Annotated in this window: 50 protein-coding genes (1 of these 50 only partly in view); 37 read left to right on the top strand and 13 right to left on the bottom strand. The window is 75.2% G+C overall.

What is annotated here, in order from left to right; translation table 11 throughout:
• The 10 genes from BXA05_RS11000 to BXA05_RS10955 form a co-directional block, all read left to right on the top strand.
• Positions 1 to 158: the final stretch of a TlyA family RNA methyltransferase gene (locus BXA05_RS11000; RefSeq protein WP_076404979.1), read on the top strand. The gene continues 922 nt to the left of window position 1, outside the view; only the last 158 of its 1,080 coding nucleotides appear in the window; the start codon falls outside the window, past its left edge; it ends in the stop codon at positions 156 to 158.
• Positions 155 to 1,156, top strand: a complete 1,002-nt coding sequence (locus BXA05_RS10995; protein WP_076404978.1) for an NAD kinase — start codon at positions 155 to 157, stop codon at positions 1,154 to 1,156. The genes BXA05_RS11000 and BXA05_RS10995 overlap by 4 nt, the downstream gene beginning before the upstream one ends.
• A gap of 2 nt (positions 1,157 to 1,158) precedes the next feature.
• A complete protein-coding gene (recN, locus tag BXA05_RS10990) occupies positions 1,159 to 2,889 on the top strand; it encodes a DNA repair protein RecN (protein ID WP_076405056.1) in 1,731 nt (576 codons plus the stop codon).
• 6 nt (positions 2,890 to 2,895) lie between these two features.
• Positions 2,896 to 4,083, top strand: a complete 1,188-nt coding sequence (gene steA / locus BXA05_RS10985; RefSeq protein WP_021482582.1) for a putative cytokinetic ring protein SteA — start codon at positions 2,896 to 2,898, stop codon at positions 4,081 to 4,083.
• A 124-nt stretch (positions 4,084 to 4,207) separates the two neighbouring features.
• Positions 4,208 to 5,302, top strand: a complete 1,095-nt coding sequence (locus BXA05_RS10980) for a copper transporter (RefSeq protein ID WP_076404977.1) — start codon at positions 4,208 to 4,210, stop codon at positions 5,300 to 5,302.
• Between the two features lies 1 nt (position 5,303).
• Entirely contained in the window at positions 5,304 to 6,143 is an 840-nt protein-coding gene (locus BXA05_RS10975) for a hypothetical protein (protein ID WP_076404976.1), read from the top strand.
• On the top strand, positions 6,140 to 7,882 hold the full coding sequence (gene murJ / locus BXA05_RS10970) for a murein biosynthesis integral membrane protein MurJ (protein WP_244550438.1): 1,743 nt from the start codon (positions 6,140 to 6,142) through the stop codon (positions 7,880 to 7,882). The genes BXA05_RS10975 and murJ overlap by 4 nt, the downstream gene beginning before the upstream one ends.
• Positions 7,883 to 8,007: 125 nt before the next feature.
• Entirely contained in the window at positions 8,008 to 9,693 is a 1,686-nt protein-coding gene (locus tag BXA05_RS10965) for a CTP synthase (RefSeq protein WP_076404975.1), read from the top strand.
• On the top strand, positions 9,694 to 10,329 hold the full coding sequence (locus BXA05_RS10960; RefSeq protein ID WP_061268231.1) for an NUDIX domain-containing protein: 636 nt from the start codon (positions 9,694 to 9,696) through the stop codon (positions 10,327 to 10,329). It begins immediately after the preceding gene.
• Between the two features lie 52 nt (positions 10,330 to 10,381).
• A complete protein-coding gene (locus tag BXA05_RS10955) occupies positions 10,382 to 13,864 on the top strand; it encodes an AfsR/SARP family transcriptional regulator (protein ID WP_143311123.1) in 3,483 nt (1,160 codons plus the stop codon).
• A gap of 21 nt (positions 13,865 to 13,885) precedes the next feature.
• On the opposite strand, the gene BXA05_RS10950 is transcribed toward BXA05_RS10955, so the two are convergent.
• Positions 13,886 to 14,740 (bottom strand): ABC transporter permease, encoded by an 855-nt coding sequence (locus BXA05_RS10950; RefSeq protein ID WP_076404973.1) that lies wholly within the window; start codon positions 14,738 to 14,740, stop codon positions 13,886 to 13,888.
• Positions 14,737 to 15,789, bottom strand: coding sequence for an efflux ABC transporter ATPase subunit, DrrA-related (locus BXA05_RS10945; protein WP_076404972.1), 1,053 nt, complete (start codon positions 15,787 to 15,789; stop codon positions 14,737 to 14,739). The genes BXA05_RS10950 and BXA05_RS10945 overlap by 4 nt, the downstream gene beginning before the upstream one ends.
• 279 nt (positions 15,790 to 16,068) lie before the next feature.
• On the opposite strand from BXA05_RS10945, the gene BXA05_RS10940 reads away from it, so the two are divergent.
• On the top strand, positions 16,069 to 17,076 hold the full coding sequence (locus BXA05_RS10940) for a patatin-like phospholipase family protein (protein ID WP_211435851.1): 1,008 nt from the start codon (positions 16,069 to 16,071) through the stop codon (positions 17,074 to 17,076).
• A gap of 49 nt (positions 17,077 to 17,125) precedes the next feature.
• Here the strand turns inward: BXA05_RS10940 and BXA05_RS10935 are convergent, their stop codons facing one another.
• The 3 genes from BXA05_RS10935 to BXA05_RS10925 form a co-directional block, all read right to left on the bottom strand.
• Positions 17,126 to 18,079 (bottom strand): COX15/CtaA family protein, encoded by a 954-nt coding sequence (locus tag BXA05_RS10935; RefSeq protein ID WP_083711798.1) that lies wholly within the window; start codon positions 18,077 to 18,079, stop codon positions 17,126 to 17,128.
• A gap of 68 nt (positions 18,080 to 18,147) precedes the next feature.
• Complete coding sequence (locus BXA05_RS10930) at positions 18,148 to 18,951, bottom strand: ABC transporter permease (RefSeq protein ID WP_034656080.1); 804 nt, start codon at positions 18,949 to 18,951, stop codon at positions 18,148 to 18,150.
• Positions 18,948 to 19,904 carry an ABC transporter ATP-binding protein gene (locus BXA05_RS10925; protein ID WP_076404970.1) on the bottom strand — a complete coding sequence of 319 codons (957 nt, stop codon included), beginning with the start codon at positions 19,902 to 19,904 and terminating at the stop codon, positions 18,948 to 18,950. Before BXA05_RS10925 ends, BXA05_RS10930 begins: the two co-directional genes overlap by 4 nt.
• 203 nt (positions 19,905 to 20,107) lie before the next feature.
• On the opposite strand from BXA05_RS10925, the gene BXA05_RS10920 reads away from it, so the two are divergent.
• The 10 genes from BXA05_RS10920 (at position 20,108) to BXA05_RS10875 (ending at position 29,685) form a co-directional block, all read left to right on the top strand.
• Positions 20,108 to 20,896 (top strand): helix-turn-helix transcriptional regulator, encoded by a 789-nt coding sequence (locus BXA05_RS10920; protein ID WP_076404969.1) that lies wholly within the window; start codon positions 20,108 to 20,110, stop codon positions 20,894 to 20,896.
• Between the two features lie 94 nt (positions 20,897 to 20,990).
• Positions 20,991 to 22,451 (top strand): Fe-S cluster assembly protein SufB, encoded by a 1,461-nt coding sequence (sufB, locus tag BXA05_RS10915; protein ID WP_021480877.1) that lies wholly within the window; start codon positions 20,991 to 20,993, stop codon positions 22,449 to 22,451.
• A gap of 1 nt (position 22,452) precedes the next feature.
• Complete coding sequence (sufD, locus tag BXA05_RS10910) at positions 22,453 to 23,709, top strand: Fe-S cluster assembly protein SufD (protein ID WP_076404968.1); 1,257 nt, start codon at positions 22,453 to 22,455, stop codon at positions 23,707 to 23,709.
• Positions 23,706 to 24,050 (top strand): non-heme iron oxygenase ferredoxin subunit, encoded by a 345-nt coding sequence (locus BXA05_RS10905; protein WP_021480875.1) that lies wholly within the window; start codon positions 23,706 to 23,708, stop codon positions 24,048 to 24,050. Before sufD ends, BXA05_RS10905 begins: the two co-directional genes overlap by 4 nt.
• Positions 24,051 to 24,117: 67 nt before the next feature.
• Entirely contained in the window at positions 24,118 to 24,900 is a 783-nt protein-coding gene (sufC, locus tag BXA05_RS10900) for a Fe-S cluster assembly ATPase SufC (RefSeq protein WP_021480874.1), read from the top strand.
• A gap of 27 nt (positions 24,901 to 24,927) precedes the next feature.
• Positions 24,928 to 26,244: a cysteine desulfurase gene (locus BXA05_RS10895; RefSeq protein ID WP_076404967.1), complete on the top strand. Its 1,317-nt coding sequence runs from the start codon at positions 24,928 to 24,930 to the stop codon at positions 26,242 to 26,244.
• 11 nt (positions 26,245 to 26,255) lie between these two features.
• A complete protein-coding gene (sufU, locus tag BXA05_RS10890; RefSeq protein WP_076404966.1) occupies positions 26,256 to 26,792 on the top strand; it encodes a Fe-S cluster assembly sulfur transfer protein SufU in 537 nt (178 codons plus the stop codon).
• The gene (locus tag BXA05_RS10885) at positions 26,789 to 27,142 is read left to right on the top strand and encodes a metal-sulfur cluster assembly factor (RefSeq protein WP_021480871.1); all 354 of its coding nucleotides are present in this window, start codon (positions 26,789 to 26,791) and stop codon (positions 27,140 to 27,142) included. The genes sufU and BXA05_RS10885 overlap by 4 nt, the downstream gene beginning before the upstream one ends.
• Before the next feature lie 174 nt (positions 27,143 to 27,316).
• Entirely contained in the window at positions 27,317 to 28,825 is a 1,509-nt protein-coding gene (locus tag BXA05_RS10880) for a helix-turn-helix domain-containing protein (RefSeq protein WP_076404965.1), read from the top strand.
• Positions 28,826 to 28,977: 152 nt separating this feature from the next.
• Entirely contained in the window at positions 28,978 to 29,685 is a 708-nt protein-coding gene (locus BXA05_RS10875; RefSeq protein WP_076404964.1) for a lysoplasmalogenase, read from the top strand.
• A 31-nt stretch (positions 29,686 to 29,716) separates the two neighbouring features.
• Here BXA05_RS10875 and BXA05_RS10870 read toward each other — a convergent pair whose 3' ends face one another.
• Both BXA05_RS10870 and BXA05_RS10865 read right to left on the bottom strand, forming a co-directional pair.
• Positions 29,717 to 31,030, bottom strand: coding sequence for a PP2C family protein-serine/threonine phosphatase (locus BXA05_RS10870; protein WP_076404963.1), 1,314 nt, complete (start codon positions 31,028 to 31,030; stop codon positions 29,717 to 29,719).
• A gap of 97 nt (positions 31,031 to 31,127) precedes the next feature.
• Positions 31,128 to 33,578, bottom strand: coding sequence for a DNA gyrase/topoisomerase IV subunit A (locus BXA05_RS10865; protein ID WP_076404962.1), 2,451 nt, complete (start codon positions 33,576 to 33,578; stop codon positions 31,128 to 31,130).
• Positions 33,579 to 33,824: 246 nt separating this feature from the next.
• Here BXA05_RS10865 and BXA05_RS10860 point away from each other — a divergent pair, with 246 nt between their 5' ends.
• The 4 genes from BXA05_RS10860 (at position 33,825) to BXA05_RS10845 (ending at position 39,157) form a co-directional block, all read left to right on the top strand.
• A complete protein-coding gene (locus tag BXA05_RS10860; protein WP_076404961.1) occupies positions 33,825 to 36,578 on the top strand; it encodes a bifunctional acetate--CoA ligase family protein/GNAT family N-acetyltransferase in 2,754 nt (917 codons plus the stop codon).
• 74 nt (positions 36,579 to 36,652) lie between these two features.
• Positions 36,653 to 37,246: a DUF5998 family protein gene (locus BXA05_RS10855; RefSeq protein ID WP_043652060.1), complete on the top strand. Its 594-nt coding sequence runs from the start codon at positions 36,653 to 36,655 to the stop codon at positions 37,244 to 37,246.
• A complete protein-coding gene (locus BXA05_RS10850; RefSeq protein WP_076404960.1) occupies positions 37,243 to 38,445 on the top strand; it encodes an alkaline phosphatase family protein in 1,203 nt (400 codons plus the stop codon). The genes BXA05_RS10855 and BXA05_RS10850 overlap by 4 nt, the downstream gene beginning before the upstream one ends.
• 70 nt (positions 38,446 to 38,515) lie before the next feature.
• Positions 38,516 to 39,157 (top strand): thymidine kinase, encoded by a 642-nt coding sequence (locus BXA05_RS10845; protein WP_061268210.1) that lies wholly within the window; start codon positions 38,516 to 38,518, stop codon positions 39,155 to 39,157.
• 13 nt (positions 39,158 to 39,170) lie between these two features.
• Here BXA05_RS10845 and sepH read toward each other — a convergent pair whose 3' ends face one another.
• Positions 39,171 to 40,283, bottom strand: coding sequence for a septation protein SepH (gene sepH, locus BXA05_RS10840; protein ID WP_076404959.1), 1,113 nt, complete (start codon positions 40,281 to 40,283; stop codon positions 39,171 to 39,173).
• A 249-nt stretch (positions 40,284 to 40,532) separates the two neighbouring features.
• On the opposite strand from sepH, the gene BXA05_RS10835 reads away from it, so the two are divergent.
• The 3 genes from BXA05_RS10835 (at position 40,533) to BXA05_RS10825 (ending at position 42,618) form a co-directional block, all read left to right on the top strand.
• Entirely contained in the window at positions 40,533 to 41,186 is a 654-nt protein-coding gene (locus BXA05_RS10835; RefSeq protein ID WP_061268208.1) for a trimeric intracellular cation channel family protein, read from the top strand.
• Between the two features lie 3 nt (positions 41,187 to 41,189).
• Entirely contained in the window at positions 41,190 to 42,041 is an 852-nt protein-coding gene (locus tag BXA05_RS10830; RefSeq protein ID WP_241005784.1) for an inositol monophosphatase family protein, read from the top strand.
• A 277-nt stretch (positions 42,042 to 42,318) separates the two neighbouring features.
• Positions 42,319 to 42,618 (top strand): DUF4193 domain-containing protein, encoded by a 300-nt coding sequence (locus tag BXA05_RS10825; protein ID WP_021483601.1) that lies wholly within the window; start codon positions 42,319 to 42,321, stop codon positions 42,616 to 42,618.
• A gap of 141 nt (positions 42,619 to 42,759) precedes the next feature.
• On the opposite strand, the gene BXA05_RS10820 is transcribed toward BXA05_RS10825, so the two are convergent.
• Positions 42,760 to 43,275, bottom strand: a complete 516-nt coding sequence (locus tag BXA05_RS10820) for a DUF3093 domain-containing protein (protein ID WP_076404958.1) — start codon at positions 43,273 to 43,275, stop codon at positions 42,760 to 42,762.
• A gap of 72 nt (positions 43,276 to 43,347) precedes the next feature.
• Between BXA05_RS10820 and dut the strand changes: the two genes are divergently transcribed.
• The 4 genes from dut (at position 43,348) to BXA05_RS10800 (ending at position 46,070) form a co-directional block, all read left to right on the top strand.
• Positions 43,348 to 43,824, top strand: a complete 477-nt coding sequence (gene dut / locus BXA05_RS10815; RefSeq protein WP_034652386.1) for a dUTP diphosphatase — start codon at positions 43,348 to 43,350, stop codon at positions 43,822 to 43,824.
• 106 nt (positions 43,825 to 43,930) lie between these two features.
• Positions 43,931 to 44,674, top strand: a complete 744-nt coding sequence (locus BXA05_RS10810; protein ID WP_076404957.1) for a DUF3710 domain-containing protein — start codon at positions 43,931 to 43,933, stop codon at positions 44,672 to 44,674.
• Position 44,675: 1 nt separating this feature from the next.
• Positions 44,676 to 45,050, top strand: coding sequence for an OB-fold nucleic acid binding domain-containing protein (locus BXA05_RS10805; RefSeq protein ID WP_034652381.1), 375 nt, complete (start codon positions 44,676 to 44,678; stop codon positions 45,048 to 45,050).
• A gap of 108 nt (positions 45,051 to 45,158) precedes the next feature.
• Positions 45,159 to 46,070 (top strand): DUF3159 domain-containing protein, encoded by a 912-nt coding sequence (locus BXA05_RS10800; protein ID WP_083711796.1) that lies wholly within the window; start codon positions 45,159 to 45,161, stop codon positions 46,068 to 46,070.
• 40 nt (positions 46,071 to 46,110) lie between these two features.
• Here BXA05_RS10800 and BXA05_RS10795 read toward each other — a convergent pair whose 3' ends face one another.
• Together BXA05_RS10795 and BXA05_RS10790 are read right to left on the bottom strand one after the other, a co-directional pair.
• Entirely contained in the window at positions 46,111 to 46,839 is a 729-nt protein-coding gene (locus tag BXA05_RS10795; protein ID WP_051028145.1) for a potassium channel family protein, read from the bottom strand.
• The gene (locus BXA05_RS10790; protein ID WP_031316042.1) at positions 46,839 to 47,492 is read right to left on the bottom strand and encodes a potassium channel family protein; all 654 of its coding nucleotides are present in this window, start codon (positions 47,490 to 47,492) and stop codon (positions 46,839 to 46,841) included. Before BXA05_RS10790 ends, BXA05_RS10795 begins: the two co-directional genes overlap by 1 nt.
• Before the next feature lie 94 nt (positions 47,493 to 47,586).
• On the opposite strand from BXA05_RS10790, the gene BXA05_RS10785 reads away from it, so the two are divergent.
• From BXA05_RS10785 to BXA05_RS10765, 5 genes are all read left to right on the top strand, one after another.
• The gene (locus tag BXA05_RS10785) at positions 47,587 to 49,590 is read left to right on the top strand and encodes an APC family permease (protein WP_034652378.1); all 2,004 of its coding nucleotides are present in this window, start codon (positions 47,587 to 47,589) and stop codon (positions 49,588 to 49,590) included.
• Between the two features lie 266 nt (positions 49,591 to 49,856).
• The gene (locus BXA05_RS10780; protein WP_076405051.1) at positions 49,857 to 51,110 is read left to right on the top strand and encodes a class I SAM-dependent RNA methyltransferase; all 1,254 of its coding nucleotides are present in this window, start codon (positions 49,857 to 49,859) and stop codon (positions 51,108 to 51,110) included.
• A 78-nt stretch (positions 51,111 to 51,188) separates the two neighbouring features.
• Positions 51,189 to 51,422 carry a hypothetical protein gene (locus tag BXA05_RS10775; protein WP_076404956.1) on the top strand — a complete coding sequence of 78 codons (234 nt, stop codon included), beginning with the start codon at positions 51,189 to 51,191 and terminating at the stop codon, positions 51,420 to 51,422.
• A 210-nt stretch (positions 51,423 to 51,632) separates the two neighbouring features.
• On the top strand, positions 51,633 to 54,452 hold the full coding sequence (locus BXA05_RS10770; protein WP_076404955.1) for an aconitate hydratase: 2,820 nt from the start codon (positions 51,633 to 51,635) through the stop codon (positions 54,450 to 54,452).
• Between the two features lie 110 nt (positions 54,453 to 54,562).
• Positions 54,563 to 55,447 (top strand): arginase family protein, encoded by an 885-nt coding sequence (locus BXA05_RS10765; RefSeq protein WP_076404954.1) that lies wholly within the window; start codon positions 54,563 to 54,565, stop codon positions 55,445 to 55,447.
• 34 nt (positions 55,448 to 55,481) lie between these two features.
• Here BXA05_RS10765 and BXA05_RS10760 read toward each other — a convergent pair whose 3' ends face one another.
• Positions 55,482 to 56,189, bottom strand: a complete 708-nt coding sequence (locus tag BXA05_RS10760) for an NUDIX hydrolase (protein WP_076404953.1) — start codon at positions 56,187 to 56,189, stop codon at positions 55,482 to 55,484.
• The gene (locus tag BXA05_RS10755) at positions 56,186 to 57,637 is read right to left on the bottom strand and encodes a GuaB1 family IMP dehydrogenase-related protein (protein ID WP_043654636.1); all 1,452 of its coding nucleotides are present in this window, start codon (positions 57,635 to 57,637) and stop codon (positions 56,186 to 56,188) included. The genes BXA05_RS10760 and BXA05_RS10755 overlap by 4 nt, the downstream gene beginning before the upstream one ends.
• Positions 57,638 to 57,671: the final 34 nt, after the last annotated feature.

Raw genomic sequence — 57,671 nt, 5'->3', positions numbered from 1 at the left:
CGGCTGCGTCCGCCGAGCTGTCCGTCGAATCGCCCGCCGAACCGCCCGCCGAGACGTCCGCCCGACCTTCCGCCGGGGCCGTCCCGCCATCGGCACCGCACGCCGCACCGGGTGCGACCGAGACCACCGACCGACCCCTGACCGGAGGAGCAGCGTGACGCGACGCGTCCTGATCGTCACCCACGGCGGCCGCCCCGAGGCGGTCGTCGCGCTGCACGAGGCGGTGAGCGAGCTCGAGCGCGCCGGGTTCGAGGTGACGCTGCACGACGACGACCTCGCGGAGTCGTTCGGCGACCACATGGCGCGCACGCGGGCGCGCGAGGGCGTCGCGGAGTCCGAGGTCGTCATCGTGCTCGGCGGCGACGGCACGATCTTGCGGGCCGCGGAGCTCACCCACGGCACGGGCGTGCCGCTGCTGGGCGTGAACCTGGGCCACGTCGGGTTCCTCGCGGAGAGCGAGCGCGAGGACCTGCGCGCCGCGGTGGGCCGCCTCGCGGCGTTCGACTACACGGTCGAGGAGCGCACGATCGTCGAGGTCCGTGCCTACCTGCCGGGAGAGCCGGAGCCGCTCGTCGGCTGGGCCCTCAACGAGGCGACGGTGGAGAAGGCGCAGCGCGAGCGCATGATCGAGGTCGTGCTCGGCGTCGACGGCCGCCCGCTCTCGTCGTTCGGGTGCGACGGCGTCATCACGGCGACCGCGACGGGGTCGACGGCGCACGCGTTCTCGGCCGGCGGGCCCGTGATGTGGCCCGAGGTCGACGCGGTGCTCGTCGTGCCGCTCGCGGCGCACGCGCTGTTCGCGCGCCCGCTCGTCGTCGGTCCCCGCTCGACGATCACGGTCGACGTCCTGCCCGACTCGGCGTCGTCGGGCGTCCTCACGTGCGACGGCCGCCGCCGCATCGACCTGCCGAACGGCTCGCGCGTCGAGGTGCGGCGCTCGGACACGCCGCTGCGTCTCGCGCGCCTGAGCACGGCGCCGTTCACGGACCGGCTGGTGTCGAAGTTCTCGCTGCCGGTGGTCGGGTGGCGCGAGCGCGCGGCGAGCGTCGCCGCGACGGCGGGCACCGCCGCGGAGCGCGCCGCCGCCGCTCCGGACGGCGCGGGCGAGACGGCCAGGCTCCCGGGCGACGGGGGCACCACGGACGAGGAGGAGTGAGCGTGCTCGAGGAGATCGCGATCGAGAACCTCGGGGTCATCCGGTCGGCGCGCGTCCCGGTCGGCGCCGGGCTGACGGTGATCACGGGCGAGACGGGTGCCGGCAAGACGATGGTCCTCACCGGCCTCGGCCTGCTCATGGGCGGCAAGGCGGACCCGGCGACGGTGCGACCGGGCGCGGCGAGCGCCGTCGTGGAGGGCCGGGTGCGCGTCGCGGACCGCCCGGCGGTCGCGCAGCGCGTCGACGACGCGGGCGGGCAGGTCGACGACGACGGCTCGGTCGTCATCCTGCGCACGGTCGCCGCGGAGGGCCGCTCGCGAGCGCACCTCGGCGGGCGCAGCGTCCCGCAGGGCGTCCTCGCCGAGATCGCCGACGACCTCGTCACGGTGCACGGCCAGTCGGACCAGCTCCGGCTGCGCACCGCGAGCCGACAGCGCACGGCGCTCGACGCGTTCGCCGGGCCGCAGCACGCCGAGCTCCTCGGGCAGTACCGCGAGGCGTGGGCCGAGCGGGCGGCGCTGCAGGCGCAGATCGACGACATCGAGACGCGCGCGGGCGAGCGCGCCCGCGAGGCGGAGCTGCTGCGCCTCGGGCTCGCCGAGGTCGAGCGGGTCGCGCCCCAGCCGGGCGAGGACGTCGAGCTCACCGCGCTCGTCGCGCGGCTCGGGAACGTCGAGGAGCTCCGGGTCGCCGCGCAGCTCGCGCACGACGCCGTCGCGGGCGACGAGGCCGCCGAGCCGCAGGAGAACGCCGTCGTGTCGGTGGATCGCGCGCGCCGCGCGCTCGAGTCGGTGGCCGGGACGGACCCGGCGCTCGCCCGCCTCGCCGAGCGGCTCGCCGAGGTGGGGTACGTGCTGGCCGACGTAGCCACGGAGATCTCGGGCTACGTCGAGGACCTGGCGGCGGACCCGGCGGGTCTTGAGTCCGCGCACGCGCGCCTCGCCGAGCTGGGGACGCTCACGCGCAGCTACGGGGAGACGGTCGACGACGTCCTCGCCTGGGCGAGCGACGCGGGGCTGCGGCTCCTGGACCTGGACGACGGCGGGGAGCGGCTCCAGGCCGCGACGGCGCGCCGCGACGAGCTGGACGTGGAGCTGGACCGGCTCGGCACGGCGATCACGGCCTCGCGCGAGCGGGCCGCCGCCGAGCTCGCCGCGGCCGTGACCGACGAGCTGCGCGGGCTCGCGATGGGCGGGGCGAGCCTCGTCGTGGACGTCGAGCGGGCCGAGGAGCCCGGCCCGTGGGGCGTCGACGCGGTGACGTTCTCGCTCGTCGCGCACGCGGGCGCTCCCGCTCGCCCGCTGGGCAAGGGGGCGTCGGGCGGCGAGCTGTCGCGCGTCATGCTCGCGATCGAGGTCGCGCTCGCGACGGCCGCCGTCGACGGCACCGGCCAGGTGCTGCCCACGTTCGTGTTCGACGAGGTCGACGCGGGGGTCGGGGGCAAGGCCGCCGTCGAGGTAGGGCGGCGGCTCGCGTCGCTCGCGCGGCGCACCCAGGTCGTCGTCGTCACCCACCTCGCGCAGGTCGCCGCGTTCGCGGACGTGCAGCTCGTCGTGACCAAGGCGTCGGGCGAGGGCGACCCGTCGACCGCGGTCACGGTCACCGGTGTGCGCGAGGTCACGGGGGAGGAGCGCGTCCGCGAGCTCGCGCGGATGCTCTCGGGCCAGGAGGACTCCGACGCGGCCCGCCGCCACGCGGTGGAGCTTCTGGAGTCGTCGGTCGTGGGACGATAGGGCACGATGAGACTCACTCTGCGCAAAGCCTCCCTGCCGGAGGCCGGGTCCGGCACGCTCGGCCCGGCCAAGGTCGACGCGCGCACGAAGGCGCTCACGAAGCGGCTCAACCCGGGCGACGTCGCGGTGATCGACCACGTCGACATCGACCGGGTCGCCGCCGACGCGCTCGTCGCCGCGAAGCCGTCCGCCGTGCTCAACGCGGCCAAGTCGGTCTCCGGCCGCTACCCGAACCTCGGCCCCGACGTCCTCGTCGAGGCCGGCATCGTGCTCGTCGACGACCTCGGCCCCGCGATCATGGCGATCCCCGAGGGACGCGTGGTACGGCTCGACGGCGGCAAGGTCTACCTGGGCGACGACCTCGTCGCCGAGGGCGTGCTGCAGAGCGAGGAGACGGTCGCGCGCAGCCTCGAGGAGGCGCGCGCCAACCTCTCGGTCGAGATCGAGTCGTTCGCCGAGAACACGATGAACTACCTGCGCCGCGAGCGGGACCTCCTGCTCGACGGCGTCGGCGTCCCGGACATCCGCACGTCCATCGAGGGGCGTCAGGTCCTCATCGTCGTGCGCGGCTACCACTACCGCGAGGACCTCGCGACGCTGCGCCCCTACATCACCGAGTACCGCCCGGTGCTCATCGGCGTGGACGGCGGCGCGGACGCGATCCTCGACGCGGGGTGGAAGCCCGACATGATCGTCGGCGACATGGACTCGGTCTCCGACCGCGCGCTGAGCAGCGGCGCGGAGATCGTCGTGCACGCCTACCGCGACGGCAAGGCGCCCGGTCTCGAGCGCGTGCAGGAGCTCGGCGTCGAGCCCGTCGTCTTCCCGGCGACCGGCACGAGCGAGGACATCGCGATGCTCCTCGCCGACGACAAGGGCGCCGAGGTGATCGTGGCCGTCGGCACGCACGCGACGCTCGTCGAGTTCCTCGACAAGGGCCGTGCGGGCATGGCGAGCACGTTCCTCACCCGGCTCCGGGTCGGCGGCAAGCTCGTCGACGCCAAGGGCGTGTCGCGCCTGTACCGGCACCGGATCTCCAACCTCCAGCTCTGGCTCCTGTCGATCGCCGGGCTCCTCGCCGTCGTCGCGGCGCTGTGGTCGACGGCGGCGGGCCAGACGTTCTTCGGGATCGTGGGCGCCCGGTTCGACGACCTCTGGTCGTGGATCGGGACGCTCTTCTCGGGCGGCGGCTGATCCCGCCGGGCCGTCGTGGTCGACGGCCCGCGCACGTGCCTGCGGCCCGTGCCCTCCGGCGGCCAGCGCCGACCCTGACCCTTGCCAGCACGCAGCAGCTCGAACCGAAGGACACCACCGCACAGTGATCGACTTCAGGTACCACATCGTCTCGTTGATCTCGGTCTTCCTGGCGCTCGCCGTGGGGATCATCCTCGGCGCGGGCCCGCTCCAGGGCGCGATCGGCGACCAGCTCACCGGGCAGGTGGAGCAGCTGCGCACCGAGCGCAACGAGCTGCGCGACCAGCTCGACCAGGCGAACGTGACGCTCGGCGACGACGCACGGTACATCGAGGCCGCAGGTCCGCAGCTCGTCGCGGGCTCCCTCCAGGACCGTCGCGTGGCGGTCGTCGACCTGGACGGGGCGGACGACGAGCGCGACGACGCGATCGCCGCGCAGCTCGAGACGGCCGGTGCGTCCGTCGTCGGGCACGTGCGCCTCACGGACTCGTGGACGAGCCAGGACGAGGAGAGCGCGCGGCAGACGGTGGCCGAGGGCCTCGGCGACAAGCTGGGGGACGTCCCGCAGGACGCGACCCCCGAGCAGCGCCTCTCGCGCGCGCTCGCGCTGTCGCTCACCGGGGCGGCGCCGTCGAGCACGGAGGAGCGCAGCCCCGAGGCGCTCGAGCTCGAGGCGCTGCTCGAGCGCTTCGCGCTCGTCGACGTGGTCTCCGAGCAGACGCTGCCGGCGGACGTGGTCCTGCTGCTCGGGGGCTCCGCGCCCTCGTCGGCCACCCCCGCCGCGGAGGGCGAGGAGCCGCCCGCACCCGACACCTATGCGGTCGACATCGAGGTCCAGGTGGCCGTCGCCGCGCAGGAGGTCGCCGGAGCCGCGCTGGTCGCCGGCCCGACGGCGGTCTCGGGCGACGTCGTCTCGACGATCCGCGCGAACGAGGACCTTGCCTCGACCGTCTCGACCGTCAGCGGCATCGAGGCCGAGCCGGGCCGGATCAACGTCCCGCTCGCGCTCGCGGCGCGGCTCGCGGACCAGGTGGGGCAGTTCGGGTTCGAGGAGAGCGCGACGGCCGTCCTCCCGCCCGCGGTCGAGCTCCCGCCGGTGACGCGCACGACGGCGTCCCCCACCGGTGCGCAGGACGCCGCGGCGGACGACACCACGGGCGAACCGGCCGGTGACGGGGCCGACGTCGAGCAGGCCGGCGACGGCGCGGGGGAGGGCTGACGTGGGGCGCGCGCTGCGCACGCTCGCGGCCGCCGGCGTCGCCGCGACGGTGACGGCCGCGGTACGCCGCACGACCGGGTCGCGCGCGTCCGGGGGCGCGGAGCGCTGGACCCGGACCAACCACCGGGGCGAGCCGATCAGCCTGCTCGAGGGCCCGGCCGTGGCCGCCGGTCTCGTCGCCGGCACGCTCGCGGCGGGAGGCGACGCCCGCACGCGCGCGGCGGTCGCCCTCGCGACGGCGAGCGCGGGCACGTTCGGCCTCGTCGACGACCTCGCGGAGGACACGACGAGCCGCACCAAGGGGCTGCGCGGCCACCTCGGCGCGCTCGCGCAGGGTCGGGTCACGACGGGTGCGCTGAAGATCCTCGGGATCAGCGGCGTCTCGCTCGTCGCGGCGGCGATCGGCACGCGACGCACGGGCGGTGCCTTCGGGCACCTCGTGGACGTGGGCGTGAACGGCGCGCTCATGGCCGGTACCGCGAACCTGCTCAACCTCCTCGACCTGCGGCCGGGGCGGGCCCTCAAGGCCGCCGGCGCGGCGTCGCTCCCGTACCTCTGCACCGCCGCCGCGCCGACGACGGGCGCCGTCCTGGGTGCCGCCGTCGCCGCGGCCCCGGGGGACCTCGGCGAGCGCGACATGCTCGGCGACTGCGGCGCGAACGCGCTCGGTGCCGCGCTGGGCTCCCAGGTCGCGCTCACGGCGCCCCGCCCGGTGCGCTGGCTCGCTCTCGCGGGCGTCGTGGGGCTCACCCTCGCGAGCGAGAAGGTGAGCTTCTCGAAGGTCATCGAGGGCAACGACGCGCTGCGGCGCGTGGACGCGTGGGGCCGGCGCCCGGCGTGAGCGCGCGGGCGGGGCGGCTGCGCGCCGCCACGGGCACCCTGGCGGGCGCCGCCGCGATGATCACGCTCGTGACGATCGCGAGCCGCCTCGTCGGGTTCGCACGGTCGCTCGTGCAGTCCGCCGCCGTCGGCACCGAGGGCGTCGGGTCGGCGTTCACGGCGGCGAACCTCCTGCCGAACGTGCTGTTCGAGGTCGCCGCGGGCGGCGCGCTCGCCGGCTCGGTGGTCCCGCTCCTCGCCGGGCCCATCGCCCGGCGCGCGGGCGGCGAGGTCTCGCGCATCGCCTCGGCCCTGCTCGGGTGGACGCTCGTCGTGCTCGTCCCGCTCGGGGCGCTGCTCGCGCTCCTCGCGGAGCCGATCGCGTCCCTCCTTATGCTGGCGAAGCATCCCGAGCTCGTCGACGTCACGGCGACGTTCGTGCGCGTGTTCGCGCTCCAGGTCCCGCTGTACGGGCTCGCGGTCGTGCTCGGGAGCATCCTCCAGGCGCACAAGCGGTTCTTCTGGCAGGCGTTCTCGCCGCTCCTGTCGAGCCTCGCGGTCATCGTCGTCTTCCTCGTGTTCGCGGGTCTGGCGGGGGGCCACCAGAAGGACGTCGCCGCGTTGTCGGGCCAGGCCATCGCGTGGCTCGGCTGGGGCACGACGGCGGGCGTCGCCGTCCTCGCGCTGCCCCTCGTGCTCCCCGTGCACCGGCTGGGTGTCCGCCTGCGCCCCACGCTGCGCTTCCCGGGCGGCGAGGCGGTCCGGGCGCGCAACCTCGCGTTCGCGGGAGTCGGGGCGCTCGTCGCGCAGCAGCTCTCGGTGCTCGCGATCATGGGCGCCGCCTACGAGTTCGGACCGGAGCAGACCTTCCCGACCTACTGGTACGCCCAGCAGGTCTACCTGCTCCCGTACGCGGTGCTGGCGTTCCCGCTCGCGACGAGCACGTTCCCGCGCCTCGCGGAGCACGTCGCGCACGCCCGGCACGACGCCTACCGGCGCCTGCTCGCTGCCACGACGCGCACGCTGCTCGTCGTCGCGGGGCTCGGCGTCGCGGCCCTGATCGCCGCGTCGGCGGCCGTCGAGGCGGTCTTCGCCCGCATCGCGACGGGCTCGGTCGACGGGCTCGGGGGAGCGGTCGCCGCGATGGCGGTGGGCATCGTCGGGTTCTCGCTGATCCTGCACCTGTCCCGCGCGCTGTACACGATCGACCGCCAGCGGGTGGCGGTCGTCGTGACGGCCGCGGGCTGGCTCGTCGTCGCGGCGGCCGCCTACGTGCTCCCCGCCCTCACGGGCGCCCGCGACCAGGCCGGGGTGCTCCTGCAGCTCGGCCTCGCGACCGCGGTCGGGATGTCGGTCGCGGGCGCGGGGCTGCTCCTCGCGACGCGGCGCCACGCCGGCCCGGACGCGACGCGCGGCGTCCCGCGCACCCTCGTCGTCGTCGCGGTCGGCGTGACGCTGGGCGCGCTCGCGGGCTCGGCGCTGTCGAGCGTCCTGCTGCCCGACGACGCGGGCTGGCTGCCCGCCGTCGGCGTCGGCGCCCTCGCGGCCCTCGTCGCGGGGGTGGTGGTGCTCGGCGTCTCGCTCGTCGGCGACCGCGCGGCCCTCCTGGGCGTTCTGCGCCGTGGTGCGCCGGGCGCAGGCGACCCGGCCGCTCCCGGGGCGGGCGACGCCGTCGGGCCCACGACGGACACGCCCGCGGGGGACGAGCCCGCGGCGGGCGAGCCCACGACGAACGGCCCCGGCGACACGTCGCCGAGGTGACGCGCAAGTGACGCGCGCCGGGTCGCGCATCGAGGCGAGGGAGACCTCGCCGTGCCGCCCGGTGTGAGCGGACCGACCCTGGGGTCCGCGTGCCGTCGTCGGGCACGCTGTTAGGATGGAGTTCCGTGGCAGATCACCTGAACCGGCCCTCCTCCCGCCTCAACGCCTCGGGCGCTCGAACCGAGCACCGCACCGCGCACGTCTTCGTCACCGGCGGCGTCGCCTCCTCGCTCGGCAAGGGCCTCACGGCGTCCAGCCTCGGTCGTCTGCTCCGCTCGCGCGGTCTGCGCGTCACCATGCAGAAGCTCGACCCGTACCTCAACGTCGATCCCGGGACGATGAACCCGTTCCAGCACGGCGAGGTGTTCGTCACCGAGGACGGCGCCGAGACGGACCTCGACATCGGCCACTACGAGCGCTTCCTCGACGTCGACCTCGAGGCGTCCGCGAACGTCACGACCGGTCAGGTCTACTCCCAGGTCATCGCGCGCGAGCGGCGCGGCGAGTACCTGGGCGACACGGTCCAGGTCATCCCGCACATCACCGACGAGATCAAGACGCGCATGCGCGCCCAGGCCGGTGAGGACGTCGACGTCATCATCACCGAGATCGGCGGCACCGTCGGCGACATCGAGTCGCAGCCCTTCCTCGAGGCGGCCCGCCAGGTGCGCCACGAGCTCGGCCGGGACGACGTCTTCTTCCTCCACGTGTCGCTCGTGCCGTACATCGGTCCGTCGGGCGAGCTCAAGACGAAGCCCACGCAGCACTCGGTCGCGGCGCTGCGGTCCATCGGCATCCAGCCCGACGCGATCGTGCTGCGCGCGGACCGCGTGGTGCCCGAGCCGGTGAAGCGCAAGATCGCCCTCATGTGCGACGTCGACAACGAGGCGGTCGTCAACGCGATCGACGCGCCGAGCATCTACGACATCCCGCGCGTGCTGCACGCGGAGGGCCTCGACGCCTACGTCGTGCGCCGCCTCGGCCTGCCGTTCCACGACGTCGACTGGGACGGCTGGAGCCAGCTCCTCGAGCGTGTGCACCAGCCCGCCCACCGCGTCGAGGTCGCGCTCGTCGGCAAGTACATCGACCTCCCGGACGCCTACCTCTCCGTCACGGAGGCGCTGCGCGCCGGCGGGTTCGCGAACGACGCCAAGGTCACGATCCGCTGGGTCGCGTCCGACGAGTGCCAGACGCCCGAGGGCGCGGACGACGCGCTGCACGGCGTGGACGCCGTCCTCGTGCCCGGCGGGTTCGGCGTGCGGGGCATCGAGGGCAAGCTCGGCGCGCTGCGCTGGGCGCGTGAGAACAGGGTGCCGACCCTCGGCATCTGCCTCGGCCTGCAGTCGATGGTCATCGAGTACGCGCGCAACGTGCTCGGCATCGACGACGCGTCCTCGACCGAGTTCGACCCGGGCACGTCCCACCCCGTCATCGCGACCATGGAGGAGCAGCTCGCGATCGTCGGCGGCGACGGCGACCTCGGCGGCACGATGCGCCTCGGCTCCTACGAGGCCGCGCTCGCCCCGGGCTCGGTCGTCGCGAAGACCTACGGCGCGGAGCGCGTCACGGAGCGCCACCGTCACCGCTACGAGGTGAACAACACCTACCGCAAGCAGCTCGAGGAGGCGGGGCTCGTCATCAGCGGGACGTCGCCCGACTCGTCGCTCGTCGAGTTCGTCGAGCTCCCCGCGGACGTCCACCCGTACTACGTGAGCACGCAGGCGCACCCGGAGTTCAAGTCGCGCCCCACGCGTTCGCACCCGCTGTTCAGCGGCCTCGTCCGCGCCGCGCTCGAGAACCAGGCGAACTGAGTGGCCGGCGAGCACCCGGTCGTGGACGCGCTCGCGCCCCGACCGGTCGTCGAGACGACGGTCGTGCACGAGGGTCGCGTGTTCGACCTGCGGTCCGACGTCGTCGACCTCGGCGACGGCGGCCGCGTCACGCGCGAGTATCTCGACCACCCCGGTGCGGTCGCGATCGTCGCCCTCGACGCGGACGAGCGCGTCCTGCTGCTGCGCCAGTACCGCCACCCGGTGCGGCGCGAGCTGTGGGAGGTGCCCGCGGGGCTGCTCGACGTCGTGGGCGAGGACGGGCGCGTCGCGGCGGCCCGCGAGCTCGCCGAGGAGGCGGACCTGCGGGCGGCCCGGTGGGACGTGCTCGTGGACTACTTCACGACGCCCGGCGGGTCCAACGAGGCGCTGCGGGTGTTCCTGGCGCGCGACCTGTCGCCCGTGCCGGACGACGAGCGGTTCGCGCGCGAGGCCGAGGAGCTCGACATCGAGCTGCGCTGGGTCCCGCTCGACGAGGCGGTGTCCGCCGTCCTCGGGGGCGCGCTGCACAACCCGTCGGCGGTCGTCGGGATCCTCGCCGCCGCGACGTCGCGCGCGGGCGGCTGGGCCTCCCTGCGCCCCGCCGACGCGCCGTGGCCCGAGCGCCGCGGGGGCTGACGCGCCCTCGCGGGCGGGACGGCGTCGGCCCCGAGGACTAGTGTTCTCCGTCGTGCGCGACCACGAGGACCTCCCGGCACCGCCCGAGGCGATCGTGCGCGTCCTCGGGCCGGTCCGCGTGCCCGGGCCCGACGGCCGGGCGGTCGCCCCGCGCGGGCCGCGTGCGGCGGCGCTCGTGGTCGCGCTCGCGCTCGCGGGCGGTCGGACGCTCGGCGTGGCCTCGCTCGTCGAGGACCTGTGGGGCCCGGACGCGCCCCAGGACCCGCGCGCCGCGCTGCAGAGCCTCGTGTCGCGCCTGCGGCGGGACGCGGCGCCGGGGACCGTGCTGTCGCGCTCCGGGGGCTACGCGCTCGGCGCGCCGAGCGACCTCGAGCTCGCACGCGGGGCGCTCGCCCGCGCGCGCGGCGCGCTCGCCCGGGCCCGGGAGGGCGGTCGGGACACCGACGGCGCCGCCGCGATCGTCGCCGACCTGCGCGGCGCGCTCGCCTCGTGGAGCGACGAGGAGCCCGGCACGGGCGTTCCCGGTCCCGTCGCCCAGGCGCTGCGCACCGAGGCCGCGCGGCTCCGGGCCGGACTGACGGCCGCCCTGCGACCGGCCGCCGCGGTCGCCGGGGACCACGCGACCGTGACGGCGCTGGCGTCCGCGGCGCTCGACGAGGACGCGACCGACGAGGACGCCGCGCGCGACCTCATGACGAGCCTCGCGGCGTCGGGCCGGGAGGGCGAGGCCCTCGCCGCCTACGCGCGCCTGCGGCACGCGCTCGTGCGCGAGCTCGGCACCGACCCGGCACCGGACCTCCAGCAGCTCGCCGCAGACCTGCTCGGCAGGTCATCGTCTGCGCCCGACGCCTCGCCTGACGCCGTGCCCGGTCCTCTGGCCGCGCGCGGCGGTCCGGGGGACGGCGGGGGACCCCGCCCCGGCGGCGAGCCCCCGGTCGAGGCGGTCGGTCGGACCACGTCCGTGCGTGGCCTGCGGGCGGCGCCGGACGCGCTCGTCGGCCGGGACGAGGACGTCGACGCCGTCCGGGACGCGCTCGCGCGGGCAAGGCTCGTGACCGTCCTCGGCCCCGGTGGTCTCGGCAAGACGCGCCTCGCGCAGGAGGTCGCGCGGCGCACGGCGGCGACCGGCTCGGTCGACCTGGTGGTCGTCGTCGAGCTCGCGGGCGTGCGCTCGGACGCGGACGTCGTCGTGGCGCTGGCCGACGGCCTGGGCATCTCGCCGCCGGCCCGCACCGGGCGGCTCGCCGACCGCCTGGCCGCGCCGGAGCTGCGCGAGCAGGTGCTCGACCGGGTACGAGGCCGCTCGGCGCTGCTCGTGCTGGACAACTGCGAGCACGTCCTCGACGGCGCCGCGCGCTGGGCCGCCGACCTGCTCGGCGCGGCGCCCGGGCTCGTGGTGCTCACGACGAGCAGGTCGCCGCTCCGGCTCGCCGCCGAGCTCGTCTACCCGCTCGAGCCGCTCGGTGCGGCCGCGGGCGACGGTCCCGCCGTGCGCCTCTTCGTCGAGCGTGCGCACGCGGTCCGGCCGGGCGCGAGCGTGCCGCCCGCCGTCGTCGCGCGGCTGTGCGACCGCCTCGACGGGCTGCCGCTCGCCATCGAGCTCGCCGCGGCGCGCGTGCGGACCCTGAGCGTCGAGGAGGTGGAACGTCACCTCGACGAGCGCTTCGCGCTCCTGCGCTCCGGGGACCGGTCCGCCCCGGACCGGCACCGCACGCTCGAGGCGGTGATCGAGTGGAGCTGGAACCTGCTGGGCCCGGCCGAGCAGGACCTGCTGTGCCGCGTCGCCGTCTTCCCGGACGGCTTCTCCGCCGAGGCTGCGGAGGCCGTGTCCGACGCCGGGAGCCGGGCGCCGTCGCGGGCGCCGGCCTGGGAGGTCCTCGACGCGCTCGACGGGCTCGTCGCGCAGTCGCTGCTGCGCGTCACCGAGGACGACGGCGTCGTGCGCTACCGGATGCTCGAGACGGTGCGCGAGTTCGGCGCCCTCCGGCTCGAGGCGACCGGGACGACGGGCCCGGCGCGCGAGGCCGTGCAGCGCTGGGCGGCCCGCCTCGCGACGCGGTGCGCCGACGCGCTCGTGGGCGGGGACCAGGCCGCCGCGGCGACGGACCTGCGCCGCGAGCAGGAGAACCTCGTCTTCGCGCTCCGCGAGGCGGTGCAGGACGAGCGCCCCGACGTCGTCGTGCGCGTGTTCACCGCGCTCACCGGATCCTGGCTCCTGCTCGGCGTCGAGGACCAGGCCACCGGGCTCGTCGAGGTGGTCCTCGACTCGGTCGTCGGGTGGGACGTGCCGCCCGGCGACGTCCAGCCCGCCGCGCTCGCGCTCGCCGCCGTCGCGGGGGCGAGCGCGTTCGCCAGGCCCGAGCTGACGGCCCGCGCCCTCGGCCGCCTGCGCCGGCTGCTGCGACGCCCCGAGGCCGGGCCGCGGACCCGTGCCCTCGCGCGCCTGCTCACCGTCCGCAGCCAGGAGGAGATGGAGGCGACGCTCGCCGGGCTCCGCGCGTCCGACGACGCGTTCGTGGCGATGCTCGCCGAGTTCACGACGGCGCAGACCGCGGAGAACGAGGGCCGGCTCGCCGAGGCCCGGCGCTGGGGCGAGCGCGCGCACGACCGCGCGGTGGCCCGCGGCGACGTCGCGGCCCGCGCCACCACGGCGATGTTCCTCGCGTCGTGCGCGAGCGAGGCGGGGGACGCCGTGGACGTCGGACGCTGGGCGCACGCCGCGCGCGGCCACCTGCGGGCCCTCGGCGCGACGGCGACGCTGCAGCAGCTCGACTGGGTCGAGATGTCGGCCGCGGTGACGCTCGGGGAGACGGAGCGCGCCGAGCGGAAGCTCGCGGCGCTCGCGGGCGCGGTCGAGCACGGTCCCGTGGGCCCGGACGTCCCGGCGGACGTGCGGTCCGTCGTCGCGATGGCGCGCGCGGAGGTCGCGGCGCTGCACGGCGACGACGCCGCCGCCCTCGAGCTCTACGGGCAGGCCGCGGCGTCGTTCGACGGCGACGCGCGCTGGTCGCCCTGGTACGTGCTCCTCGTGTCGTCGTGGCTGGTACGTCTCGCCGGGACCGGCGCGGGTGCCGGTCCGGGCGCGTCCGCGGCCCGGGGGCGGGCCGCGGACGTCGCCGCGGAGCTCCGCGAGGTCGTGCTCGCGATGCATCGGGCCCGGCCGCACTTCGTCGACTACCCCGTCGCCGGGACGGCGTTCCTCGCGCTCGGTGTCGCCGCGGTGCGCGACGCCGGCCGGCACCCGGGGCCGGGGATGGAGGAGGGCGCCCTCCTCGTCGCGCTCGCCGAGCGGATGGGCTCGCGCCAGGACCAGCCCGCGCTGCGGCACGAGAGCGCGTGGGCCCAGGTCGCCGAAGCGGCAGGCGCGGACGCCGCGGAGCGCGCCCGGACGAGGGCTCGCGAGCTGTCTCGCGCCGACCTCGCCCGGCAGGGCTTCGCGCTGCTCGCCGCCGCGGACGGGGCCGACGACCCGACCGCCGCGGGCGGCCCGGACGACGGCGGGGCCGGCGCCCGTGGGGGCGCCGGCCCCCTCTGAGGACGGCTCGGCCGTGCGGCGTCAGGCCTTGCGCATGTAGGCCCGCACGGTGAGCGGTGCGAAGACCGCCACGATGACGGCGGCCCCGACGAGCGAGACCACGGCGTCCGACCCCAGGCTGCCGGTGTTCGCCAGCTCGCGGACCGCGGTGACGAGGTGCGACACGGGGTTCACGGCGACGAATCCCTGGAGCCAGCCGGGCATCGTGTCGGGCTGCACGAACGCGTTCGACAGGAACGTCAGCGGGAACAGGACGATCATCGAGATGCCCTGCACGCTCGACGCGGTCCGCGCGACGACGCCGAAGAACGCGAAGATCCAGCTCACCGCCCACGAGCAGACGATGACGAGCAGGCCCGCGAGCACGACCGCCCCGAGCCCGCCGCCGGGCCGATAGCCCATGACGTAGCCCATCGTGAACGTGAGCGTCGTCGCGATGAGGTACCGGACGGTGTCGGCGAGCAGCGCGCCGGACAGCGGCGCGATCCTGGCGATGGGCAGCGACCGGAACCGGTCGAACACGCCCTTGTCCATGTCCTCGCGGAGCTGGGTGCCCGTGACGACCGACGTCGTGATGACGGTCTGCACGAGGATGCCGGGGATGATCGTCGGGAGGTAGCTCCCGACGTCGCCCGCGATCGCCCCGCCGAAGATGTACGTGAACATCAGCGTGAAGAGGATCGGCTGGAGCGTCACGTCGAACAGCTGCTCCGGCGTGCGCTTGATCTTCAGCAGGCCGCGGTAGGCCATGGTCAGGGTGTGCTCGGCGGTCGCGCGGAGCGACGGCCGGTCGGCGAGGACGCGGTCGGCGCCGGCCTCGATCCGGCCTCGTGCCGTGGGGACGGCCGGTGCGGTGGTCGTGGTGGTGGTGCTCATCGCAGCGCCGCCTCTCGTGTCGTGGCCGCGCGGTCGCCGCGCGGGCCGGGGCCAGAGTCCGTCGGGCCGGGATCCGTCGGGCCGGGGTCGTCGTCGGCCGGGCTGCCCGCCGCGGTGCCGTGCCCGGTGAGCGTGAGGAAGACCTCGTCGAGGCTGGGCTTGTCCATGCTCAGCGAGCCGACCTCGATCCGGGCCTCGCGCAGGCGCACGAGGAGGTCGGTCACCGAGCCCGGTCCGGGCACGGGGACGGTGAGCCGTCGGGCCTCGGGGGAGACGGTCGCGGTGAGGCCGAGGGTGCGCTCGACGATCTCCAGCGCGGGCCCCACGTCGTCGCCGTGGGCGAGCGAGAGCTGCAGCGACTGGTCGCCGACGGCGTCCTTGAGGTCGTCCGCGGTGCCCTCCGCCACGACGCGCCCGCGGTCGATCACCGCGATGCGGTCCGCGAGCTGGTCCGCCTCGTCGAGGTACTGCGTCGTCAGCAGGACCGTCGAGCCGCTCGCGACGAGGTCGCGGATCGTGCCCCACATCTGGGCGCGCGTGCGCGGGTCGAGGCCCGTCGTCGGCTCGTCGAGGAAGATGAGGGGCGGCTGGGCGATGAGGCTCGCGGCGAGGTCCAGCCGGCGGCGCATGCCGCCCGAGAAGTTCTTCAGCGGTCGCGACGCCGCCTCGGAGAGGCCGAACGCGTCGAGCAGCTCCGCGGCCTTGCGCCGTGCCTGCCCGCGGGAGAGCCCCAGCAGCCGCCCGAAGATCACGAGGTTCTCCGTCGCGCTGAGCGTCTCGTCGACGGACGCGTACTGACCCGTCACGCCGATGAGCTGGCGCACCCGGTGGGGGTGCGCGACGACGTCGTGCCCGAACACGCGGGCCTGACCGGCGTCGGGACGCAGGAGCGTGGCGAGCATGCTGATGGTCGTCGTCTTGCCGGCGCCGTTGGGCCCGAGGACCCCGTAGACGGTGCCCGTGCGCACGGTGAGGTCCACGCCGTCGACGGCGCGGTGCGCGCCGAAGACCTTCACGAGGCCCTCGGCCTCGATCGCGGGGATGGTCATGTGTCCTCCTGGTCGGTGGGTTCACGACCAGGCTGGACGGGTGGCCTCGCACCGCGCTGTCACGGGAGCGCGACCCGCTGTCACGCCGCTGTCACGCCGACGCGCAGCCGTCGTCCTCGGCGGCGCGTGCTAGCGTCGACGACGGTCGTGAACCGAGCCGAGGAGGTGAGCCCCGTGAACGCTGTGTCCGTACCGGGCGCTCCCTCGCTGCCCACGATCGCGCGACGGCCGTAGCCGTCCCCGGGAGCGCTCGCCGCACCATCGCGAGAGGCGACTCCCATGAGCACCACCACACCTTCTTCTGCACCCGGCTCCTCAGCAGGCGCCGCGGCCCCTGGCCCGGCGGCAGTCCCGGCCCCGGCCCCGGCCCCGGCCCCGGCCCCGGCCCCGGCCCCGGTCCCGACGACGGGCGAACGCGCCCTCGTGCTCGGGGGCGGCGGGTCCACCGGCAACGCGTGGCTGATCGGCGTCGTCGCCGGTCTGGCCGACGCCGGGGTCGACGTCACGACGGCCGACCTCACGGTCGGGACGTCGGCCGGCGCCACCACCGCCGCCCAGCTCGCCGGCGCGACGCCCGCCGAGCTCTACGCCGCCGTCGGCGCCGGAGCCCCGACGCGGCGCGCACCGGCTCCCGGGCGCGACGACCGCCGGGAGCGGACGCGCCAGGCGGCGGACCAGATGGCGCGCACGGCCGCGCTCATCGCCGCGTCGCGCGACGCGGGGGACATGCGGCGCCGGCTCGGCGCCGCGGCGCTCGACCTGCCGGCGGCCTCGGACGCGTCTGCTCAGGAGCGCTGGCGGGCGACGGTCGCGGCGCGCCTGCCGAGCACGGCGTGGCCGCGCCGCGCGCTCCTCCTCACCGCGGTCGACGCGCGGACCGGCGCACCGGTCGTCCTCGGCGCGCACAGCGGGGTCGACCTGGTGGACGCGGTCGCGGCGAGCTGCGCGGGCGGGTTCGCGTACGGCGTCGGGCCGGACCGGTTCATCGACGGCGGGTACCGCCGCAACGAGAACGCCGACGTCGCGGCGGGGTACCGCCGCGTGCTCGTGCTGTCGCCGCTGGGCGGCAGGACGCGCACGCCGCGGGAGTGGGGCATGCAGCTCGACGTGCAGGTCGCAGAGCTGCGCGCGCAGGGCAGCGCGGTCGAGACGCTCGTCCCCGACGGGTCCGCCGAGGGGCTCGTGGGACCGCGGGCGATGGACCTGACGCTGCGCCCGTCCGCCGCCCGCGCGGGCCACGCCCAGGGCGTGGAGGCCGCCGACCGCGTCGCGCGCCTCTGGCGCTGAGCGCGGGCCCGGCCCGGCGCGTCGTCCGTCGACGCGCCGGGACCCGGCGTCAGGCGCGCGTGCGGGTCGTGAGGACGACGCGCGTGGACCCGGCGACGAGCAGCGCCGAGCCGAGCATGTGCAGGCCCACGAGCAGCGCGGGCAGGCCCGTGAAGTACTGGACGTAGCCGACCGCGCCCTGGGCGAGCGTGATGGCGAGGAGGATCCACCCGGCGCGACGCACCTCCTGCGGCCCGCGGCGGACGCTCACGAGGTACGCGACGAGGACGGCGACGAAGACCCACACGGCCCACGCGTGGACCTTGCTCATGAGCGCCGGGTCGACGGCGAACCGGTACCCGACCTCCTCGTCACCGCTGTGCGGGCCCGCGCCCGTGACGATCACGCCGAGGACCACGACGACCGCGGTGAGCCCGTACAGCGCCCACGCGAGCGCGCGCGAGCGCGGCGCGACCGTCGGGACGGGCGGGCCGTCGCCCTCCCCGGAGCGGTGCAGCAGCAGCAGCGAGACGGACACGAGCGCTGCCGAGACCACGAAGTGGAGCGACACCCAGCCCGGGTGCAGGTGCAGCAGCACGATGACGCCGCCGATGACCGCCTGCGCGGCGACGCCGAGGAGCGGCACGGCGCCCAGGAGCCGGTAGGACAGGACACGCGAGCGGTCGGTCCACACGAGCACGAGGGCCGCGATCGCGATGACGCTCAGCACCCCGGTGAGCGTGCGGTTCCCGTACTCGACGAACTGGTGGTACGTCGTCTCCGGGTGGAAGCGCGCCGCGAACTGCCCGGGCTCGCACTGCGGCCACGTGGAGCACCCGAGGCCCGAGCCGGTCAGCCGGACCGCGCCGCCGGTGACGATGATGCCGATCTGCGCCACGAGGTTGGCGACGAGCACCGGCCGGGTCCAGCGGCGCAGCGGCGCGAGCCGGTCCGGTCGGGCGACGCCGTCGCCGGCGGGGCGGTCGGTCGTGCCGGGGTCGAGCGCGGGGGGCGGGGTGCTCACGGTCCCACGGTATCGGGACGCGCGCGCAGCCCCGGAATCCTGCGGGTGTGAGATGTGCCCGGAGCGGGTCAGGTCCAGCGGAAGAGCTTGCCCGCGCCCCAACCGAGCGCGGCGGTCCAGCCCAGCAGCACGACGACCGAGAACGGCGGGACGGAGCCGTCGAGCAGGGCGCCGCGCATCGCCTCGCCGAGCGCGCCCGACGGGAGCAGCAGGGCGACGTGCGCGAGCGGCCCGGGAAGCTGATCGGCCGGGACGAGCACACCGCCGCCGACCGTGAGGAGCACAAGCACGAGGTTCGCGACCGCGAGCACGCCCTCGGCACGCAGCGTGCCCGCGAGCAGCATCGCGAGCGACGTGAACGCCGCGGTGCCGAGCAGGACGGCGAGGAGCGCGGCCGGGATCCCCGCGACGTCGGGCTGCCAGCCGAGCGCGAGCGCGACGGCGGTGATGACGACGACCTGCACGACCTCGACCGCGAGCACGCCCAGCACCTTGCCCGCGAGCAGGCCGCCCCGGCCGAGGGGGGTCGTCGACATGAGGCGCAGCACGCCGTTGCGGCGGTCGAACGCCGTCGCGATGGCCTGGGACGTGAACGCCGTCGACATCACGGCGAGCGCGAGCACGCCCGGCGTCACGAAGTCGACGCGCGACGCACCGCCCGTGTCGAGGTCGACGAAGGACGTGAGCACGAGGCCGAGCAGGAGCATGACGGGCAGGATGATCGTCACGAGCAGCTGCTCGCCGTTGCGCAGGATCATCCGGGTCTCGAACGCCGTCTGGGCGGCGACGCGGCGCCACGCGGGCGCGGCGAGCTCGGTCCCGGCCGGCCCCCGGGCCGCGGCGGTGGCCGACGGCGTCTCGTTCGCGGTCATCGCAGGTGCCGTCCCGTGAGGTCGAGGAACACGTCCTCGAGCGTGCGGCGGCCCACCGTGACGCGCGACGCGAGGACGCCGCGCGCGGCGAGCCACGTCGTCAGCGCGACGAGCGTCGCCGGGTCGGCGGGGCCGGTGAGGGTGTACGAGCCGGGCTGCGGCTCGGCGACGGTCCACGACCCGGGGCCGGGGGCGCCGTCGGGCGCGGCGAGCGCGTCGCGCAGGCCGCCGAGGTCCAGGCCGGCCGTCGCCTCGACGCGGACCGTGCGGTCGGTCTCGCCGTCGGCGCCGGACTCGAGGAGGTCGCGCGTCGCGCCCGCCGCGATCACCTTCCCGTGGTCGACGACGTACACCTGGTCCGCGAGGTCCTCCGCCTCGTCCATGAGGTGCGTCGTGAGGACGATCCCGACCCCCTCGGCCCGCAGCTCGCGCACGAGCTCCCACACGGCGTGCCGGCTCTGCGGGTCCATGCCCGCGCTCGGCTCGTCGAGGAAGACGACCTCGGGCCGCCCGACGATCGCCGCGGCGAGCGCGAGGCGCTGCCGCTGGCCGCCGGACAGGCGCCGGACGGTCGTGCGCGCGAAGCTCTCCAGCCCGAGGCGCTCGGTGAGCTCGCCGACGTCGCGCGGCCGGGCATACATCGACGCGACGTGCCGCAGCATCTCGAGCGCGCGCACGCCCGTCGGCAGCCCACCGTCCTGGAGCATGACGCCCACGCGGGGGCGCAGCTCGCGCGCGTCGGTCAGCGGGTGGAGCCCGAGCACCTCGACGCGACCCGCGTCGGGGGAGCGCAGGCCCTCGCAGCACTCGACGGTCGTCGTCTTGCCGGCGCCGTTGGGGCCGAGCACCGCGGTGATCGCGCCGCGCTCGGCGGTGAGGGACACGCCGTCGACGACGGCACGACCGTCGTAGCGCTTGACGAGGTCGTGCACGAGCACGGCGGGGGCGGGCACCCGGCCGATTCTAGGGGGAGCGCGCGCGCCCGCCGACCCGCGCCCGCCCTGGTCGCGCGGGGTGTCGCGTACGCCACATCCGCCGCGTCAGGGCCCTGTCTGAGGGTCGCCTTGCTTGCGCCGGAACAATTAGGGAACAACCATGTTGTCTATATCGAGGGCGCCGCGCGCAGGCGTGCCCCCGACCGACCACGGAGGTGAGCATGGGAGCAGGAGCGGTCCGACCGGACGCGCTGCGTACCGTCGCCCCCTCCGGCGCGCCCGCTGCCGACGTCGACCGGCGCACGCGCGAGCGCGTGCTCGAGCTCGTCGCGAGCGCGGGCCCCGTCAGCGCGGCCGACCTCGCCGCGACGCTGGGCCTCACGCCCGCCGCGGTGCGCCGCCACCTCGCCCTCCTCGAGGAGGACGACCTCGTCGCCGTGCACGACGCCGGGCACCCCACCGGGATGCGCGGCCGCCCCGCGCGGCGGTACGTGACGACGTCGGCCGGCCAGGGCGAGCTCAGCGGCACCTACGCCGACCTCGCCGCGCAGGCGCTGCGGTACCTGCGCGACGTCGCGGGACCGGGCGCCGTCGAGCGCTTCGCCCAGGACCGGCTGTCCGAGCTCGCCGACCGCTACGCGGACCGGCTCGACGCGCCGGACGTCGAGGGCCGCGCGGCCCAGCTCGCCGCCGCGCTCGCCGACGACGGCTACGCCGCGAGCGTACGCCCCGTGCCGGGCACCTCTGCCGTCCAGCTGTGCCAGGGGCACTGCCCGGTGCAGCACGTCGCCGAGGAGTTCCCCCAGCTGTGCGAGGCGGAGGCCCAGGTCTTCGCCAAGCTCCTCGGCTCGCACGTGCAGCGCCTCGCGACCCTCGCGACGGGCGCGCACGCGTGCACCACGAACGTGCCGGTCGGGATCTCCGTCCCGGCCCCCGCACCGCGGGTGGCGCGAGCCGCCCTGGCCCACGACGTCCGGGCGCGGGGGCGCCCGTCGTCGGGCGAGACCTGACCCCGAGGGGCGCCCCGCCCCGCCCGCACGACCTCCCCCGAAGAACCTGTACCGACTGCCCCCGCCCGCAACGACGGACAGTGGAAGGACGACCATGAGCGCTCCCACCCAGGACGCCGCCGGCACGGCCCTGCCGACCGGTGAGAAGCAGACCGACGACGAGATCATCGCCTCGATCGGCGCCTACGAGTACGGCTGGCACGACTCCGACGAGGCGGGCCAGATCGCGCAGCGCGGCCTCGACGAGGACGTCGTGCGCAACATCTCCCGGCTCAAGAACGAGCCCGAGTGGATGCTGAACCAGCGCCTCAAGGCGCTGCGCCTGTTCGGCAAGAAGCCCATGCCGAGCTGGGGCTCCGACCTCACCGGCATCGACTTCGACAACATCAAGTACTTCGTGCGCTCCACGGAGAAGCAGGCCGCCACGTGGGACGACCTGCCCGAGGACATCAAGGAGACGTACGACAAGCTCGGCATCCCCGAGGCGGAGAAGCAGCGCCTCGTCGCGGGCGTCGCCGCGCAGTACGAGTCCGAGGTGGTCTACCACCAGATCAACGAGGAGCTCGAGCGCCAGGGCGTCATCTTCCTCGACACGGACACCGCGCTGCGCGAGCACCCGGAGATCTTCCAGGAGTACTTCGGCACCGTCATCCCGTCGGGCGACAACAAGTTCGCCGCGCTCAACTCGGCCGTGTGGTCGGGCGGGTCGTTCGTCTACGTGCCGCCGGGCGTGCACGTCGAGATCCCGCTGCAGGCCTACTTCCGCATCAACACGGAGAACATGGGCCAGTTCGAGCGGACGCTGATCATCGCGGACGAGGGCTCGTACGTGCACTACGTCGAGGGCTGCACCGCGCCGATCTACTCGTCGGACTCGCTGCACTCCGCGGTCGTCGAGATCGTCGTGAAGAAGAACGCCCGCGTGCGCTACACGACGATCCAGAACTGGTCGAACAACGTCTACAACCTCGTGACCAAGCGGGCGACCGCGGCCGAGGGCGCGACGATGGAGTGGGTCGACGGCAACATCGGCTCCAAGGTCACCATGAAGTACCCGGCGATCTACCTGCTCGGCGAGCACGCGCGCGGTGAGACGCTGTCGATCGCGTTCGCGGGCGAGGGCCAGCACCAGGACGCCGGGGCCAAGATGGTCCACGCGGCGCCCCACACGTCGTCGTCGATCGTCTCGAAGTCGGTCGCGCGCGGCGGTGGCCGCACGTCCTACCGCGGTCTGGTCCAGGTGCTCGAGGGCGCCTCGCACTCGGCCTCGACCGTGCTGTGCGACGCGCTGCTCGTCGACCAGATCTCCCGGTCCGACACCTACCCGTACGTCGACGTCCGCGAGGACGACGTGTCCATGGGGCACGAGGCGACGGTCTCGCGGGTGAGCGAGGACCAGCTGTTCTACCTCATGTCCCGAGGCATGGAGGAGACCGAGGCGATGGCCATGATCGTGCGCGGGTTCGTCGAGCCCATCGCGCGCGAGCTGCCCATGGAGTACGCGCTCGAGCTCAACCGCCTCATCGAGCTGCAGATGGAAGGGTCCGTCGGCTGATATGACCACCACCACCGTTCCCGAAGAGGCCGGTCTGACCACCGACCACTCGCGCGCGAAGGCCGACGGGGCGCACTCCCACGGCGTCGTCGTGCCCCAGGGCTCGCGCGCCGAGCGGCTCACGTCGTTCGACCTCGCCGACATCCCCGTGCCCTCCGGGCGCGAGGAGGAGTGGCGCTTCTCGCCCGTGGCGCGCCTCGCGCCCCTGTTCGACGACAAGATCGTCGGGCAGAGCGGCGGCGGCGACGTGCGCGTCACGGTCGTCGAGGCGCCCGAGGTCGAGGTCACGATCGTCGGCCGTGACGACGAGCGCCTCGGCACCGCCGGCAAGCCCGGCGACCGCACGGCCGTGACGGCGTGGAACGCCTTCGAGCAGGCCACGGTCGTCACGGTGCCGAAGGAGGCCGTCGCCTCCGACGTCACCTCGGTCCGCATCGAGGGCCACGGCTCCACGCCGACGGCGAGCCACGTCCTCGTGCGCGCCGAGCGGCACTCCGAGGCCGTCGTCGTGCTCGACCACGTGGGCGCCGCGACGCTCAACGAGACGGTCGAGATCGTCGTCGAGGACGGCGCGCACCTCACCGTCGTGTCCGTCCAGGACTGGGCCGACGGCGCCGTGCACGCGTCGTCGCACCGTGCGCGGATCGGGCGCGACGCGCGCCTCAAGCACGTGGTCGTCACGCTCGGCGGCGACGTCGTGCGCGTCACCCCGGACGCGGAGTTCACCGCCGAGGGCGGCGAGGTCGAGATGGTGGGCCTCTACTTCGCCGACGCGGACCAGCACCAGGAGCACCGCCTGTTCGTCGACCACGCCGTCCCGCGCTGCAAGTCCCGCGTGACGTACAAGGGCGCGCTGCAGGGCGAGGGCGCGCACGCCGTGTGGGTCGGGGACGTGCTCATCCGGGCCGAGGCCGAGGGCACGGACACGTACGAGCTCAACCGCAACCTCGTCCTCACGGACGGCGCGCGCGCGGACTCGGTGCCGAACCTCGAGATCGAGACGGGCGAGATCGAGGGCGCGGGGCACGCGTCCGCGACCGGCCGGTTCGACGACGAGCAGCTCTTCTACCTGCAGGCTCGCGGCATCCCGGAGGTCGAGGCGCGCCGTCTCGTCGTCCGCGGCTTCTTCGCCGAGCTCATCCAGGAGATCGGCGTCGCGTCGGTCGAGGAGCGCCTGCTCGAGGCGATCGAGCGCGAGCTGAGCAAGTCCATGTCGATCATCGACGGGAGCGCCGAGCCCGCCGAGGCGACGGCGTGACCGCACAGCCCGCCTGCACGACGTCCGACCTCGGCCCGGAGGAGGCGCTCCGCGTCGAGCTCCCGGCCGAGGACGGGCGCGTCGTCGAGGTCGCGGTCGTGCGCGACGGCGACGGCGGGTGGCACGCGATCTCCGACATCTGCTCGCACGGGGCCGTGTCCCTGTCCGACGGGGAGGTCGAGGGCTGCTTCGTCGAGTGCTGGCTGCACGGCTCGCAGTTCGACCTGCGGACCGGCATGCCGACCGCGCTGCCCGCGATGCGGCCCGTGCCGGTATACCCGGTGACGGTCGACGGCGAGCAGGTGCTCGTCGACGTCGACCGCGTCGTCGCCCCCACCTGACCCGACCTCCTCTGACCCGGCGCGCCGCGCGCGCCCCCCAGCTCAAGAACCTCTTGGAGAACCACTGATGTCCACTCTCGAGATCCGCGACCTGCACGTCAGCGTCGAGACCAAGGAAGGGCCGAAGCCGATCCTGCGCGGCGTCGACCTGACGATCGCCAGCGGCGAGGTCCACGCCATCATGGGCCCGAACGGCTCGGGCAAGTCCACGCTCGCCTACTCGATCGCCGGCCACCCCAAGTACCAGGTCACCGGCGGCACCGTGACGCTCGACGGCGAGGACGTCCTCGCCATGAGCGTCGACGAGCGCGCCCGCGCGGGCCTGTTCCTCGCCATGCAGTACCCGGTCGAGGTCCCCGGCGTCTCCGTGTCGAACTTCCTGCGCACCGCGAAGACCGCGATCGACGGCGAGGCCCCCGCGCTGCGCCACTGGGTCAAGGACGTCAAGGGCGCCATGGAGCGCCTGCGCATGGACGACTCCTTCGCCGAGCGCTCGGTCAACGAGGGTTTCTCCGGCGGTGAGAAGAAGCGCCACGAGATCCTCCAGATGGAGCTCCTCCAGCCGAAGTTCGCCGTCCTCGACGAGACCGACTCGGGCCTCGACGTCGACGCGCTGCGCATCGTCTCCGAGGGCGTGAACCGCGTCCACGAGGCGACCCAGGCGGGCGTCCTGCTCATCACGCACTACACGCGCATCCTGCGCTACATCAAGCCGGACTTCGTCCACGTCTTCGTCGACGGCAAGGTCGCGGAGGAGGGCGGCCCGGAGCTCGCCGAGCGCCTGGAGGAGGAGGGCTACGACCGTTACCTCGGTGGCGCCGTCGAGTCCGCCTCGGCCGCCTCGGCCTGAGCGCTCGCACCACCTGAGGAGACGACCATGACGACCACCGCGCACCCCGCAGGGCAGCACGCCGGTCCGGCGCGCCTGACCGACGTCGAGCTCGCCGCCGTGCGGGCGGACTTCCCGCTGCTCGAGCGCACCGTGCGCGGTGGTCGTCCGCTCGTCTACCTCGACTCCGCGGCCACCGCGCAGAAGCCGCAGGTCGTCCTCGACACCGAGGTCGACTTCTACGAGGAGCGCAACGCGGCCGTGCACCGCGGCGCGCACCAGCTCGCCGAGGAGGCGACCGAGGCGTTCGAGGACGCCCGGGCCGACGTCGCGGCGTTCGTCGGCGCGCGCCCGGGCGAGATCGTCTGGACGTCCGGCGCGACGGCCGCGATCAACCTCGTCGCGTACGGGATCTCGAACGCGACGCTCGGCCGCGGGGGAGAGGCGGCCGGCCGCTTCGCGCTGGCCCCGGGCGACGAGATCGTCGTCACCGAGGCGGAGCACCACGCGAACATCGTGCCGTGGCAGGAGCTCGCGGCCCGCACGGGGGCCGTCCTGCGCTGGTTCGAGGTGGACGACGACGGTCGCGTGCGCGTCGAGGACGCGGCGACCGTCATCACCGAGCGCACGCGCGTCGTGGCCTTCACGCACGTGTCGAACGTGACGGGTGCGGTCACCCCGGTCGAGCCGATCGTGGCCCGGGCGCGCGAGGTCGGGGCGCTCACGGTGCTCGACGCGTGCCAGTCCGTGCCGCACCTGCCGGTCGACCTGCCCGCGCTCGGCGTCGACTTCGCCGCGTTCTCGGCGCACAAGATGCTCGGGCCCACGGGCGTGGGCGTGCTGTACGGGCGGCGCGAGCTGCTCGAGGCGCTGCCGCCCGTGACGACCGGCGGGTCGATGATCGAGGTCGTCACGATGACCGAGTCGTCGTACATGGCGCCGCCGCAACGGTTCGAGGCGGGCACGCAGCCGGTCGCGCAGGTCGTCGGGTTCGGCGCCGCCGCGAAGTACCTGCACGAGCTCGGCATGGACGGCGTCGCCGCGCACGAGCACGAGCTCGCCGCGGAGCTGCTGCGCATCGGGGAGATCCCCGGCGTGCGCATCATCGGCCCGCGCGAGCCGGCCGACCGGCTCGCCGTCGTGTCGTTCGTCGTGGACGGCGTGCACGCGCACGACGTCGGCCAGGTGCTCGACGACGCGGGCATCGCCGTGCGCGTCGGTCACCACTGCGCCCAGCCCCTGCACCGCCGCTTCGGGATCGCCGCGACCGCGCGCGCGTCCGCGTCGGTGTACACCACGCGCGAGGACGTCGACGCGTTCCGGGAAGCATTGGCCGGGGTGCGCGCGTTCTTCTCGGTGGACTGAGAGAGGACCCGATGAGCTCGATCGAGCAGATGTACCAGCAGGTCATCCTGGACCACGCCAAGACCCCGCACGGTCGGGGCCTGGTCGAGGTGGCCGACGGCGCGGCCAGCGGCCAGTCGCACCAGGTGAACCCCACGTGCGGCGACGAGGTGACGCTGCGCGTCGAGCTCGCCGGCGACACGATCGACCGCGTGAGCTGGGAGGGGCAGGGCTGCAGCATCTCGCAGGCGTCCCTGTCCGTGCTCACCGACCTCGTGACGGGACGCCCCGCCGCGGAGGCCGAGCACCTCGGCGACGTGTTCCGCGAGCTCATGGGTTCGCGGGGCAAGGGCCTCGACGAGGCCGCGGAAGACGAGCTCGGTGACGCCACGGTGTTCACGGGCGTCTCGCGCTACCCTGCACGGATCAAGTGCGCCCTGCTCGGCTGGGCCGCGCTGCGCGACTCGCTCGTCACCTCGGGCGCCCTGAACCCGCCGGGCGACGCATCGACCGCACTGGCTTCCGACGCGGCGCTCGCCGCGCGGGGAACGACGGAGGAGAACCGATGACCACCGAGACCGGCGCGCCCGCCGAGGGCGCCACGCCGAGCCCGCCGAACGTCGCGGACGTCGAGGAGGCGATGCGCGACGTCATCGACCCCGAGCTCGGCATCAACGTCGTCGACCTCGGCCTCGTCTACGGCATCCAGATCGACCAGAACAACCACGCCGTCATCGACATGACGCTCACGTCCGCGGCGTGCCCGCTGACCGACGTCATCGAGGACCAGTCCGCGCAGGCGCTCGAAGGCCTCGTGGACGGCTTCCGCGTCAACTGGGTCTGGATGCCGCCGTGGGGCCCGGAGAAGATCACCGACGACGGCAAGGAGCAGCTCCGCGCGCTCGGCTTCAACGTCTGAGACCACCGCTGCGACCGACGCCGCGTCCCCGTCCGGGGGCGCGGCGTCGTGCTGTTCCCGGCAGGTCGTGCGGTGCCGGTCGTGCCTGCCCGCGGTTCGCCCCTTCCGGTACGTTGACGCGGATCGTCCTGAGTGTTGGGATATGTGCGCCCACACCACTTTTCGGAGGACGACGTGACACAGCAGGACCAGACCGGCGCGGGCGGTTCCCCGCGGCAGGTGCGCTATCGCGGCCGGCACCTCCCGATGGTGGCGGTGGTCATCGCGGCGACGATCGCCACCGCCCTGGCGTACAGCGGCATGGTCCTGTTCGGTCTCGAGGTGGCGCACATGTCGCCGCTCGAGGCGTACGGGCTCGCGGGCTTCCTCGAGATCAGCCTCGTCGCCGTCGCGCTCATGGCACGCAACGCCGCGCTGGAGGGGCGGCCCTACGGCGTGCTCCTCGCGCTCACGTGGGTGCTCTCGGGGACGTCGGGCCTGTTCGCCGCTCTCCACGAGATCGCCGTCCCGACGGCGAGCACCCCCTACATGGTGGTGTTCCGGTTCGTGCCGCCGCTGGTCGCCGCGCTCATGTGGCACCTCGCCCTCGTGGGGGAGCGGCACATGGTCACGGGCCACACGCTCGAGGAGCGCCGTCGCGAGCTGCGCGTCCACGGGTACGTGTCCGCCCTGGAGCAGTGGCGCGACGCGCGCGCCGACAGCGCTGGCTCGCCCGCGGACCTGCGCAAGGTCCGCGCCGCGCACGAGCGCCAGCGCGCCGCCCGTGACGCCGCGCTCAAGCTGCTGACGGTCGAGGACTTCGAGCGCCGCATGCAGGTCTGGGTCGACCGCCTGGAGGCCGCGGAGCGGCACGGCAACCGGCTCGACCTCATCGGGGCGAGCTCCGCGAAGCGCGGCACCGCGCGGGGCAGGGGCGGCGTCGCGGCGTCCGGGGCGCCCGCGCCCGCCGAGGCGCCCGCGGTCGTGGCGGTCGGGGCGGCCGTGTCCGCCGCGACGAGCGGCCCGGCTCCGCTCGCACCCCAGCCCGCGAGCGGTGACGAGTCCGATGCGGTCGAGGCTCTCCCCGCGGTCCAGCCGGCCGACGCCGTGACGCCCGACGCCGTGACGCCCGACGCCGTGACGCCCGACGCCGGCGCGCCCGACGCCGACGTGTCCGACGACGTCGCGTCGGAGGTCGCGCCGTCGTCCGACCTGCCGGTGCGCGAGGTGACCCGCGAGCTCCCCGCCGCCGAGGCGGCTGCCGAGGTCTCCGGCGCGGAGACCCCGCAGGAGGCGCGCGCCGCAGAGCCCGCGTTCGAGGCCCTGCCGGACCTCGAGGCGCGGGTGAAGGAGATCTTCGGGCGCACGCGGCCCCTCCCGTGGGAGCAGCCCGTCCCCGAGGAGGCGGAGACGACGTCGGCCCCCGAGCCCCCGGCCGTGACGGGCCACACGCGCCGCGTGGAGGTCTTCGACCTCCCGCGGCCGCAGGACGTGGAGGCGACGAGGGCGGACGACGTCGAGGCGACGCTCGGCGAGGACCCGACCGCCGAGCGCGACCGGCGCATCGTCGAGCTCGCGCGCGAGGGCCTCAACCAGCGCGAGATCGCCCAGCGGGTCTCGGCGTCGCGGTCGACCGTGAGCCGCGTCGTGCGTCGATACGAGGACCAGCTGGCCGACGAGGCCCGCGAGCTCGCGAACGCCTGAGCGACAGGCTCTCCGGCACGACGCCGCGTCCCTCCCGGGCGCGGCGTCGTGCCGCGCGCGCCTCACGAGGTCCTTCGTCGACGGCCCCGGGCGCTAGGATCGGCCACCGCCGGCAAGGAAGCCGGTGCACGACCGAAGGAGTCTCCTCGCCCATGATCGTCGCGTGGGGCGCGCTCGCCCTGCTCACCCTCGTCCATCTCGCCGCCCACCTCCTCGGTGCCGCGACCCTCGCCGACACGTCGCAGTGGTTCCTCATGCCGGTCCTGGCGGGCTGCCTGTGGCTCGCCACGCGGCGCCACACCGCCCACGGCGCGGGCCGGCGTTCGCGGCTCGTCCGGCTCACGCTCGTCGCGCTGGGCTTCTCGTGGCTCGGCGACACCGCACCCGACCTCGCCGACGGCGACACCGCCTTCCTGGTCATGGTCGGGTTCTTCCTCTGCGCCCAGATCACGTACACGGTCGCGTTCTGGCCCTACCGCGCGGGCTCCGTCCTGCGCAGCCCGCTCGCGCTCGTGCCGTACGGCCTAGCTCTGCTCGCCCTCGTCGTCGCGTGCGCGCCCGACGCGGGGTCGCTGCTCGTCCCCGTCGTCGTCTACGGCGTGTGCCTCGTGACGATGGCCGTGGTCGCGACGGGCGTCGACCGGCTCGCCGCGGTCGGCGGTGCGGTCTTCCTCCTGTCCGACGCGCTCATCGCGCTGAACGCCTTCGCCCCGTGGTACGACGTGCCCGGGCACGGCTTCTGGGTCATGCTCACGTACGTCGTCGGCCAGGTGCTGCTCGTACTCGGCGTGCTCCGTCGAGACCGTGCGCCGGTGGTCCCCGTCGCGGAGAAGGGAGGAGCCGCGTGGGCGTCGACGTGACCGTCGCGCGCGTCGCCTCCTCGGTACCTGGCTAGGCGCCGCCCGGGGCCGTGCGCTCGTCGTCGACGTGCACCATGACGAGCGCGACGTCGTCCTGCGAGCCGAGCGGCACGAGCTCGGCGAGGAGGGCGTCGAGGAGCGCGTCGGGCGGCACGGCGCCCAGCGCCTCGACGCGGCAGGGCAGCTCGTCGAGCACGTCCCGCAGCGACCGGTCCCGGCGCTCGACGAGCCCGTCGGTGTAGAGCAGGAGCGTGTCGCCCGGGTCGAGCGACGTCTCGTGCTCGGCGCGCGGGCCGCCGAGCCCGACGCCGAGCATCGGCGAGGGGTGTGCCAGGAGCAGGTGCGCGGTCCCGTCGGCGCGACGCACGACGGGCGGGACGTGCCCGGCGCTCGCCCAGCACACGGCGCGCCGCCCTGTCAGTCCGGGGGTGCCGATGCGCGCGACGGCGACGGTGGACAGCGCCTGGAGACCGAGCCCTTCCGCGGTGCGCTCGGCGGCGTCGAGCGCCTCGGCGGGACCGGCGTCCGTCGCGAACGCGACCGAGCGCAGCACGCCGCGCAGGTGGGCCATGTGGGCGGCGGCGGCGACGTCGTGGCCCGTCACGTCGCCCACGACGACGGTCGCCTCGCCGTCGGGATGCACGAACGCGTCGTACCAGTCACCGCCGACGTGGACCTCCGGCACCGCCGGCCGGTACCGCACGTCGATCGTCAGACCGGGGATGCGCGGGGGAGGCGTGAGTACGGAGTCCTGCAGGGCGAGCGACGCGCTGCGCTCGCGCGTGATCACGTCCGCGTACCGGTCGACGGACGACCCGAGCAGCAGGGCCTGGTCGACGACCGAGAGCGCGGTGGGGTCCGCCGGGCCGGACGGGGGCTCGGGCGCCGTCGTCTCGCCGGCCTGCACGACGGACGTCACGTCCTCCGCGCGGTGGACGACGGCCGTCACCCGGCCCGCGGCGTCGAGCACGGGGAGGTTCGTCGTGAGCCACCAGCGCTCGGCCCACCCGCCGCCGGGACCGCGCAGGTCGTACCGGTGCGGGCCGATCATCTCGAGACGTCCCGTCCGCGCGACGCGCTCGAGCGACAGCACGACCCGGTCGACGGCGCTCCCGTCCGGCCCCTGGACGGGGAAGACGTCGAGGTAGTGGCGCCCGACGACGGCGCTCGCGGGCGCGCCGATGGTGCGCAGGAGGGACTCGTTGGCGTCGAGGATCGTCAGGTCGGGCGCGAGCACCACCTTGGGCGCCGTGAGGACCGAGAAGACGGCGTGGTAGTCGACAGGGCCGGCGGCCCCGTCCACGTCCGAGGGCGTGCGGACGCCGCCCCCGTCGTTCTCTGCCACACCTCGAGCCTGACCCGATCCCGCGCACTCGCAAGGGCGGGCGCGCGCGGAGCGTCCCGCCCGGCGCACGACGCCGACCGGGCGCGAGGGTCGAGGGCTACCCGACGGCCGTGACCGGGGACGCGAGCGGCGTGCCCGACCCGTCGCGGCGCTGGTCGACCGGCGGCAGGTCGACCGACTGCCCGCCCGACCCGGTCGCCCGCGCCGGACCCTGCCCGACCCACGCGAGGATGAGCGCGTCCTCGCCCTTGAGGAACCGGTGCGCGCGGACGCCGCCGGTCCCGCGGCCCTTGCCGGGGTAGAGCTCGTACGGGGTCACCTTGCCGGCGCCGGTCTGGGTCCCGGGGAGCGCGTCGGACGACCCGGCCACGGTGACGACGACGCCGAGGTCGCGCACGTCGGCCGGGACGACGCCGAAGAACGCGACCCGCTGGCCGTCGGCGAGCCGGATGCCGGCCATGCCGCCCGCCGGGCGGCCCTGGGGCCGCACCGCGGACGCGTCGAAGTGCAGCAGGGACGCGTCGCTGGAGACGAAGACGAGCTCGTCGGCGTCCGTCGCGGGCGCCGCGCCCACGACGGTGTCGCCGTCCTTGAGCCCGATGACCTCCCACTCGTCGCGGTTGCCCGGCACGTCGCCCGGCGTGACGCGCTTGACGACGCCCTGCGCGGTGCCGAGCGCGAGCGGGGGAGCGTCGGGGTCGAGCGACGCGATGGTCACCGCCTCCTCGCCCGGCTCGAGCGCGACGACCTCGCTGAGCGGGACGCCGCCGGACAGGCTCGGCGCGTTGTCCGTCGGCGGGAGGGCGGGCAGGTCGAGCACGGACACGCGCAGCATGCGGCCCCGGCTCGTGACGAGGCCGACCTCGCCGCGCGCGGTCGTGCGGACGGCGGCGCGCAGCACGTCGTGCGCGGCGCGCGGCCCCGAGCGCGCGGGCTCCGTCTCGTCGCTCGTGCGCGCGAGGAGCCCGGTCGCGGAGAACAACGCCCAGCACGTGGTGTCGGCGACCTCGAGCGGGACCGCCGCGGTCGTCGTCGGTGCCGCGCCCGCGGACTCCAGCAGGATCGTGCGGCGCGGGGTGCCGTACGTCTTCGCGACGTCGGCCATCTCGCCCGACACCACGGCGCGCAGCCGTGCGTCGCTGCCGAGGATCTCCTGGAGCTCCTCGATCTCGCGGCGCAGCGTCTCCTGCTCCTTCTCGAGCTCGATGCGCGAGAACTTGGTGAGGCGGCGCAACTGGAGCTCGAGGATGTACTCCGCCTGCGGCTCGGACAGGTCGAACACCGTCTGCAGGCGCCCGCGGGCGGTCGCCGTGTCGTCGGACGAGCGGATCACCTGGATCACCTCGTCGATGTCGACGATCGCGATGAGAAGGCCGTCCACGAGGTGCAGGCGCTCGGACCGCTTGCGCAGGCGGTAGGCCGAGCGACGGCGCACCACGTCGATCCGGTGGTTCACCCAGACCGTGAGCATCTCGCGCAGGCCGAGCGTGCGCGGCTGGCCGTCGACGAGCGCGACGTTGTTCATGCCGAACGAGTCCTCGAGCGGCGTGAACTTGTAGAGCTGCTCCAGCACCGCCTCGGGGTTGAAGCCCGTCTTGACCTCGACGACGATGCGCAGCCCGTGCTCGCGGTCCGTGAGGTCGGTCGCGGCCGTGATCCCCTGGATCTTCTTCGTCTTGACGCCCTCGGCGATCTTCTCGATCACCTTCTCCGGGCCGACGAGGTAGGGCAGCTCGGTGATGACGATGCCCTTGCGGCGCGGCGTGAGGTTCTCGACGCGTGCCGTGGCGCGCGTGCGGAACGTCCCGCGGCCCGTGCGGTAGGCGTCCCGGACGCCGTCGAGGCCGACGATCTTGCCGCCCGTCGGCAGGTCCGGGCCGGGCACGAACCGCATGAGCGCCTCGAGGTCGGCGTCCGGGTGCGCGACGAGGTGGCGTGCCGCGGCGACGACCTCGACGAGGTTGTGCGGCGCCATGTTGGTCGCCATGCCGACCGCGATACCCGACGCGCCGTTGACCAGCAGGTTGGGGATCGCAGCGGGCAGGACCTCGGGCTGCTGGAGCTTGTTGTCGTAGTTCGGCACGAAGTCGACGACGTCCTCGTCGAGCCCCGCCGTCATCGCGAGCGACGGCGGCGCGAGGCGCGCCTCGGTGTACCGGGAGGCGGCGGGGCCGTCGTCGAGCGTGCCGAAGTTGCCGTGCCCGTCGACCAGCGGCAGCCGGAGCGAGAAGTCCTGGGAGAGGCGCACGAGCGCGTCGTAGATCGCGGCGTCGCCGTGCGGGTGCAGCTTGCCCATGACCTCGCCGACGACGCGCGCCGACTTCACGTGGGCGCGGTCGGGGCGCAGCCCCATGTCGGCCATCATGTAGAGGATGCGGCGCTGGACGGGCTTGAGTCCGTCCCGCGCGTCGGGCAGGGCGCGCGAGTAGATGACGGAGTAGGCGTACTCGAGGAACGACGTCTCCATCTCCGCCTGGACGTCGACGTCGACGATCTTCTCGTTCACCTCGGCCGGGTCGATCGAGGGGGTCGAGGACTTGCGCGCCATGGGCCTGCGGGCTCCTGCCGTTCGGTGCGCCGCGATGGCGCGGGGTCTGTGCCGTCGTGGCCGGTGCTGGGCCGGCCGGGGTGCTGCGGATTCGTGCCGCACGCGAGGGTACGCCACGGGTCCGACACGCGGCGCCACGGCGCCTGCCGCGGCACGTGCCGGGACCGCCTGCCGGGACCATTGTCCTCCCGGCGCGGGCCGGGGTGGCGCAGGCGCACCGCGCGCGCGACCGCATAGCCTGGGGTCGTGAACGACGGCGCGCCGGGGCGGGACCCGGACCGGTACCCGGTGGAGTGGGAGGCCGACGTCGTGCTGCGCGACGGGACCACCACGCACGTGCGCCCCATCCGCCCCGAGGACGCCGACGCGCTCCAGCGCTTCCACGTCGGCCAGTCCGAGCGATCCACCTACCTGCGGTTCTTCGCGCCCATGGAGCGGCTGTCCGAGCGCGACCTTGAGCGCTTCACGCGCGTCGACCACGTGGACCGCGTCGCGCTCGTCGCGGTGCGCCCGCGCGACGGCGCCCCCGGGGACGGCGGCGAGGACATCATCGGGGTCGCGCGGTTCGACCGCACCGGCCCCGCCGAGGCGGAGGTCGCCTTCAACATCGCGGACTCCGCACAGGGCCGGGGCCTGGGCTCCGTGCTGCTGGAGCACGTCGCCGCGGCGGCGCGCGAGCGCGGCGTGCGCCGCTTCACGGCCGAGGTGCTGCCCCAGAACGGCAAGATGCTCGCGGTGTTCCGCGAGGCGGGGTACGACGTGCGCCAGCAGATGGACGACGGCTTCGTCCAGGTCAGCGTCGACCTCGACCCCACGGAGCGGTCCCGGGCCGTCATGGCCGACCGCGAGCACCGCGCGGAGGCCCGGAGCATGCAGGGGCTGCTGGGCGCCACGAGCGTCGTGCTCGTCGGCCCCGACGCCCCGGCCGACGCGGGCGCGGAGCACGACGGCGAGGCCCTCGACCGCCTGCTCGCGCAGCGCGCGCTCGCCGCGCTCGAGCGCAGCGACGTGACGGTCCACGTCGTGGGGGCCGCGCGCGGGCCGGAGGAGGAGCGGTGGTCCGCGACCCTCGCCGACGTGCCCGGTCCCGTCGACCTCGCCGTCGTCGCGCTGCCCCCGCCCGCGGCGATCGACGCCGTCCGCCGGCTCGCGCGCCTCGAGGTGCGCGGGGTCGTCGTGCTGTCGGCCGGCTTCGCCGAGACGGGTCCGGACGGGCTCGCGCTGCAGCGCGAGCTCCTGCGCGTCGCGCACACGGCGGGCCTGCGCGTCGTCGGGCCGGCGAGCTACGGGCTGCTGCGCACAAGCGACGCGCCCGACCGCCCCGCGCTCGCCGCGACCCTCGCCCACGACCTGCCGGCCCCCGGCGTGGTGGGCCTGTTCAGCCAGTCCGCGCCCATGGCCGTGACGCTCCTCGCGACGACGGCGCGGCGCGGCCTGGGCGTGTCGTCGTTCCTGTCCGCCGGGCACCGCGCGGACGTCTCGGGCAACGACCTCATGCAGTACTGGCAGGACGACGCCGCGACGCAGGTCGTGTGCCTCTACCTCGAGTCCATCGGCAACCCGCGCAAGTTCTCGCGCATCGCGCGCCGCCTCGCGTCGGTCAAGCCCGTGGTCGTGGTGACGGCCGGGCGCTCGGGGCACGTCGTGCCGCCGGGGCACGCGGTCCGCTCGACGCGCGCGCCGCGGCGGACGCTCGAGGAGATGCTGCGGCAGTCCGGCGTCATCCGGGCCGAGAACACGCACCACATGATCGACATCGCCCAGCTGCTCGCGCACCAGCCGCTCCCGGCCGGGCGCCGCGTCGGCATCCTCGCGAGCTCCGCGTCGCTCGCCGCGCTCGTCGCCGAGGCGTCCTCCTCGGCGGGCCTCGTCGTCGCGCGCTCGGACTTCCTGCCCGAGGACGCGTCCGCCGGCGAGCTCGCCGCCACGGTCGACGCGCTCTACGCGCCCGACGCGTGCGACGTCGTCGTCGTGGTGCAGGTCCCGGTCGTCGGGCCCCGGCGCGCGGACGTCTCGCGCGCCGTCGCGGACGCAGCCGCCCGCACGGGCCGCACGACCGTGGCGAGCATGCTCGGCCTGCACGGCCTCACCGACGAGCTCTCGGCCCCGGCCCCGGGGGCGCAGAGCGGGTCGGCCCCCGTGCGCGTCCCCGCGTACTCGACGCCGGAGGACGCCGTCGCCGCGCTCGGCGCGGTCGTGCGCTACGCGCGCTGGCGCGAGGCCGACCACGGCACGCCCGTGCGCCCGGCCGGCGTCGACCCGGTGCGGGCGCGCGCGCTCGTCGAGGAGGCGCTCGCCGGTCAGGACGCCGTCGACCTCGACCCGACGACGACGGCGGAGCTGCTCGCGTGCTACGGCGTGCGGGTCTGGCCCGCGCGCCGGGTGCGGACCGCCGACGAGGCGGTCGAGGCGGCGCGCGAGGTCGGCTGGCCCGTGGTGCTCAAGAGCACCGCGGCAGGCCTGCGGCACCGGGCCGACCTCGGGGGCGTGCGGCTGGACATCGCGGACGAGACCGAGCTGCGCACGGACTTCGCGCAGATGCGCGAGGCGCTCGCGGCCGTGCTGCCGGGCGCCGCCGACGAGCCGTTCGAGGTCCAGGCCATGGCCGACGCCGGGGTCGCGTGCGTGGTCCGCTCGACCGAGGACCAGCTCTTCGGGCCCGTCGTCTCGTTCGGGCTCGCGGGCGACGCCGTCGACCTCCTCGGCGACGTCGCGTACGGAGTGCCGCCCCTGACCGACGTCGACGTCGCGGCGATGGTCCGCTCGGTGCGGGCCGCGCCGCGCCTGTTCGGCTACATGGGCACGCACGTGGTGGCCACGGCCGCGCTCGAGGACGTCCTGGCGCGCGTGTCCGTGCTCGCGGACGACCTGCCCGAGGTCCGTAGCCTCGAGCTGTACCCCGTCGTCGTCTCGGAGCACGGGGCCGCGGTCCTCAGCGCGCGCGTCACGCTCGCCGACGCCCAGCGGGCCGACGCGCTCCGGCGGGCCCTGCCGGGCTGACGGGCCGGCCGCGACCCGCCCGGGCCCCCGACGGCGGGTGGCCCCGGCCCGGCGCCGGATGGGACAATGCGCGGGTGCCCTCTGCTACCTCCAACGCCTGGACCGACCTGACGACCCAGCTCCACCGCGCCGGCTACTACCCGGAGCTCGTCGCGGACGTCCTCGACCTCGCGGTCGCGGGGGAGGAGATCGTCTCGCACCTCGTGCTCCCGGAGACGACGTTCGACGCGACCGAGGTGCGCCGCCACCTCACGGTGCTCGTCCTCACGCCCACGCGTCTCGTCACGGCGCACGTCGACGACCACCCGGCGGACAGCGAGAACCCGTCGGCCTCCGCCGCCGCGACGACCGAGGCCGTGCCCCTGTCCGAGGTGCGGTCCGTCTCGCTCACGCACGTCGTGGCGGAGCCGCACGAGCACCGTGCGGGTGCCGCGCCGCTCGAGGTCACGCTCGCGCTCGGCTGGGGCGCGGTCTCGCGCGTCGACCTCGAGCCCGCCGGCTGCCCCGACCCCGCGTGCGACGCCGACCACGGGCTCACCGGCCAGATCACGCCCGACGACGTCGTCGTCCGCGTGAGCGCCGAGGCGGAGGGCCGCGACGCCGTCCGGGCCGCGGTGGACTTCGCGCGGGCGCTGTCGCGCTCGACCACCCGGCACAGCGCCCGGTGAGCGAGGCACCCGCGGACGCGCCGGCCCCGGTCGCCGACCCGGCGCTCCCTCCGGGCCTCGTCGCGCCGGAGTACGGGACGCGCGGCCTCGCGGCCGTCCTGCCCGCCGCCGCGGGCGCGCTCGGCGTCGGCCTGACGACCGCCACGGGGCTCGTGAGCGAGACGGCGCGCGGCGCGCTCGACCTGCCGCGCGCCGAGCGCGTGTGCGTCGTGCTGGTCGACGGCCTCGGCCACCTCAACCTCGCCGAGCGCGCGGGGCACGCCCCGTTCCTGCGCTCGCTCCTGCCCGACGCGCGGCCCCTCACCTCGACGTTCCCCAGCACGACCGCCGCCGCGATCGGCGCGTTCGGCACGGGCACCGCGCCGGGCCGCACGGGCATGCTCGGGTACACGCAGCGCAACCCGGTGACGCGCGGCCTCGCCAACATGGTGTCGTGGGAGGGCGCGCCCGCGCCCGCCGAGCTACAGCGCGAGGAGCCGGTGCTCGCGCGCCTGGCCGGGGCGGGCGTCGCGGTGACCTCCACCGGCCCCGCGCGGTTCGCCGGGTCGGGCATGACGGTCGCCGCGCTGCGGGGCGGCACGTACGCGTCCGCCGAGCCGCTGGCGGGGCGCGTCGACGCGGCCGTCCGCGCGCTGTCCCGGCCCGGTCTCGTCTACCTCTACTGGGGCGAGGTGGACAAGGCGGGCCACCACCACGGCAGCGCGTCGTGGCAGTGGGGCGACGAGCTCGAGGCGCTCGACCGCGAGCTCGCGCGCCTCGTGCGGTCGGTCCCGCGCGGCACGCTCGTGCTCGTCACCGCCGACCACGGCATGGTCGACGTCGACCCGGCGCTGCGCCGCGACGTCGCGACCGACCCCGCGCTCGCCCGCGGCGTCGAGCTCGTCGGCGGCGAGCCGCGCGCCGTCCACGTGTACACCGAGCCCGGCCAGACGGCGGCCGTCGCCGCGCGCTGGCGCGACGTCCTCGGCGACGACGCGCTCGTGCTGGAGCGGGACGAGGTGCTGGCCCGCGGCTTCCTCGGGCCCGACCCCCGGCCCGAGGCCGTCGCCTCCGCCGGCGACGTGGTGGTCGCGCTGCGGGGGCGGGCGACCGTCGTCGACTCGCGCACCCAGACGCCCGCGTCGCTCACGCTCGTGGGCGTGCACGGCTCGCTCACCGAGCGCGAGATGCGCGTGCCGCTGCTCGTCGCGGCCACCTGACCCGACCGCGTCCCGTCGCGCCGGAGCCACCCGGCGCGGACGCACCGACCGACCTCGCGGAGGACCGCCGATGGCAGAGCTCGTCTTCTTCTCCGGGACCATGGACTGCGGAAAGTCCACCCTGGCGCTCCAGCTCGACCACAACCACGCCGCGCGCGGCCGCCGCGGGCTGATCTTCTCGCGCGACGACCGCGCCGGGTCCGACCGCCTCTCCTCGCGCCTCGGGCTCGAGGTCGTCGCGCGCGAGGTCCACGACGACACCGACTTCTGGACGCTCGTCACCGCCGAGCCGGTGCCCGTGGACTACCTGGTGTGCGACGAGGCGCAGTTCTACTCCCCGACGCAGGTCGAGCAGCTCGCACGCCTCGTCGACGAGACGGAGATCGACGTCTTCGCGTTCGGCATCACCGCCGACTTCCGCACGCGCCTGTTCCCGGGCTCCGCACGCCTCATCGAGCTCGCGGACCGGGTCGAGGTCCTCCAGGTCGAGTCGCTGTGCTGGTGCGGACGCCGCGCCACGCACAACGCGCGCACGGTGGACGGGCGCATGGTCGTCGAGGGCGACCAGGTCGTCGTCGGGGACGTCCGGGCCGGCTCGGGGGAGATCGGCTACGAGGTGCTGTGCCGGCGCCACCACATGCGGCGCATGACGACGGCGGTCGCGCGCCGGCACGCGACGGAGGACGGGCTGCCGCTCGACCTGCCGCGCTGACGCGCCGCGGCCGTCACTCGGGGCGGGCCCCGAACACGATCTCGTCCCAGCTCGGGACCTTCGCGCGCGACCGGTTCTTGCCCTTGCGGACCTCGCGCGCGGCCGGGGGCCGCACCGTGCTCGAGGCGCCGTCGGCGTCGGAGGCCGACGGGGCGTCGCCCTCCGTGCCAGCCTCCCCGGACGGATCGGTCTCCGGGCGCCCGGGCTCGTCGGGGCCGTCCTCGGACGCGTCGGCGGCGACCGGGCCCTGCGGGGGCCGGATCGTCGGCAGGTGCACCACGGTCGCGCCCGCGGGCAGGCCGCCGGAGAACCCGCCCTCGTCCTCGTCCTGCTCACGGTTCCCCGGGGCGAGCGGGCCGAAGCCCTCGAACGGCTCCTGCCCGACAGTGTCGCCCGCGGGCGCCGGGTCCTTGCGCGGGCGCACGCCGCGCCGCTGGCTCAGGTCGTCGAGCAGCTCGGCCGTCCCGTCGTCGGCGGGCGCTGCGGCCCGCAGGCCGCGGGCGCCGCGCGCGGTCGCGTCCACGTCGAACACCGCCACGGCCCCCGGCGCCGGGTCGCGCGGGGCGTCCGTCCCGGAGAGCCAGCGGGCCTCGTCGTCGAGCGCCTGCAGCGCGCGCGTCGCCGGGTCGTAGGTCCAGCGGGCGGTCCGCTCGCCGGTCCCGGCCTCGAACCTCGCCGTCACGACCCACGGGGAGCCGTGCGCGCGCGCCGCGCTCCACGCGACCGCCGCGGCGTCGACGTCGCGCGCGGCGAGCCGCTGCGCGACGAGCTCGCCCACCGTCGGGGAGTCCTCGTCGTGCCCCGGGCGCAGCCCGCGCACGCGCTCGACGACGTACTCCTGCTCGGCGACGACCGGCCCGGCGAACCGGCGCACGTGCTCGACCCCGAGCCCCGCGGCCTCGGCGACCGCCTCGACGGAGTCCCCGGCCCGCAGCCGGGCCTGGATCTCGCGCGGGGCGAGGTTGCGCTCGCCCTCGGCGCGCAGGTGCTCCAGGTGCGGGCGGTCGCGCCGTACGGCCGCGCGCAGCGCCTCGGTGATGGGCAGCACGAACTGCGCGCCACCCGTCGCGCGCAGGACGAGGTGCTCCCCGTCCTCGTGCAGTCTCACCAGCTCCAGCTCGTCCATGGACCCTCCCGTGTCGCCGCGCCCGGTGGCGCTCGCGGTGCCGCTCGTGTGCCGCTCGTGGTGCCGCCCCGATCGCCCGGCGCCCGGCCGCGTGCCGGACCGCCGTGCGCCGTGGACCGCGACGCCCGCGCCACCGCTCCCTCGAGGGTGCCATCGTCCCATCCCCGAGCGGCGCAGCACGCGCGGTGTGCCGCCCATTCGCACCGGCCCGGCCCGGCCCCGGCGGGCCGTGGCTGGGATGATGCGGGGGTGATCCTCGACCTCGTGCCCGGCGACGCCCTCGAGCTCGGCGGCGTGTTCTTCGCGGCGCTGTCCGGCGGGCTCGCCGCGGTGCGCAAGCGGTTCGACCTCGTCGGCGTCCTCGTGCTCGCGTGGGCCGCGGGACTGGGCGGCGGGCTCCTGCGCGACGTCCTCATCGGGGCGATCCCGCCCGTCGGCATCTCGGACTGGCGGCTCGTGGCCGTCGCCGCGCTCGCGGGCGTCGTCACGTTCTTCTGGCACCCGCGGCTCGAGCGGCTGCGGCGCAGCATCATCGTGCTCGACGCCGGCGCCCTCGCGCTCTTCGTGCTGTCCGGGACCATGAAGGCCCTGGAGTACGGCGTCGGCCCGCTCGCCGCGGTCTTCGCGGGCGTGCTCACGGGCGTGGGGGGCGGCATCCTGCGCGACCTGCTGACCAACGAGGTGCCGCTGCTGTTCCAGGACAAGCAGCTCTACGCCATCCCGGCGCTCGCGGGGGCCGCGCTCACCGCGGCGCTCGCCGAGGCGGGACTGCTCGGCCCGTTCTCGCAGGCGGCGGTCCTCGCGCTCGTGTTCGGCTTCCGCCTCGTCTCGCTGCGCCTCGGCTGGTCCGCGCCCGGCCCGTGGGAGGGTCGCCGGACAGGCCGCGGGTCGGGCAGGATGTGAGCCGTGCGCCTCTTCATCGACGACCCCCGGCAGCCCGACGACGTCACCGTGGCCGACCTGCGCGACCTGGCCGAGCGCCTCGCGCGCGAGGCCGGCGAGCTGGTCCGCTCCGGCCGCCCCGACCGGGTCGAGGTGGCCGCGACGAAGTCGACCGCGACCGACGTCGTGACGCGGATGGACGCCGACTCCGAGGCGCTGCTGCGCCGCGGCATCGCCGCCGCCCGCCCCGACGACGCGATCCTCGGCGAGGAGGAGGGCGCCTCGGCCGGGACGTCGGGAGTCACCTGGGTCATCGACCCGGTCGACGGCACCGTGAACTACCTCTACGGCGTCGCGTCGTACGCGGTGTCGGTCGCCGCGGTGGTCGGCCCGCCGGACCCGCTGGAGTGGACGGTGCTCGCCGGCGCGGTGCACTCCGTCGTCGACGACCGCACGTGGACGGCGGGGCTGGGAGCGGGGGCGACCCTCGACGGCCGGCCCGTGCACGTCAACGCCGAGACCGACCTCGGCCAGTGCCTCGTGGGCACGGGCTTCGGGTACGACGCCGACCGTCGCCGCGCGCAGGCCCGCGTGCTGCTCGACGTGCTGCCGCAGGTGCGCGACATCCGCCGCCTCGGCTCGGCCGCGATCGACCTGTGCCTCGTCGCCACGGGCGAGCTCGACCTCTACTACGAGCGCGGTCTCAACCCGTGGGACATGGCCGCGGGAGCGCTCGTCGCGCACGAGGCCGGGGCGCTCGTGACGGGCCTGCGGGGCCGCGCCGCGGACCGCGAGATGACGGTCGCGGGACCGCCCGAGGCGGTCGCGCGGCTCGTCCGGCTCCTCGAGGACGCGGGAGCGGACTCCGACTCCTGACGGGGCGCCGTGCACCCGTGACCAACGACACCCGGGCGGGTGCCCGGCCACAGGGTGCATCACTCAGGGAAATGGTGCAGAATCCGGGGGCCCACCGGGAACAATTCCGGTGCGCCGCGCATTGATGAGCGTGCAGTGCCACGAACCCCCTCGGGGCACGACACGTCACGGGGTGCCCCCGCACCCCGCACCCGTGCCGCCCGGCACGACCGGCCGTCGCCGGTGGTCCGGACGCGCACAGTCGCGATCGACGATATTCCGGAGAGTGACCCCACAGATGGCAACAGACTACGACGCCCCCCGCAAGAGTGAAGAGGAGCTCAGCGAGGACTCGCTCCAGGAGCTCCAGGCTCGTCGCTCCGACAAGAGCTCGGGCGTCGTTGACGAGGACGAGACCGAGGCGGCCGAAGGCTTCGAGCTGCCCGGTGCCGACCTGTCCGGCGAGGAGCTCTCCGTCCGGGTCCTTCCCCGTCAGGCGGACGAGTTCACGTGCGCGAGCTGTTTCCTCGTGCACCACCGCAGCCAGCTCGCCTACGAGAAGAACGGCCAGCAGATCTGCTCGGAGTGCGCTGCCTGACCCGCCGCGCACCACGGCCGACGGCCGCCGCCCCCTCCCCGGGGCGGCGGCCGTCGTCGTCCGCGGGGCCCGTAGGCCGAGCGGAACGCGGGCGCGCGGTGAGCGGACGACCGACCCGCCACCGCGTGCGAGCGCCTGCGCTCAGGCGGCGTGCGCGGTGCGGACCGCGTCCGCCAGGCGCTGCGGGTGCCGGGTCGAGACGAGCCAGTACGGCGTCGGGTCCTGCGGGTCCTCGAGCACGACGTGCACCCCGGTGCGCGCCCACGCGCGCAGGCACACGTAGGCGCGCGCGTCGAGGCGGGGGCCGAGCTGGACGCGCATCGCGTCGGCGTCGAGCGTCGTCACCTGGCCGAGCAGCGACGCCGGGACGTGGGCCCGCCCCGCGCGCAGCTCGCCGTCGGCGACCTCGACGACCGGCGACGTCCACCACAGCGCGACGACGCCCGCGACGGCGGCCAGGCCGCCGACCCCGAGGGCGACGGCGTGGCTCGCCGGCCACAGGGCGATCCCGAGGACGAGCGCGAAGCCGAGCGCCGCGGCCCAGCCGCCGACGCCCGGGACGAGGCGCTCGCGGTAGGAGGCCGTGCCCGCGGTGCCGGGCGTCCCGGCGGCTCCGCGGGTCGAGGACGGGGTGCTGCGGTCGGCGGCGTCGGTCATGGGTCCATCATCCCAGCCCCGCGCACCGCGGCCGACGTGCTCGCAGCGCGCCGCGCGCACTAGGCTCTGCGGGTGCCGAACCACCAGCAGCCCTCGACCGGCGACGTCGACGTCCTCATCACGCTCCTCGACGACGTCCCCCTGCCCGCCTACGCCCACCCGGGCGACGCGGGTGCGGACCTCGTGACGACCGTCGACGTCGAGCTGGCGCCGGGGGAGCGCGCCGTGGTCCCGACGGGCGTGTCGATCGCGCTGCCCGACGGCTACGCGGCGTTCGTGCACCCGCGCTCGGGTCTCGCGGCGAAGCACGGCCTCACGGTCGTCAACGCGCCGGGGACCGTGGACGCCGGGTACCGCGGCGAGATCAAGGTGACGCTGCTCAACACCGACGCGCGCGAGCCCGTCGTGCTGCGGCGCGGCGACCGGGTCGCGCAGCTCGTCGTCCAGAAGGTCGAGCGGGCGCGGTTCGTGCAGGCCGAGCGCCTGCCCGGCTCGCACCGCGGCGAGGGCGGGTTCGGGTCGAGCGGCGGCTGGACGCCCGCACCCTGACCGGCGCACCCGGCCCGCCGCTGCGCGGGCTAGTGTGGAATCAGTGCGGGGCGAGCGCCCCGTGAGGAGACCCGGCCGAGTGCCGGGCAGGTGAAGGAGTTCGTCCGTGGGTCTGTTCCGTCGCTCCAGGTCGTCCGAGCCGACCGAGTCGCCCGAGCCGTCGGGCACGACGTCCGAGCAGGTCGGCGACGGCGCGCCCGCCCCGGAGGCGGCTGCCGAGGCCCCCGCGCGCGGCCCGTACGACTCCGCCCAGGTGCCCGAGCGCGGCCCGCGCCTCGACCTCGGCGCGGTGTGGCTCCCCGGCGTGCCGGGCATGGAGCTGCGCATGGAGGTCGACAAGAAGACGCAGCGCATCACGGGCGTGGCGTGCGCGGTCGGCGGCTCCGGGCTCCAGGTGCAGGCGTTCGCCGCGCCGCGCACCGAGGGCATCTGGGACGAGATCCGCGGCGAGATCGCGGCGTCCGTCACCAAGCAGGGCGGCACGGTCGACGACCTGCCGGGCCCGTTCGGGCGCGAGCTGCTCGCGCGCATCCCCGCGCAGACGCCGGACGGCCGCCCGGGCGTGCGGCCCGCGCGCTTCGTGGGCGTCGACGGCCCCCGCTGGTTCCTGCGCGGCGTGCTCACCGGCAAGGCCGCGGTCGACCCGGCCGAGGCGCGCCTGCTCGAGACCGTGTTCGCGAACATCGTCGTCGTGCGCGACCAGAACCCGCGCCCGCCGCGCGACCTGCTCACCCTGCACCTGCCGGGCAAGGGCCCGGAGGCCGCCCCGGCGCCGACCCCGGCCGGTGCCCCCGAGACGCCGTCGTTCGACCCGCTGACCCGTGGGCCGGAGATCACGGAGATCCGCTGACATGGTCCCCACCCTGCGTGACGCCTGGCGCACCGCGCTCGCCTCCCAGGAGGAGCTCGCGGCCGACGAGGAGCGCACCGAGGCGGCCCGGCAGAAGGGCTGCCGTGCCGTGGCCGAGCTGCCGAACCGCCGCCGCGCGAAGATCTCCGGCGTCCTGCGGTCCGTCGTGCTCCGCCCGCGCGAGGGCGTGCCGACCGTCGAGGTCGAGCTCTTCGACGGGTCCGGCGTCGTCGACCTCGTCTGGCTCGGGCGCCGCCGGATCGCGGGCATCGAGCCCGGGCGCCGCGCGCTCGTCGAAGGGCTGGTGTGCGACGTCGACGGTCGCCGCACCATCTTCAACCCGCGCTACGAGCTGCTGGCCAAGCCGGGGGAGTGAGCCCGGCGGCCGTCGTGGACGGCCGTGCCGTACGATCCTGCGCACCCGACCCGGCCGCACCGGCCCTCCCGCCGGCGCCACCCACCCGAGCCCCGAGGACGCCACGACATGACGAGCAGCAGCGACGCGACCGGCGGCCCCGTGGGCGGGCGCCCCGACCCGGGACGCGTGCCCGAGCCCGTCGCGCACGACGCCGAGGTGGTCGAGACGGTCGTCGACGACGTCGCGGCGCCCGAGGACGGCCGCGCCCGCGGCGTGCGCGCCCTCGCAGGCGAGGACTTCTCGGTGGCCGACGCGATCGGCGGCGTGCGCGGGCTCGTGGAGTCCGTCGCGCCCGGGCTCGTGTTCGTCGTCGTCTACGTCGCGACGACCAACCTGCGCTGGGCGCTCGTGACGTCCGTCGCGGCCGCCCTCGTGGCCGTCGCCGCGCGCCTCGTCCAGCGCACGCCCGTGACGCAGGCGTTCGGCGGCCTGCTGGGCGTCGGCATCGGCGTCCTGTGGGCGTGGCGCTCGGGGGAGGCGCAGGACTACTTCGCGTGGGGCCTGTGGACCAACGCCGCGTACCTCGTCGCGCTCCTCGTGTCCGTGGTGGTCCGCTGGCCGCTCGTCGGGCTCGTCGTGGAGGGCTTCCGCAGCGGCTTCGGCGTGGGGACGGCGTCCGGCGGCACGACGGCGGGCGCGACTGACGGCGAGCCCCGCGAGGGCGCGGACGTTCCCGCGCCGCAGCCCGCCGAGCCGGCCGCCGGGAGCGCGGGAGAGCCCGGCGCGTTCGCCCGCTGGGCGCGGTCGTGGCGGTCGGACCGCGCGCTCGTGCGCCGCTACACCGCCGCGACGTGGCTGTGGATCGGGCTCTTCGGGGCGCGTCTCGCGGTCCAGGTGCCGCTGTACCTCGACGGCGACGTCGGCTGGCTCGGCACCGCGCGCCTCGTCATGGGGATCCCGCTGTGGGCCCTCGTGCTGTGGCTCACGTGGATCCTGGTGCGCCGCCCCGCGACCGCCGGCCCGCGCCCCGCGGCGTAGCCGCCCCGTCGCCCAGGCCGCACCGTCGCGCGGGCCGCCGTCAGAGCAGGTCGCCGCCGAGCTCGGGAGCCTCGACGGGCGCGTCCGGCGCCGTCGGGCCGTCCTCGCCCTCGCCGGCGAGCAGCCGCGCGAGCGCGCCCTCGTCCGCCTCGTTCCCCGTGACGAGCAGGAGCTCGTCGCCGACCTCGAGCGTGTCGTCCGCGCTCGGCGCGATGGGGCGCGTGCCGCGCACGATCGCCGCGAGCACGGTGTCCGCCGGCCAGCGCACCTCGCCCACGCGGCGACCGAGGAGCGGCGACGACGGCGGCAGCGTCACCTCGAGGATGTCCGCGCCGGACTGGTGGAACGTGAAGATGCGCACGAGGTCGCCCACGGCGACGGCCTCCTCGACCATCGCCGTCATGATGCGCGGCGTGGACACGGCGACGTCGACGCCCCACGACTCGTCGAACATCCACTCGTTCTTCGGGTTGTTGACGCGCGCGACCGTGCGCGGCACGCCGAACTCGGTCTTGGCGAGGAGCGACACGACGAGGTTCACCTTGTCGTCGCCCGTCGCGGCGACGATGACGTCGCACTCGTCGACCTTCGCCTCGGCGAGCGACGACAGCTCGCACGCGTCGGCGAGGAGCCAGTCGGCGTCCGCGACCTGCGCGACGCGCATCGCCGCGGGCTGCTTGTCGACGAGCATGACCTCGTGGTCGTGGCTGAGGAGCTCGCGGGCGATCGAGCGGCCGACGGAGCCCGCCCCGGCGATGACGACGCGCATCACTCGGCCTCGACCTTCGGTGCGTGGGTGAGCTTGCGTTCGACGACGGCGGCCCGCTCGTCGTCCATGAGCACGTGCAGCACGTCGTTCTCCTGCAGGACGGTGCGGTCGGTGACGAGGACGCCGTCGCCGAAGCGGCTGACGAACGCGACGCGCGCCTCGGTCGCGTCCTCGATGGCGCGCACGGTGCGGCCGATCCAGCCGGGGTGGAAGTCGACCTGGGCGAGCCGCACGCGCCCGGACGGGTCGCGGTACTCGTCGGTCGCGCCGAACGGGAGCATGCGGCGCAGCACCTGGTCGGAGGTCCAGCGCACGGTCGCCACGGTCGGGATGCCGAGCCGCTGGTAGATCTCGGCGCGCTGCGGGTCGTAGATGCGCGCGACGACCTTCTCGACGCCGAACGTCTCGCGGACCACGCGCGCGGACAGGATGTTCGAGTTGTCGCCGTCGGAGACGGCGGCGAACGCGTACGCGTCCTCGATCCCGGCCTGCACGAGCGTGTCGCGGTCGAAGCCGACGCCGGTCACCTTCTTGCCCGTGAACTCCGCGGGCAGGCGCCGGAACGCGTCGGGGTTCTGGTCGACGACGGCGACCGAGTGGCCGCTCGACTCGAGGGACTGGGCGAGCGTCGCACCGACGCGCCCGCAGCCCATGATCACGAAGTGCACGCACCGAACGCTACCGCCCGCAGGGCCCGCGAGCGCGCACCAGCGCGACCGGGCGCCGTCGGGCATAGCATGTGGCCTCGTGTCGGAGATCGCTGATGCCGCGAAGCGGCTGCTGCTCGGGCGGCCTGTCCGTTCCGAGCACCTGGGGCACACGCTGCTCCCCAAGCGCGTCGCGCTGCCCGTGTTCGCGTCCGACGCGCTCTCGTCCGTCGCGTACGCCCCGGACGAGATCCTCCTGACGCTCGCGCTCGCGGGCCTCAGCGCGACGATGATCTCGCCGTGGGTCGGTCTCGCGGTCGTGGTCGTGCTGCTCACGGTCGTCGCGTCGTACCGCCAGAACGTGCGGGCGTACCCGTCGGGCGGCGGTGACTACGAGGTCGCGACGGTCAACCTCGGCCCGACGGCGGGCGTCGGCGTCGCCTCGGCCCTCATGGTCGACTACGTGCTCACGGTCGCGGTCTCGATCTCCTCGGGCGCGCAGTACGCCGCGAGCGCGATCCCCGCGCTGCGCGACCACGAGGCGGCGTTCGCGATCGGGCTCGTCGTGCTGCTCACGCTCGTCAACCTGCGCGGGGTGAAGGAGTCGGGCACCTTCTTCGCGATCCCCGTCTACCTCTTCATGCTCGCGATCGGCACGACGGCGGTCGTCGGCTTCTTCCAGTACGTCACCGGCAACCTCGGCCCGGCGGAGAGCGCGGAGTTCGAGCTCACGGCGGAGAGCGGGTTCGACCAGGGGCTCATGGGCATCGCGGGCGCGTTCCTCGTGGCGCGCGCGTTCGCGTCCGGCTGCGCCGCCCTCACGGGCGTCGAGGCCATCAGCAACGGCGTGCCCGCGTTCCGCAAGCCCAAGTCGCGCAACGCGGCCACGACGCTCGCCCTGCTGGGCGGCATCTCGGCGGCGATGATGCTCTCCATCCTCTTCCTCGCCCGGGCGACGGGCGTGCACTACGCGGAGGACCCGCACGCGCAGCTCTCGCTCAACGGCGAGCCGCTCCCGGTCGACTACGTGCAGCACCCCGTGATCGGGCAGCTCGCGGAGACGGTGTTCAGCGGCGCCCCGATCCTGTTCTACGTCGTGTCCGCCGTGACGGGGCTCATCCTCGTGCTCGCGGCGAACACCGCGTTCAACGGGTTCCCGGTGCTCGGCTCGATCCTCGCCAAGGACGGCTACCTCCCGCGCCAGCTCCACACGCGCGGCGACCGTCTCGCGTTCTCGAACGGGATCATCACGCTCGCGGTCGCGGCGATCGTGCTCATCTGGGCCTTCGACGCCGAGGTGACGCGCCTGATCCAGCTCTACATCGTGGGCGTGTTCGTGTCCTTCACGCTGTCCCAGCTGGGCATGGTGCGGCACTGGACGCGCGCGCTGCGCACCGAGCACCAGCCGCGCGAGCGGTCCCGCATGCGCCGCTCGCGCGTCGTGAACACCGTGGGCCTCGGCATGACGGGCACGGTGCTCGTGATCGTGCTCCTCACCAAGTTCACGCACGGCGCGTGGATCGCGATCCTCGCGATGGCGATCGTCTTCGTGCTCATGAAGTCGATCCGCAAGCACTACGACACGGTGCGCGACGAGCTCGCGCTCGGCGACGACGCCGCGGCCGCCCGCGCGCTGCCGAGCCGCGTGCACGCGATCGTGCTCGTCTCGAAGATCCACCGCCCGACGATGCGGGCGCTCGCGTACGCGCGGGCGTCGCGGCCGTCGGTGCTCGAGGCCGTCACCGTCGGCGTCGACGCCGAGGACGTCGAGGACCTCATGCGGCAGTGGGAGGCCCTCGACCTCCCGGTGCCGCTGCGCGTGCTGGACTCGCCGTTCCGCGAGATCACGCGCCCCGTGCTGTCGTACGTGCGGTCGGTCCGCCGCGAGTCCCCGCGCGACCTCGTGGTCGTCTACATCCCGGAGTACGTCGTCGGGCACTGGTGGGAGCAGCTGTTGCACAACCAGAGCGCGCTGCGCCTCAAGGGCCGGCTCCTCTTCACGCCGGGCGTCGTGGTGGCGTCGGTGCCGTGGCAGCTCTCGTCGACGGAGGGGCAGACCGGGCTCGAGGGCGAGGGCTTCCGCCAGCGCTTCACGGGGTACTGATCGCGCCGGCGCGACTCCCGGAGGAGGCCCGGTCCCGACGTCGGGGCCGGGCCTTCGCGCGTCCGCGGCGGGGGGCCGGCGGCAGCCCCGGGGAGAGTGCGGGGGGAGCGCGCGGGAGAGTCCGGGATACTGGGGGCATGCCGTCCTCCTCGCGTGGTCCTGCCGTGCCCTCCGACCGACCGTCCGACCCCGGCGCGGGTCGTCCCGAGCGCGCGCCCCGCCGGTCCGGCCGCCGACCCGGCCGGCAGACCCGGCAGTCGCCGCGCGTGCTCCCTCGACCTGAGGTCGAGGTCGAGCTCGAGGTCGGCCCGGTGGCGCACGGCGGTCACTGCGTGGCACGGCACGAGGGCCGGGTCGTCTTCGTGCGGCACGCCTTGCCGGGCGAGCGCGTGCGCGCCCGTGTCACCGAGGGCGGCGACGCGGCGAAGTTCTGGCGCGCCGACGCGGTCGAGGTCCTCGAGGCCTCGCCCGACCGCGTGCCGTCCGCGTGGCCCGAGGCGGGACCGGGCGGCGTGGGCGGCGGGGAGCTCGCGCACGTCGCGCTCGGCGCGCAGCGGCGGTGGAAGCGCGACGTCCTGACCGAGCAGCTGCGCCGCCTCGCGCACGTGGACCTGGACGATCTTCACCCTCAGGTAGAGGTCGAGGGTCTGCCGGGGGACGACGAGCGCGGCGGCCTCGCCTACCGCACGCGCGTGGACCTCGTGGCCGACGGCGGCGGCCGCGCCGGGATGCACCGCTTCCGCTCGCACACCGTCGTCCCGCTCGACGCGATGCCGCTCGCGAGCGAGGACGTCGCCGACCTCGCGGCCCACGAGAAGGTCTTCACCCGCTCGTGGCGCCCGGGCACCCGGATCGAGCTCGTCGCGCCCGTCGGGTCCGCGCCGGTCCTGCTCGTCGACGGCGAGCCCTGGCGCGGGGGGTCGCCCGACCACCGGCCCAACGCGCGGCGCAGCGTCACCGAGCGCGTGGTGCTCGGCGACCGCGAGCACACGTACCGGGTCGCCGCGGACGGGTTCTGGCAGGTCCACCGCGAGGCGCCCGCCGCCCTGACGCGCGCGGTGCTCGACGGCGTCGGCGACGTCGACGGCGCGCGCGTGCTCGACCTCTACTCGGGGGCCGGGCTGTTCACGTCGCCGCTCGCGGCCGCCGTCGGGGACGCGGGCACCGTGCTCGCGGTCGAGGGCGACGAGCGGGCCGTGCGCGACGCCCGGCGCAACGCGCACGGGCTCGACCGGGTCGAGCTGCGGCACGGGCCGGTCGAGCAGGTGCTCGCCCAGGACGGGAGCGGCGCGGACGTCGTCGTGCTCGACCCGCCCCGTGTCGGTGCCGGGCGCGCCGTCGTCGAGGCCGTCGCGGGCCGCGAGCCGTCGCGCGTCGTCTACGTCGCGTGCGACCCGGCCGCGCTCGCGCGCGACGTGTCGTACCTCGCGGAGCACGGCTACGGGCTCACGTCGCTGCGCGCGTTCGACCTCTTCCCCATGACCCACCACCTGGAGGCGGTGGCGGTCCTCACGCGCTGACCTGGCGGCGGCGCGGGCGCCCCGCCACGGGCGCATGATGAGGGGGAGGCCCCTACGAGCACGGACGGTGAGGCGCGCATGACGAGCACGGCGGCGACGGGGAGCCGGACGGTCGTCCGGGCGGCGAGCCACGACGGGCCCGGTGACGGTCCGGACGACGTCCGGGACGTCGTCGGCGTGGGGGTCCTGATGCCGAACGGGCGGCTCGTGGGCCGGAGCTTCGCGTCGCGCGCCGAGGCGGAGGCGTGGGCGCGGCCCGAAGAGGGGGAGCAGGTCGTCGAGCTCAACGTCCTGTGCGACTGCGACCTCTGAGCCGTCGCCGACCCCATATATCTTGACGTCAAGATATATGGGGTATGCTGGTCGCGGTGCAGGTCGCAGCGGGTCGTGGACGAGCCGCCGGCCACCGCCCCGCCCGTCCTCCGGGACGCGGCCGGAGCGGCGCACCGGCCCGGCGTAGTCTGGGCGAAGCCCCCTGAACCATGGCATCCGTGCCACCGTCTCGCCACGAAGGAGCTACGAGTGAGCAGCGTCGACACGTTCGGGTCGAAGGGAACGCTGGAGGTCGGTGAGAACTCGTACGAGATCTTCCGCCTCTCCGCCGTCGAGGGTGTCGAGCGCCTCCCGTACAGCCTGAAGATCCTCGCCGAGAACCTCCTGCGCACGGAGGACGGCGCCAACATCACCGCGGACCACGTCCGCGCGCTCGCGTCCTGGGACCCGGACGCGCAGCCGGACACCGAGATCCAGTTCACGCCGGCGCGCGTGATCATGCAGGACTTCACCGGTGTGCCGTGCGTCGTTGACCTCGCGACGATGCGCGAGGCCGTCGCGGAGCTCGGCGGCGACCCGTCGCGCATCAACCCGCTGGCGCCGGCCGAGATGGTCATCGACCACTCGGTCCAGATCGACGTCGCGGGCCGCTCGGACGCGTTCGAGCGCAACGTCGAGTTCGAGTACCAGCGCAACCACGAGCGCTACCAGTTCCTGCGCTGGGGCCAGACGGCCTTCGACGACTTCAAGGTCGTCCCCCCGGGCACCGGCATCGTGCACCAGGTCAACATCGAGTACCTCGCGCGCACCGTCATGACCCGTGAGGTCGGCGGCGTGCTCCGCGCCTACCCGGACACGTGCGTCGGCACCGACTCGCACACGACGATGGTCAACGGCCTCGGCGTGCTCGGCTGGGGCGTCGGCGGCATCGAGGCCGAGGCGGCCATGCTCGGCCAGCCCGTCTCGATGCTCATCCCGCGCGTCGTGGGCTTCAAGCTCAACGGCTCCATCCCGGCGGGCGTGACCGCGACGGACGTCGTGCTCACCATCACGCAGATGCTGCGCCAGCACGGCGTCGTCGGGAAGTTCGTCGAGTTCTACGGCGCGGGCGTGGCCCAGGTGCCGCTCGCGAACCGCGCGACCATCGGCAACATGAGCCCCGAGTTCGGCTCGACCGCCGCGATCTTCCCGATCGACGGCGTGACGATCGACTACCTGCGCCTCACCGGCCGCAGCGACGAGCAGCTCGCGCTCGTCGAGGCGTACGCCAAGGAGCAGGGCCTGTGGCTCGACCCCGAGGCCGACGGCTACGTCGAGCCCGTCTTCTCGGAGTACCTCGAGCTGGACCTCTCGACGGTCGTCCCGTCGATCGCCGGCCCGAAGCGCCCGCAGGACCGCATCGAGCTCGGCGAGGCGAAGGAGTCGTTCGCGTCCGCGATCCTCGACTACGTCGACGCCCAGGAGGCGGCGCCGTTCACGGGTCTCGACGAGTCCGTCGAGGAGACGTTCCCGGCGTCCGACCCGATCGCCGCCGCCGCGCACGACGACCCGTCCGACCAGCCGGTCGCGCCGGGCCACGCCGACAGCGCGAAGCGCCCGCACAAGGTCGTCCCGGTCACGCTCGAGGACGGCACGACGACCGAGCTCGACCACGGGCACGTCGTCATCGCGTCGATCACGTCGTGCACCAACACGTCGAACCCGTCGGTCATGCTCGCGGCGGCCCTGCTCGCGAAGAAGGCGGTCGACCGCGGTCTCGCGTCGAAGCCGTGGGTCAAGACGTCCATGGCGCCCGGCTCGCAGGTCGTGACGAACTACTACGAGAAGGCCGGCCTGTGGCCGTACCTCGAGAAGCTCGGCTTCCACCTGGTCGGCTACGGCTGCGCCACGTGCATCGGCAACTCGGGCCCGCTCGCCGACGAGATCTCGGCGACGGTCAACGAGCACGACCTCTCGGTCGTCTCGGTCCTCTCGGGCAACCGCAACTTCGAGGGCCGCATCAACCCCGACGTGAAGATGAACTACCTCGCGTCGCCGCCCCTCGTCATCGCCTACGCGCTGGCCGGCACGATGGACTTCGACTTCGACGGCGAGCCCCTGGGCACCGACCCGCACGGCGAGCCGGTCTTCCTCAAGGACATCTGGCCCTCCCCGGAGGAGGTCCAGGCGACGATCGACGCGTCGATCGACCGCGACATGTTCACGAAGGACTACGCGGACGTCTTCACGGGTGACGACCGCTGGCGCGCGCTCGAGACGCCCGAGGGCGACACGTTCGCGTGGGACACCGAGTCGACCTACGTGCGCAAGCCCCCGTACTTCGACGGCATGGGCATGGAGCCGTCGCCCGTCACGGACATCTCCGGCGCGCGCGTGCTCGCGAAGCTCGGCGACTCGGTGACGACCGACCACATCAGCCCCGCCGGTGCCATCAAGGTGGACTCGCCGGCCGGCAAGTACCTCGCGGAGCACGGCGTCGCGCGCCGCGACTTCAACTCCTACGGCTCGCGCCGCGGGAACCACGAGGTCATGATCCGCGGCACGTTCGCGAACATCCGCCTGCGCAACCAGCTTCTCGACAACGTCGAGGGCGGCTACACCTTCAACTTCGTGAAGGACGCGCAGGACACGATCTACGACGCCGCGCAGGACTACGCCGCGCAGGGCACCCCGCTCGTCATCCTCGGCGGCAAGGAGTACGGCTCCGGCTCGTCGCGCGACTGGGCGGCCAAGGGCACCGCGCTCCTGGGCGTCAAGGCCGTCATCACGGAGAGCTTCGAGCGCATCCACCGCTCGAACCTCATCGGCATGGGCGTCCTGCCGCTGCAGTTCCCGGCGGGGGAGAGCGCCGAGTCGCTCGGCCTCGCGGGCACGGAGACCTTCGACATCGAGGGCATCACCGCGCTCAACGACGGCACCACGCCGTCGACCGTCAAGGTCACGGCCACCAAGCCCGACGGCACGAGCGTCGAGTTCGACGCCGTCGTGCGCATCGACACCCCGGGCGAGGCGGACTACTACCGCAACGGCGGCATCCTGCAGTACGTGCTGCGCTCGCTCGTCGCCTGACACGCACGCGCGTCCCGACGGCGCGTCCACCCCGGCCGGGGTGGGCGCGCCGTCGCCGTTCTCGACCAGGCCCTGCGCGGGTGTCGGGAGTCCGGCGTAGCGTCGGTCGCATGACACAGCGGTCGTGGTCGGTCCTGGGCGTCCCGTCGAGCGCGGCCGCCCACGGCCCCGGTCTCGAGAAGGCGCCGTCGGCGCTGCGCGCGGCCGGTCTCGCGGACGCGCTGCGGGGGCGCGGGCTCGCGGTCGTCGACCAGGGCGACGTCGAGATGGCCCGCTGGCGCGCGCGCCACGAGCCCGGGCGCCTGAACGACGTCGAGCGCGTCGCCGTGGGCGTCGGTCGCGTCCGCGAGGTGGTGGGGCGCGAGCTCCGAGCGGGTCGTGTGCCGCTCGTGCTCGGCGGCGAGTGCACCGTGACGCTCGGTATCGTCGCCGCGGTGGTGGACGTGCACGACGACTGCGGGCTGGTCTACGTCGACGGCGGGCAGGACCTCTTCACGGTCGCGTCGCACCCCGAGGAGCCCATCGCCGACGCGACGGGCGTCGCCCACCTCCTCGACCTCCCGGGCGCGAGCCCGGAGCTGAGCGCCGTCGGGGCGCGGCGACCGCTCCTGGACGCGCGACGGCTCGCGTTCCTCGGCTTCTCCGACGCCGAGGAGGACGAGGACGGCCGCGTCGCCGCGACCCGGGTCCCCGCCGCCGAGGTCTCCGCAGGTCCCGAGGCGGCGGCCCGTCGTGCCGTGGACGGCGTGGGCGGCGGGCCGTTCGTGCTCCACGTGGACGTGGACGTCCTCGACTTCTTCGCGCTGCCCGCGGCCGACGTGCCCGTCTTCGGGCGCGGGCTCGTCCCCGCCGAGCTGGAGCGCGTCGTGCGCGAGGTCGTCTCCGACCCGGACCTCGTCGCGGTCACGCTGGTCGAGTTCAACCCGGACCACGGCGGGTCGACGACGGCCCGCGCGCTGGTCGACCTGCTCGCCCGCGCGCTCGCGCCCGGCTGACGCGGGGTACGGGAACCGAGGGGCGGGCGGACCGTCAGAGCGGGGCGTCGAGCGTGCGCGTCCGGTCCCACGGCTCGGTCCAGCCGAGCCGGTCGAACAGCGCGTCGAGGATGCCGCCGGTGAAGCCCCAGACGAGGTGCTCGCGCCCGTCGGCCTCCACGAGGAAGCCGGGGCTCTTGTGCACCCGGCGGTCGCGGCGGACCGTCACCGTGCGGCGCCGGCCGGGGTCGAGGAGGTCGGCCACGGGGACCCGGAACACGTGGGCCGACTCGGCGGCGTCGACGGCGCGGACCGGGGTGGGCCGGGCCCACCACCCGAGCACGGGCGTGACGACGTGGTTGCTCACCGGCACGGGCAGCCGGCCGAGCGTGCCGAGCACCTCGACGCCGCCCGGGTCGAGGCCCGTCTCCTCCTCGGCCTCGCGCAGCGCGCCGCCCACCGGGCCGTCGTCGTCGGGCTCGAGCCGGCCGCCCGGGAACGCGACCTGGCCCGGGTGGTGGCCGAGCGTCGTCGCGCGCGCGAGCAGGAGCACGTCCAGGTCGGCGGGGACGGCCGCGGCCGGGCGCTCGGCGGGCACCCCGTCGAGGACGCCGAAGAGCAGCAGCACGGCGGCGTCGCGCGCGTCCGGGCGCAGCGTGCCGACGGCGTGGCGCCACGGCTCGGGCCAGGCGCCGCCGTCCCGGGCGAGCGTCGCGAGCTGCGCGCGCGCCGACGCGCGCGCAGCCTCGGGCGGGGTCGTCACCAGCTCACCGGGAGCGGGCGGCCCTCCTCGTAGCCCGCGGCCGACTGCACGCCCACGACGGCGCGGTCCGCGAACTCGGCGAGGCTCGACGCCCCGGCGTAGGTCGCGGAGCTGCGCAGCCCGGACGTGATCTGGTCGAGCAGGTCCTCGACGCCGGGCCGCTGCGGGTCGAGGAACATGCGGCTCGAGCTGATGCCCTCCTCGTACAGCGCCTTCCGCGCGCGGTCGAACGGCGAGCCCCCCGCGGTGCGGGCGGCGACGGCGCGCGCCGACGCCATGCCGAAGCTCTCCTTGTAGAGGCGGCCCGTGCCGTCGTCGTGCAGGTCGCCCGGGGACTCGTAGGTGCCCGCGAACCACGACCCGATCATCACCTGCGAGGCGCCCGCGGCGAGCGCGAGGGCGACGTCGCGCGGGTGGCGCACGCCGCCGTCGGCCCAGACGTGCTTGCCGAGCTCGCGCGCCGCGGCGGCGCACTCCAGCACCGCGGAGAACTGCGGGCGGCCGACGGCCGTCATCATGCGCGTGGTGCACATGGCGCCCGGCCCCACGCCCACCTTGACGATGTCCGCGCCCGCCGCGACGAGGTCGCGCACGCCGTCGGCCGTGACGACGTTGCCCGCCACGACGGGGACGTCCGGGCCCACCGAGCGCACCGCGTCGAGCGCCTGGAGCATCTTGGCCTGGTGGCCGTGCGCCGTGTCCACGACGAGCACGTCCACCCCGGCCGCGAGGAGCTCCTTCGCCTTCGCCGCGACGTCGCCGTTGATCCCGACGGCGGCGCCGACGCGCAGGCGCCCGGCGTCGTCGAGCGCGGGCGCGTAGACCGACGAGCGCAGCGCGCCCTTGCGCGTGAGGACGCCGACGAGCGCGCCGTCGCGCGTCACGGGCGCGACCTTGAGGCGCGCGGTGTGGAGCTGCTCGTAGGCCGCCTCGAGCCCGGCCCGACCGCCGTCGAGCACGGAGGCGTCGAGGACGAGGGGGTGGTCGGTCATCACCTGGTGGACCTGGGTGAAGCGGTCGACGTCGGCGCAGTCGGCCTCCGTGACCACGCCGACCGGGCGCCCGCCGTCCACGACGACCGCGGCGCCGTGCGCGCGCTTGCCGATGAGCGTGAGGGCGGTGTGGACGGTGTCGTGCGGGCCGACGACGACGGGCGTCTCGATGACGGGGTCCTTGGACTTCACGTCCGCGACGACGTCCGCCACGACGTCGGTCGGGACGTCCTGCGGGATGATCGCGATGCCGCCGCGCCGCGACACGGTCTCCGCCATGCGGCGCCCCGCGACGGCCGTCATGTTGGCGACGACGACGGGGATCGTCGTGCCCGTGCCGTCGGCGGAGGAGAGGTCGACGTCGAAGCGCGACGCGACCTCGGAGCGCGACGGGACGAGGAAGACGTCGCCGTAGGTGAGGTCGGTCGCGGGGGACTGTCCGGGCAGGAAGCGCATGGCTCCATCCTACGAGGTCGCACCCCGCCGTTGT

Source organism: Cellulosimicrobium funkei, assembly GCF_900155925.1.
Taxonomy (GTDB): Bacteria; Actinomycetota; Actinomycetes; order Actinomycetales; family Cellulomonadaceae; genus Cellulosimicrobium; species Cellulosimicrobium funkei.
The sequence above is the reverse complement of the archived record's forward strand: the minus strand, read 5'-3'. Positions and strand labels throughout refer to the sequence as shown.

Bases quoted from the DNA above. Each gene is read 5' to 3' on its own strand.
- BXA05_RS10885 (WP_021480871.1), top strand. From the start codon at position 26,789: ATGACCACCGAGACCGGCGCGCCCGCCGAGGGCGCCACGCCGAGCCCG.
- BXA05_RS10790 (WP_031316042.1), bottom strand. From the start codon at position 47,492: ATGGGCTGCGGGCGCGTCGGTGCGACGCTCGCCCAGTCCCTCGAGTCG.
- BXA05_RS10775 (WP_076404956.1), top strand. From the start codon at position 51,189: ATGACGAGCACGGCGGCGACGGGGAGCCGGACGGTCGTCCGGGCGGCG.
- BXA05_RS10755 (WP_043654636.1), bottom strand. From the start codon at position 57,637: ATGCGCTTCCTGCCCGGACAGTCCCCCGCGACCGACCTCACCTACGGC.
- BXA05_RS10930 (WP_034656080.1), bottom strand. From the start codon at position 18,951: ATGACCGCGAACGAGACGCCGTCGGCCACCGCCGCGGCCCGGGGGCCG.
- sufC (WP_021480874.1), top strand. From the start codon at position 24,118: ATGTCCACTCTCGAGATCCGCGACCTGCACGTCAGCGTCGAGACCAAG.
- BXA05_RS10875 (WP_076404964.1), top strand. From the start codon at position 28,978: ATGATCGTCGCGTGGGGCGCGCTCGCCCTGCTCACCCTCGTCCATCTC.
- BXA05_RS10950 (WP_076404973.1), bottom strand. From the start codon at position 14,740: ATGAGCACCACCACCACGACCACCGCACCGGCCGTCCCCACGGCACGA.
- steA (WP_021482582.1), top strand. From the start codon at position 2,896: ATGAGACTCACTCTGCGCAAAGCCTCCCTGCCGGAGGCCGGGTCCGGC.
- BXA05_RS10800 (WP_083711796.1), top strand. From the start codon at position 45,159: ATGACGAGCAGCAGCGACGCGACCGGCGGCCCCGTGGGCGGGCGCCCC.
- BXA05_RS10805 (WP_034652381.1), top strand. From the start codon at position 44,676: ATGGTCCCCACCCTGCGTGACGCCTGGCGCACCGCGCTCGCCTCCCAG.
- BXA05_RS10845 (WP_061268210.1), top strand. From the start codon at position 38,516: ATGGCAGAGCTCGTCTTCTTCTCCGGGACCATGGACTGCGGAAAGTCC.
- sufD (WP_076404968.1), top strand. From the start codon at position 22,453: ATGACCACCACCACCGTTCCCGAAGAGGCCGGTCTGACCACCGACCAC.
- sufU (WP_076404966.1), top strand. From the start codon at position 26,256: ATGAGCTCGATCGAGCAGATGTACCAGCAGGTCATCCTGGACCACGCC.
- BXA05_RS10820 (WP_076404958.1), bottom strand. From the start codon at position 43,275: ATGACCGACGCCGCCGACCGCAGCACCCCGTCCTCGACCCGCGGAGCC.
- BXA05_RS10940 (WP_211435851.1), top strand. From the start codon at position 16,069: ATGAGCACCACCACACCTTCTTCTGCACCCGGCTCCTCAGCAGGCGCC.
- BXA05_RS10895 (WP_076404967.1), top strand. From the start codon at position 24,928: ATGACGACCACCGCGCACCCCGCAGGGCAGCACGCCGGTCCGGCGCGC.
- BXA05_RS10795 (WP_051028145.1), bottom strand. From the start codon at position 46,839: ATGCGCGTCGTCATCGCCGGGGCGGGCTCCGTCGGCCGCTCGATCGCC.
- BXA05_RS10765 (WP_076404954.1), top strand. From the start codon at position 54,563: ATGACACAGCGGTCGTGGTCGGTCCTGGGCGTCCCGTCGAGCGCGGCC.
- BXA05_RS10920 (WP_076404969.1), top strand. From the start codon at position 20,108: ATGGGAGCAGGAGCGGTCCGACCGGACGCGCTGCGTACCGTCGCCCCC.
- sufB (WP_021480877.1), top strand. From the start codon at position 20,991: ATGAGCGCTCCCACCCAGGACGCCGCCGGCACGGCCCTGCCGACCGGT.
- sepH (WP_076404959.1), bottom strand. From the start codon at position 40,283: ATGGACGAGCTGGAGCTGGTGAGACTGCACGAGGACGGGGAGCACCTC.
- BXA05_RS10865 (WP_076404962.1), bottom strand. From the start codon at position 33,578: ATGGCGCGCAAGTCCTCGACCCCCTCGATCGACCCGGCCGAGGTGAAC.
- BXA05_RS10825 (WP_021483601.1), top strand. From the start codon at position 42,319: ATGGCAACAGACTACGACGCCCCCCGCAAGAGTGAAGAGGAGCTCAGC.
- BXA05_RS10945 (WP_076404972.1), bottom strand. From the start codon at position 15,789: ATGACCATCCCCGCGATCGAGGCCGAGGGCCTCGTGAAGGTCTTCGGC.